This is a genomic window from Sporosarcina thermotolerans, assembly GCF_042658975.1.
GTDB lineage: Bacteria > Bacillota > Bacilli > Bacillales_A > Planococcaceae > Sporosarcina > Sporosarcina thermotolerans.
Genome location: NZ_JBHSRM010000013.1, coordinates 634,241 through 690,509 on the forward strand (window position 1 = coordinate 634,241; position 56,269 = coordinate 690,509).

Genomic DNA, 56,269 nt, shown 5'->3' on the forward strand with positions numbered 1-56,269 from the left:
CATTCTTCGAGACGAGTACGACATCCAAATCGAATTTGGGGATATCGGCAACTTTTTAGCATACATATCAGTCGGAGACCGTCGTTTAGATCTTGAGAGGCTCGTATCAGCCCTCGCGGAGATCAAAAGGCGCTACAGCAAGGATAAGGGCGGATTATTCGATCATGAATATATCAATCCGCAAGTCGTCTACACACCCCAAAAAGCGTTTTATGCGCCAAAGGAGACGCTGCCTATTAATGAAAGTGCTGGTCGAATCGCGAGCGAGTTCGTCATGGCCTACCCTCCCGGAATACCGATTTTAGCGCCAGGTGAAATGATCACCCCTGATATTTTAAAATACATTCAATACTGCAAAGACAAAGGGAGCTTCATGACAGGTACGGAAGATAGCAAAATCGAACATATCAATGTTTTGAAGGAGACTGAGCAATGAATTTATGGTTTACCGAAAATCATTCGCCAAATGTCCTATTTTCCATAAAAGTCTTGGAACATCTATATACTGGGAAAAGCGAGTTCCAAAAAATTGATGTGCTTCAGACAGCGGAATTCGGACGTGTTTTAACGCTCGACGGATTAGTCATGGTCACTGAAAAAGACGAGTTCATCTACCACGATATGATCACACATGTAGCGATGGCGACCAATCCAGGCATAAAGAAAGTGCTTGTCATTGGTGCTGGTGATGGCGGCACAGTAAGGGAATTGACAAAATACGAAACAATTGAGCATATCGATATGGTTGAAATCGATGAGATGGTTGTCGATGTATGCAAGGAATTCATTCCGCAAACTGCTTCTAAATTAGACGATCCGCGTGTCCATCTTCACTTTGAAGATGGGTTGAAATTTGTCCGTTCCCATGAAAACGAATACGATTTGATCATCGTCGACTCGACGGATCCATTCGGGCCAGGCGAAGGACTGTTCACAAGAGAATTTTACGGTAACTGTTACAAGGCGTTAAACGAAGATGGCATACTTGTCAATCAACACGAGAGCCCTTTTTACGAAGAGGATGCGCTTGGCATGCAACGGGCACATAAGCGGATCACCGGATTCTTCCCGGTCTGTAAAGTGTATCAAGTGCATATTCCGACGTATCCATCCGGTCATTGGCTATTCGGTTTTGCCTCTAAAAAGTATGACCCTATCAATGACTTGAACGCAGATGCTTGGAACCAGCTTGGACTGAAAACGAAGTATTACAATACAGACATCCACGTCGGTTCGTTTGCTTTGCCGAATTACGTAAAGGAGCAATTAAAAGATGTTGAATAAAAACATTGAAACTTTCATCGGGTGCGATAATGAATACGATGAATCCCGCATTGTCATTTTTGGTGCCCCATTTGATTCGACCACTTCCTTTCGACCAGGCACTCGCTTTGCGAGTAAGGTGATGCGTGGAGAATCATTCGGAATCGAAACATATAGCCCCTATCAAGACAAGGACCTCGAGGATATCAACGTGTACGATGGCGGGGATCTTGAACTGAGTTTCGGGAATCCTGAAAAGGCATTAGGCAGGATTGAAGAATACACTCAAAAAGTCGTCGAGGACGGCAAAGTCCCTTGTATGATTGGTGGCGAGCATCTCGTGACACTTGGCGCAATTCGAGCTGTCGCAAAGCAATATCCCGATTTGCACGTCATCCAATTTGACGCGCATGCAGACTTGAGGGATGAATACCTTGGCGAACAATTATCGCATGCAAGCGTCATTCATCGTGTATGGGACATTTTAGGCGACAATAGGATTTTCCAATTCGGAATCCGCTCAGGCGATCGAAGTGAATTTGAATGGGGCAAAGATCATGTCTTCACGAATAAATTTAACTTTAACGGTCTTGAAGAAGTTGTTGAAAGTTTAAAAGGGAAACCAGTTTACCTAACGATTGACTTGGATGTTTTGGATCCTTCCGTCTTCCCTGGTACAGGTACTCCTGAAGCTGGCGGTGTAAGCTTCATGGAGTTATTGCAAGGTGTTTTGACAGTGAGCGGACTTAACATTGTAGGTTGCGATGTGAACGAACTGTCCCCTATTTACGATCAAAGCGGAGTTTCTACCGCGGTTGCTTGTAAAGTTCTTCGAGAACTTTTACTGGCAGTTCATACAGAAAAATAATTATGGGTGGTGTTTTGATTGGGTAAAGCGTTAATCATTGGAGCAGGTGGAGTTGCAAGTGTAGTAGTTCACAAATGTGTTCAAGTCCCAGATGTGTTTGAAGAAATTTGCATCGCAAGCCGTACGAAATCGAAATGTGATGCGTTGAAGGAAAAACTTGACGGAAGAGGAACAAAGATTCAAACTGCACAAGTTGATGCAGATAATGTTGATGAACTGATTGAACTCATCAATGATTTCAAACCTGAAATCGTCATTAACGTTGCACTTCCATACCAAGACTTAACAATTATGGATGCATGCCTTGCTACAGGTGTTCACTATTTGGATACTGCGAACTATGAACCTCTTGATACGGCAAAATTCGAATATAAATGGCAGTGGGCATATCGCGAAAAGTTCGAACAAGCTGGCCTAACTGCAATCCTTGGATGCGGTTTCGACCCAGGTGTAACAGGAGTCTTCTCCGCTTATGCACAAAAGCATTACTTTGATGAAATCCATACGATTGATATCGTTGACGCCAATGCTGGAGACCATGGTTATCCTTTCGCAACGAACTTCAATCCAGAGATCAATATCCGTGAAATCACGGCAAACGGCCGCTATTGGGAAAACGGTGAGTTCATCGAAACTCCTCCACTTTCCGAAAAACGTGTTTATGATTTGCCTGAAATCGGTCCTAAAGATGTTTACCTTCTATATCATGAAGAATTGGAGTCACTTGCACAAAACATTAATGGCATCAAGAAAATCCGTTTCTGGATGACATTCTCAGAAAAGTATTTGACACATTTAAAAGTACTTGAAAATGTCGGGATGACTTCGATTGAGCCGATTAATTTCGAAGGCCAGGAAATCGTACCATTACAGTTCCTGAAGGCTGTACTTCCGGATCCAGCTTCCCTTGGACCACGTACAAAAGGAAAAACAAACATCGGTTGTATTTTCCAAGGTACGAAAGATGGCGAAGAGAAGACATACTATGTCTATAACATATCTGACCACCAAGAGTGCTACCGTGAAGTCGGTTCCCAAGCGATTTCCTACACAACCGGCGTTCCTGCAATGATTGGTGCAATGCTATTGATGAAAGGCGAATGGAAAAAACCTGGCGTTTATAACGTAGAAGAGTTCAATCCAGATCCATTCATGGAAGCATTGAACGAATATGGGCTGCCTTGGCAGGAAGACTTCAATCCGGAACTCATCGATTGATAGGAGGCATGCAACTAATGAAATTGAATTTCGATCCACATGCAGTCCCCTCCCCTTCATATGTAGTGGACGAAGGGCTGTTGATCAAAAACTTGGAATTGCTTAAGTCCATAATTGACCGAACAGGTTGTAAAATTTTATTGGCCCAAAAAGGGTTTTCGATGTACTCCGTCTATCCGCTTATCGGAAAGTATTTGAACGGGGTGACTTCAAGTGGTTTATTGGAGGCGAAATTAGGCTTTGAAGAGATGGGGAAAGAAGTTCACACTTACTCTCCCGCCTATTCAGAAGCAGATTTTGACGAAGTTTTGTCGTATTCCGACCATCTCGTGTTCAACACATTCGACCAATGGAGACGGTTCAAGGACAGAGTGAAAAACCATCCAAAACCGATTGAATGCGGGATTCGGATAAACCCGGAGTATTCCGAGATTGAAGTCGATATGTATAATCCTTGCTTCGCATTTTCACGATTCGGAGTGACGCTTGAGAACTTCGAACCGGAAGAACTTGAAGGCATTAGCGGCTTGCATTTCCATACGATGTGCGAACAGAATTCCGACACACTTGCAAGAACCATCAAAGTCGTGGATGAAAAATTCGGCAAGTATTTGAATTTGAAAGGCATGAAATGGATCAATTTCGGAGGCGGTCATCATATTACCCGCCCGGACTATGATATTGAAACGCTCATCGAATCGATACTGTTCATGAAGGAAAAGTATGGACTGGATGTCTATTTAGAGCCAGGCGAAGCAATTGCTTTAAACACCGGATTCCTTGTAACGACTGTCTTAGATACGATGCAAAACGGTATGCCAATTGCTATTGTTGATACATCAGCTTCCTGTCATATGCCTGACGTATTGGAAATGCCGTATCGTCCTGAAATCGTAGGGTCCGGAAAGCCAAACGAGAAATCCATCACCTACCGACTCGGCGGTCCTACTTGCCTTGCTGGAGATGTCATCGGCGATTACTCATTTGAGCAGCCGTTAACAGCAGGAGATAAACTCGTATTTACTGACATGGCTCATTACACAATGGTGAAGAACAATACTTTCAACGGCATGAACTTGCCTTCAATCGTACTGAATACCGTAAATGACGGACCGAAAGTGATCAAAGAATTCAGGTACGACGACTTTAAAGAACGCTTGTCATAAAAATTAAAGGGTTAGCCTACCGCATCATTTGCGTCAGGCTAACCCTTTAATATAATCGTCTATTGTTCTTTACAACCAATAGAAAAAGCCTGAAACGCTCGTCTTTGACGGTCCCTTCGTTTCAGGCTTTCATTTATCTTATGTCATTCATCTGAGAGAAGCATGTTCAAGAATTCTTCTGATACATATGTTTTATTGCCACCGATCAGTTCAGGTGCAACTGCAAATTGACGAATGCTTTTATTTAATCCGTACGACTTTGTGCCCCGGGTAATTGTAAAAGAACGATTCTCCCCATCTCTTGTAAGAATTGCTCCATTCACTTCCCCACGTGATATAACCAAATAACCAAGTTCCTCTGCAACCTTGCGCAGCGGAATCATTTTCACGCCATCCTTCATGTAATGATCTTTTTCAATGATGTTCATGACACGCATATACTTTTCTGACTCTAATGTATCTAAAGCAATGATTTTGGTTGGTGGTGTTTGTGGCGGTAAACTCATTGTCATAATTGAGTAAAATACGATTAATTCTTTACCTTTTAGATCTGCTTGTTGAATTTTTTTGCCTTGCTGATTCACTAATACTGTTTCTTCACCGATGTTCAATTTCAATTCCCCGTCTAAACTAAGGAAAGATTCATCAAACTTCCCTACTTTAACGCTGCCCATATGTTCTTCATCCATTACAAAGAATAGCTCAGGTGTTATTTGGGCTGGGTATATCAAAATCATAGGCTTGTTTTTATCGTAATAGCCTTCGACTTTCATCCCTTTTTGCAACTTATCGGCTCCGAAACTTTCAGTCTTTCCGCTATGGAAAAGAAGCGTGTCATTTGTTATCATGAAGTTCGTAATTCCGCCTTCATCACTTTCCACAGTTACCATTCGAGCATTTTCACGGTTTTCGATATTCGTAATAACCCCTGTTTCCTTCATGTAGACAGAAGCATCCTTCACGTCTCCATTCTCCATTTGGATCACGTTCTCTTTTGCTTGAACAGAATACGTGGTTGCCCATGCGGAACTCGCTAATAGCGCTGTTAACGCGATTGCTCCAATTTTTTTCATATCTCTCTCTCCTTCAATTGGTTTTCAACGAGTTAGACGGAAAACTTTGCTAATAGTTACATGTTTTTTCTTCGTTTACTAATTTTATATTTTAGTATACAAAAACGGATTCCACAGTTCGTGAAATCCGGTTTTGTAACTAATGCCTCTCAGTTTAAACTCGGAATAAGTAAGACAGATGATAAAAGATCTACTGCCTGATCGATTTCCTCTTCGGTTACCGTCAATGGTGGCAGCAACCGAATGACAGTCGGTCCAGCCTGAACGACAAGAAGACCCACTACCTCCGCTTTACTTATAAAAGAAGTAACATCCTCTTTGCAATCAATGCCAAGTAACAACCCCTTACCCCTAACATCAAACTGCTTCGGCAATGCCGACTCTAATTTTCCAATTAAATAATCCGATTTATGTTGAACTTCTTTTAAAAAGGAGCCATCAAAGATATAATCCACAACCGTCTGTGCAACAGAAATAGCGAGGGGGTTTCCACCGAAAGTCGTCCCATGAGACCCGGGTGTGAATGCATCGAACAACTCAGCAGTCCCAAGCATGGCACCAATTGGGAATCCCCCACCGAGTCCTTTTGCAAGCGTCATTATGTCCGGAACAAGCGAAGTTTGCTCATAAGCATAGCGCGTTCCAGTTCTGCCGATTCCAGTTTGCACTTCATCTACAATGCATAAAATCCCCTTTGACTTACAAATACCCGCAATTGCATCTGTGAATTCAGCAGTGACCTCATGAACTCCGCCTTCACCTTGGATCACTTCAAGCATGATCGCTGCAACATCATCGTCTATTGCAGCTTCAAGTGCTGCCGGGTCATTGAACGGAACCGTTCGGAAAGATTCAAGCATTGGACCGAACCCTTGCTTAATCTTCTCTTGGCCGGTTGCCGCCATTGCCCCAAATGTACGCCCATGGAAGGATTGCTCGAATGTGATGATGACATGTTTACCAGTATGCTTTCTTGCAAGTTTTATAGCGGCTTCATTCGCTTCCGCCCCGCTATTGCAAAAGAATGCATGAGCGAACCGTGTATTTTTCGTCAATGTTTCTGCAAGTTTTTCCTGTTCCGGACTTTCAAAAAGATTGGATACATGCCAAAGCTTTTCACTCTGATTTTTTATCGTTTCGACAATTGCCGGATGTGCGTGACCCAAGCTGACAACAGCTATACCGCTTATGAAATCGAGATACTGTTTACCCTTGTCATCTTGGACAATCGTTCCTTTCCCGCTTACAAGATGGATAGGCCGCCTTGAATAGTTTTTGAATAAAAAGGTCAATTCAATACCCCCTCGTATGCAATAATCGTTCCGGTCAAATATTGATCTACCACTTGAACAGTTGGAACACCTGCATCCAGGCAAGCAATTGCCGCGTTCACTTTAGGAATCATGCCCCCATAAATATCCCCGTCTTCAATCCAATTGGCAACTTGCTCAGGGGAGACAATCTGCTGAATCTTGCTGTTAATCTTTATCCCCGGTGTGTCCGTCACAAGTAGAAGACTATCCGCCCCGATGGCAAGCGCGATAAAGCTTGCAACCGTGTCTGCATTAATATTGAGTGAATGGCCATCATTCGTTGAACCGATACAGGTAATCACCGGCACAATATTTGCAGCAAGCAACTTTTCAATCATTGTTTTATTCACCGATTGGATGTCTCCAACGAAGCCATAACGTTTCTCGTCTAATATGGAGCACTCCAATAGTTTGCCATCGAATCCGTTAAGGCCGATCGCTTCGATGCCATTCTGGTTCAATTGATGGACGAGTGACGTATTGACATCCCCAATCAACACCTGCTTCACGATTGAAATGGATTTCTCACATGTCACCCGGATGCCATTGTCGATTTTCGATTCAATGCCGTTCTCCTTCAACGCCTCATTGATGAATGGACCTCCGCCATGGACGATGATAATTTCATTTCCCTCGTTCCGCATTTCGTTGAAATTTGTGAAAAACTCATCACTTATACGTTCAAGCATGCTGCCGCCTAATTTGATGACGATTCGTTTATGTTCGGTATGATGCATTGATTTGGACGTAGTCATATGTCAAATCACACCCCCATGCGATTCCGTGTCCGCTTCCCTTATTCAATTCTACGAGGATTTTCACTTCGGGCTGTTTTAAATAAAGAAGCAGCTGCTCTTCCGAAAAGATAACTGGTTCGCCATCTTTCACAACCAACGTTTCGCCAATTTTAATGGAAATCCCTAAAGGATCTACGGATGCGCCGCTATACCCGACTGCCGCAATGATTCTTCCCCAGTTCGCATCACATCCGAATACCGCTGTTTTGACAAGTGGAGATCCAACAACCGTTTTTGCGATTTTTCGCGCTTCAAGGTCAGATAGTGCCCCATTTACTTCCGCCTCGATTAATTTCGTCGCCCCTTCACCGTCTTTTGCAATCATTTTCGCAAGATCTTGGGCCACGGCGTGTAAGGTATGAAGAAAAGCGTTCCAATCAGGATGCGCCGGGTTCAGAGAAGAATTTCCTGCCATCCCATTTGCAAGGACCAGGACCATATCATTCGTAGAAGTGTCCCCATCAACCGTAATCGAATTGAACGTTACATCCGTCACTGCTTTCAATGCTTCCTGTAAATGGACTGTTTCAATTTCTGCATCAGTCGTTATGAAGCCTAACATTGTTGCCATATTCGGTTCGATCATGCCTGAACCCTTTGCTGTACCAGCTATCATGACCTCTTTTCCATCGACTTCCATTCGATAGACAGTGTTTTTCATGACGGTGTCTGTTGTCAAAATCGCTTGCGAAAATTGAATCGAGCCTTCCAAGCTGTCAACTGGAGTCAACTTTTCAATCCCATTCAACAGGGGCTCCATATTCAATTTCTCACCGATTACGCCTGTTGAAGCGACGCCGACCAAGTCAGATGCAATGCCGAACTTTTGGGCGGTCTTTTCCTGCATCGTCAATGCATCCAACAATCCCTGTTTCCCTGTACACGCATTCGCGTTACCAGAATTGATAATTACCGCTTGCATCTTCCCTTTTTGGACGACTTCCTTCGTTACGATGAGGGGTGCGGCTTGAATTGCATTCGTAGTGAAAACCCCTGCTACACTCGCCGGAACTTCGCTCAGTAAAACTGCCAAATCATATTTTTTATGTTTTAATCCACAATGAATACCGATTGCTTTGAAACCTTTCGGTGAAGTGATATTTGTTCCCGAAACGTGTTTTGCCTGTTGAATGGCAATCGTCATATCGTTTCCTCCTCTTTATATGAATAACGGGACTTGATGCAACCCAAGCGTTTCTTTTAACCCGAATGATACGTTCATATTTTGAATCGCCTGGCCCGCTGCACCCTTCACCAAATTATCGATGACGGAAACAACAGTCGCCCGATTCGTCCGCGAATCCACTTTGACATGGATATCACAGAAGTTCGTGCCATACACTTGCTTCGTGCAAAATCTCGGTGAATCCGGCATGACACGGATGAATGGCCGACCTTCGTAATAGTCCTTTAAACAATTGATAAGCTGCTCTTCAGTAACGCCTTCCCTAATTGGTGCATAGCTTGTTGCCATAATTCCCCGAGTCATCGGGACTAAATGCGTTGTAAATGTCACAGGTGTTTTTTGATTGCCAAACTGTTCGATTCCCTGTTCAATTTCAGGGATATGCTGATGTTGATTAATTTTATAGATTGATAGATTTTCATTTGTCTCACTGAAATGTGTCATCGGTCCTGGTGTGTTCCCCGCTCCCGACACTCCACTTTTCGCATCGATAATCAGCCCCGTTGCATTGATTAGCCGTTCCTTAACAAGTGGCAATAAAGAAAGAAGGACCGCTGTTGGATAACAACCTGGATTCGCGATTAACTCAGCCTTATGGATTGCTTCCGTATTCCATTCCGTCAAGCCGTATGCACTTTGCTCGACAGCTTCCTTTGGTGCGGGTGACTTCTTATACCAAAGCTCATAATCTCTGGAATTCTTCAATCTGAAGTCACCAGAAAGGTCAATCAGCTTTGGTCCTTTTCCGATGAAAGAAGGCAATAATTGACTTGTAACCCCTGCTGGCGTACTTGCAAATAGGACGTCGTAGTCGATTAATTGCGCATGATCAATTTTTAACAGAGATTGATCATACAAATTGGTTGTATGAGGATACTTCGATGAAAACACTGTCCCCTCTTCAGAAGATGTGTATAAATCGATTACGTGAACTTCCGGATGCTGATGCAGTAATCGCATCAATTCAAGGCCCCCGTATCCTGTGGCGCCAATGATTCCAATCTTCATGTCCCCACTCCTTTTTACCATTAAAAGTAGTATATCCATGCATAAATATAAAGTCAACTGCATTTTTATAAATATTTTCTCTGTTTATATTCACATCCGTTGAATTGAAGTGTTGAATTGTGGGAGAGTATGTTATAATTTTGTTATTATCAGGTACTAATATTAGGTATTAGCTTTTTAAGGAGGATATAATAGTGGATTTATTAAAACTAAAAGATAAGAACATTGTCGTTATGGGTGTTGCGAATGAAAGAAGTCTTGCTTGGGGAGTAGCAAAATCCCTTTTTGAAGTCGGTGCAAATGTAATTTTCACATATCGTAAAGAACGTTCTCTTGCAAAGCTTGAAAAAGCATTGGAAAGCAATGGTCTGGAACCGAAAATGATCGTACAATGCGATGTCAATGAAGATGAAAGTATCCAACAAGCTTTCTCATCAATCGGTGAAAAACTTGGTACGATCCATGGCGTCGTACACTCTATCGCATTTGCGCACGCTGAAGATTTAAAGAATGACTTTGTCGAAACGACAAGAAGTGGATATGCTTTTGCGCAGGATTCGAGTTCATACTCACTTGTCGCAACAGCGAGAGAAGCACGTCGCTTTATGACAGAAGGCGGCTCAATCATTACGATGAGTTATTTGGGAGCGGAACGCGTTCTTGACGGATATAACGTCATGGGAGTAGCAAAGGCCGCGCTTGAAGCGTCTGTCCGCTACTTAGCAAATGATCTTGGAAAAGAAGCAATTCGTGTCAATGCGATTTCTGCAGGTGCTGTACGTACATTGTCAGCAAAAGGCGTTCCTTCATTCAATAAGATCTTAGGTCAAATTGAAGAGAAGGCACCTTTGAAGCGTAATATTACGAATGAAGAAGTTGCGAAGATGTCAATCGCAATGTTAAGCGACCTATCAAGCGGAGTTACCGGAGAAGTTATTTACGTCGATGGCGGATATCATATTATGGGGTAAAAAAAGAGGAGCCTAATGGCTTCTTTTTTTTGCCTTTGGGACGGTAATCTGTCTCTTTGTACACGAAACTGCACACTTTGGTTGTCCGACTGCTTCTAACAATACCTGTTGAAAATCTCCCTAAGTTATTTTCTATTTCCGTTTGTATACATAGAGTCAGAAATCCTGCAGATAATAAACTGAAGAATGTTAAAAGGAGAGCACATGATGACAACTGCCTATAAAGGTACCAATAAATTAATCACAGGAATTGTATTTGGTGTATTGACGTTTTGGTTATTTGCTCAAGCAATGGTCAATGTTGTTCCTGCAGTACAGAATGATTTAGGTGTTTCATCCGGAACATTGAACATCGCAATTAGTTTAACAGCACTTTTTTCGGGAATTTTCATAGTAGCAGCGGGTGGCCTCGCCGATAAGTATGGGCGAAAGAAACTGACAAATATCGGGCTATTTCTAAGTATTATCGGTTCACTTTGTTTAGTATTAGCAACCGGTTCATTTTTACTTATTATTGGTCGGGTTATACAAGGTATATCTGCCGCCTGCATTATGCCTGCTACCATCGCATTGATGAAAGATTATTTTGAAGGTGCAGAACGACAACGGGCACTTAGTTACTGGTCGATTGGTTCTTGGGGTGGTTCAGGAGTTTGTTCGTTATTTGGCGGAGCAGTTGCAACCTATATGGGATGGAAGTGGATTTTCATCTTTTCCATTATCTTCGCCATTGTTGCCTTGTGGTTAATTAAAGACACACCTGAAAGTAAAGCGAAACAAACAGGGAACTCCAAATTTGATGTCAACGGTCTGATTGTATTCATCATCACCATGTTGGCATTAAATATTTTCATCACTCAAGGTGCTGGATTTGGTTGGACTAATTGGATTACGATTGTATTGTTAGCCGTTGCAGTTATTGGTGCGATCGTCTTCATTAAAGTTGAAAATGGCAAGGACAATGCATTAATCGATTTTAAATTATTTAAAAACATGCCGTATACAGGTGCAACTGTTTCAAACTTCTTATTAAATGCCGTCGCTGGAACCCTGGTCGTTGCGAACACCTATGTACAAGAAGGAAGAGGGTTTACTTCATTCCAATCAGGGATGCTTTCCATCGGTTATTTGATTGCCGTACTTGGTATGATCCGTGTTGGAGAGAAGATCCTTCAAAAAATTGGTGCGAAAAAACCAATGCTATGGGGTACTATTTTAACGCTCATCGGTGTTGGAGTGATGGGGTTAACATTTTTACCAGACGTTGCATATACAGCCGTCGTATTTATAGGATTCGCTTTGTTTGGATTAGGCTTAGGGATCTATGCAACACCTTCTACAGACACTGCCGTATCGAATGCACCGGACGAAAAAATTGGTGCGGCGTCAGGAATTTATAAAATGGCAAGTTCACTTGGTTCCGCTTTTGGAGTTGCCATCTCAGCAACCGTGTATGCAATGATTTCAACAAGTAGCGGCGTGCATGTAGCAGCAACTGGAGGTATCATTGCTAACGTCATTTTCGCAGCTATCGCATTGTTATCGATTATCTTCTTAGTTCCAAATAATGCTGGCAAAAGCGAAGCTAAATAAGGGAGTGTGTGATACGTGAAGGAACAATTAATGAAAATGCTGGACGAGCGTAAAGATGAAATGATTCAAATTCGCCGTTATTTACACGAATACCCGGAGTTATCGTTTAAAGAAGAAAAAACGGCTCAATATATTGCCGACTTCTATAAAGGCAAGGATGTCGATATACAAACTAATGTTGGAAATGGATACGGAATTATTGTAACGATAAAGGGTGCTAAACCCGGAAAAACAATTGGATTGCGCGCAGATTTTGACGCACTTCCGATTGTGGAAGAAGCAGATGTGCCATTCAAGTCGAAAAATGAAGGTGTCATGCATGCATGCGGGCATGATGGCCATACGGCATATTTATTAATTCTCGCGGATTGTTTAATCCAATTGAAATCTGAACTATCCGGTACGATTAAAATCATCCACCAACATGCAGAAGAAGTTCCGCCAGGTGGAGCAAAGAGCATTGTCGAATCTGGACTGTTGGATGATTTGGATGAAGTATTTGGCATTCACCTTCTGCCGATTGCCCCTGCCGGTATGGTTGGCTACAACAAAGGCTATGCTTTCAACGGCCGGGCATACATGAAACTGAAAGTGCAAGGCAGAGGCGGACATGGTTCATCGCCTCATTTAGCGAACGATGCCATTGTTGCCGGGGCACACTTTGTAACTGCAATACAAACGATTATTAGCCGTAGATTGAGTCCTTTTAGTATTGGTGTTATTACAATTGGATCTTTTGATGGAGCGGGCATATTTAATGTGATTAAGGATAGTGTGGAACTTGAGGGTGATATCCGTTACATGACAACTGAAACGAAAGAAATAATTGAACGGGAAATAATACGCATGGTTAAAGGACTTGAAGAGGAGTTCGATGTGGAATGCGACCTAACCTATACACCAGATTATCCGCCGTTATACAATAATCCTGAACTTACAGAAAAAGTAGCGAACGCACTGAAAAATGCGAATGTGAAAGAAATTACAGAGGTAAAAGAAGTGCCGCCAATGGCACCTTCAGAAGACTTCGCTTATTATGCCGAGAAATTCCCAGCTTGCTTCTTTTATATTGGGTGTACACCTAAAGGCGTTGAAAAACCATATTTCAACCATCATCCAAAATTCGATATCGATGAAGATTCGCTCCTTGTTGCAGCTAAAGCCGTTGGGCAAGTGGTTTGCAGTTTACAAGAATAATCCATTATTTAAAAATCGCCAGAACAGCTTGTATGAGCGGTCCCTGGCGATTTTCTTTAATTTTCAAGAGTGCTCTACTTCCCTACTTCCATCATTAACCCCTTATTTCCTTTCGTCAAAATGTTTTCATACTCGATGTATTCGTAAATATCATTATCTATCTTTTCACTAAACGTTGACAGTTCCTCCACTGTCAAATCCTCAATAGCCTTCTTCTCTGCTTCACAATAAATGATGATTTTCCCAACGATTTCATGTGCATCGCGGAATGGCGTCCCTTTGCTTACCAAATAATCGGCCACTTCGGTTGCATTAAGAAAGCCAGCTTTAATAGCCGCCTTCATATTCTCTGCATTCACTTGCAATGTATCGATCATTTTGGACATGATTTCCATGCAGTCCAGCACGGTATCAAGTGCATCGAAAAACTGCTCTTTATCTTCCTGCATGTCCTTGTTATATGTTAGCGGCAACCCTTTCAACGTCGTCAATAAAGCGAATAAAGAGCCGTAAACTCTGCCAGTTTTCCCACGTATCAGTTCCGCCGCATCGGGGTTCTTCTTCTGTGGCATGATGCTACTGCCTGTCGAATATGCATCTGCCATTGTAATGAACTTGAACTCCTGGCTGCTCCATAAAATCAGCTCTTCACTTAATCGGCTTAAATGCATCATAATGATTGAGAAATCGGACATCAATTCAAGCATATAATCACGATCGCTAACTCCGTCAAGGAAATTATCGACCGGCTTCGCAAATCGTAAGAGTGCCGTCGTTACATCCCGATCGATAGCATGTGTCGTTCCCGCAAGCGCACCACATCCTAACGGGTTTTCATCCAATAGTTCGAGTGCATTGCTGATTCGTTTCTTATCACGCTTGAACATTTGCTCGTAAGCGCCTAAATGATGTCCAAACGTGACGACTTGCGCCCGTTGCAAATGTGTATAACCTGGCATGATGACATTATTCGCTTTCGCTTTTGCATGCAATGAGTCAATCAATGACTGAAGGCCATCTTTTACTTCGACCGCCTTATTTTTTGCATATAACCGCATATCGACTGCTACTTGGTCATTTCGGCTGCGGGCGGTATGCAGTTTTTTACCTGTTTCACCAATGCGTTCCGTCAAGTGCATTTCCACGAATGAGTGAATATCTTCATAATTCCCTTCAATCACTAACACTCCACTTTCAATATCATGGAGAATGGACTCAAGCCCTTGTATGAGTAAATCCCCTTCCTCCGGTGTCAGCAAATCGCTATGGACAAGCATAGAAACATGGGCCAAGCTGCCTGCGATGTCTTCCCGGAACAGTCTATGATCTACTGGCAATGATGTATTGAACTGCTCCATTATTTGATCGGCGCGACTTGTAAAACGACCTCCCCAAAGCTTCATGTATAATCAACCTCCGTTATGTATTTTTATTCATTTTAATGTATTATAATGAATAAATGCCTCTATTGCAATGCATTCCTGAACAATAGTCAAATCCTTGATTGAACTTGAGTGAAATGCTATGCTTAACTGACTGACTGCAAAAGAGTGATTAAATTGACTAAATACTGTGACCAACAAAACTATATGGTTTATTCTAACTAACCCTTGACAACAATATGTCAAGGGTTTTTGTTTCCCCAGGGAAAAAATGAGTTTGGAGGCAAGAATTATGAATACAAAACAAAACCATTCCATCGCTTCAGTGTTTGCAATTTGGATCAGTTTAATAAGTAATATTGTTTTAACCGTGTTGAAAATCCTCGTTGGTGCGCTTTTCAACAGCCCCGTTTTACTGGCCGATGGCTTCCATAATGCGGGGGATGTTGTCGCTTCTGCAGCTGCTTTAACATCAATGCGGTATTCACAAAGACCTGCGGATGAAGACCACCCTTATGGCCATGGAAAAGCTGAAGTTATCGGTTCAGGAATTGTTGCCATCATTCTTGCCATCGCATCCATTTATATTGGTTATGAAGCTGTAAAAACATTTTTCGAAGAACCCGCAAAAGCAAGTGTGATTGCATTGATCACTGCAATCATCTCCCTCATCTGGAAGCAGGCGCTCTATATATACACAATGCGTATCGGAAAGAAAGTGAACAGCAAAGGGCTAATCGCAACTGCCTATGATCACTTGGCGGATGTATACGCCTCACTCGCTGCAGTCGTTGGAATTGGATTGGCACTCATTGGCGATGCCTACAATATTTCATTCCTTTCTTATGGCGATCCATTCGCAGGAGTAATCGTTTCCATTCTTGTTCTAAGGCTTGCATACGAAATTGGAAAAGAAGCAATGGATATCTTAATGGAAAAGAACGTCTCTGAAGAACGACTTAGGGAATTCGCGGCTTTGATACGCACGGTTCCTGAAGTAAAACGAATTGATCGCTTACGTGCACGTGAGCATGGCCATTACGTTCTTGTTGACTTACGTATTGGGATTCCGGGTACGATGACAATTCAGGAAGGGCATGATACCTCAAGTAAAATTCGGAACATGATCATCAATGAACACCAAGATGTAGATGAAGTACTCATTCATTTGAATCCCTGGTATCCCGGGGAATAATTGGGCAAATTATAGTTGAATTACGGTATACTGTAGAGTGAAAAGGAGTGTCTCTCATGTTAAAAGAGAAAATTGAGCAATTAGTTGTTGGGAACGAACCATTATTCCCGATTGAAAAAGCATATGCTGTCAAACAAGGGTTAATTGATGAAAACGTAGACATTCACTATAAAGGGTGGGGCTACACCGTCATTGAAAGATGCTTGAAAGAGACAGAAGAAGTTATTAAAGAGGAACATGGGACCTTCATGAATGAACCGGTTTCCTATTTTAAAAGGAATATCGATGAATTTGTCTATATCGAATCAACCGCTTTCGAAATAATTAAAGTGGACGGCATGGCACTCGAAACAGATGATGTATTCCAAACTTATACAGTTTTATTCGGATTAAAAGTACAGAAAAAATGGGGACCTTTCCTGAAAGATTATTTGGCGGCGAACGTTGGATCTAAGACATATAGTGCAATGTTCTCTGATACAGACGGATTATGGGACGTCAATATTCCACTTAATCATTTGGAGGGGTTCGAAAGTGAAATGCCAATTACAGATGCAGTGGACCTTGCCTATCGATTCATCTTTAATTTACTTGAAGCAATCGAGGCTGCAAATTGAAACATGCATTTGAAGTGGATACTAAGAAGTTCATCTACACGTATGTGCGGCAAGTAGATGAACATGACCTATGCCGTTTGGAAATGAGGGCATTCTTTGGCTATGATAGCCCTACGAACGTCATTACGAGTAAAGTGAAAATCGATCCAAGCAGGAGCCCTTTCATAAGGGAGCGCTTGGAAGTCATTTTTTCAGGAAAAGACTTGGATGAAATAAAAGGACAAGCAACTGAATTTGTCACACATAAAAGTTTCAAAGTAACATGCCTGAACTCAATTGCGCTCAATATGACGCCTAAACTCCATCATCCAGAGCGACGAAGCATCGAGCGGGAAATTGGTGAAGTGATTCAAGGGGAAGCCGATTTACATGAACCTGAAGTTAACTTTGGAATCGTCTTATTGGATGAAGTTTGGTATTTTGGCATCATCAAGGAAAGCGAACCCATTTGGAGATTCCATATGAAAAAGCCCCATATGTATTCCACTGCGCTAAGCACGAGGGTTGCTCGCGCAGTCGCTAACATTGCAGTCCCTCACCCCGAGGGAATCCGTGCGATTGACCCTTGCTGCGGCATCGGGACTGTTTTGGTCGAAGCCCGCTCAATGGGAATTGACATTGTCGGTAGGGATATCAACCCTCTCGTTTGCCTCGGATCCAGGAAGAACCTTGCACACTTCGGGTTGGAAGGTGAAGTTGTCATCGGTCCTATTTCCGAAGTGACGAATACATATGATGCTGCAATTATCGACATGCCGTATAATTTATTCACCCATATTACGGCTGAAGGACAATTAAACATTTTAAAAGATGCCAGACGGATTACATCGAAGTTGGTAGTCGTCACGATTGAACCAATGGATCATATGATTACTGAAGCTGGATTTGAAATCGTTGATCGTTGTATAGCGAAAAAAGGAACATTCGAACGGCAAATTGTTGTTTGTGAATAAATTTAATAAAAAAAAGGACATAACATATTCGTCTTACTGAATATGTTATGTCCTTTACTATTTCAATTCCTGTTTCAAAAACTCTTTTAGATTTGGAGATTGATTATATTTAATTGCTGCCTGCTCGTCTTTTTCTATAATGGCTTTTGTTAAATCGATTTGATTGATACTTGCAATGGCAACTGCGTAATGGATAACATCTACTAATTCACGTTCCAGGGATGCATCTGATGACATAGATTTTCGGCCTTCTTGCTGGTTTAATACCTCTGCAACTTCACCAATTTCTTCGACCAACTTCATAAATAATCCAGTGGACGTCCGTCCTTCTTTGTATTTTAATGATAAATAACTTTGTAATGCTTGAAATGTTAATTGATCCATAAGTAAGTCCTCACAATGTTAGTTATGTTTTACGACATTACGCTCTTTTGCTAATAGGAATCAAGATATCAAAATGAGGATTGTTAACATCCCGGTCATTCGGATATCTTTCGTGCTTTATCGGTAGCCGATCGAAATACTCCACGTCATCTTCCCTCAATGGCTCATATTTACTTTCCTTCAGCCATTGAAAGATATTGTCATAACTCTGACCAATGATGTGTTCTTTTTTATGATGTATCATTAAGTAAGTCATTTCAGGTATATAAATTTCTACCATACCCTCCGGGATTTGTTGTTCTTCACTAACTTCATACACGGAATAATGTACAAAGCCGTCAGGACGCAGATGATAGGACAATCCAAGTTGAACTTCTGGATTAATTGCATGCTCTAACTCACTTACTCCACTACTCATACTATAAATAATTTCTTTCAAAGAACTAACTTCGGTATACGGGCCATCCCACTTATATCCAATTGCACGATATGCTGGTATCTCCACAATTTCATATTGGAAGTTTTGCATTATTATTAATCCCCTTTTTAATATTAATGAACAATCAATTGCCTATTAGTCTTCGTATACTTTATATGATTCGTATTTGAATCCCTGATACAGATAGTTTTGTTTTTTGTACATTTCCCTTGGGGTGTCTTCACCATCGGCCACTAATATTACAACTTTCTCCGGAAATGAATCCATGACGAATTTTTGTAATCGACTTCCTATCCCCTTTTTCTGAAACGATTCATCTACAGTTAGGTTATCGATTTCTGCTGTTTCATTCGAGACAATGACATCAACATAACCTGCCGGAGATCCTTTATAAAAAGCCAAAACTTGAAGTATGTCGTGATCGGTAAATTGACGCTTTATAAGATCGGCCTTCTGTTCAGCAAATTCATTTCCAATCTCTAAGTCATGCTTATACTGCAAATCAAGATATATATTTAGTGTTCTATCTGTCACTGCTTGAATATCTATATCTGGATTGTTTGTTATTGAAGGGAAGTCTTTCGGCTGAATTGTATACAGCTCTAAAAAACCTGTTTCATAACCCCTATCGGCTAAATATGCAGAGAGTTCTTCTGTCGGCTTTATATTTGCCGGAAAAGAGAATTTCACATGCTTTTGGCCTCTTTTCACATGAAAATCCCTAAGATAATTTTCGATCTCTTTAAACTCAGTTAATGACGGTATCGTTTTAAATTCAATGAAATTACTATCATACCTGACTAACATCTCAGGATAATGAAAATGTCTATAAAGAGCATTTTCCTCCACTATGTTTCCAAGTATATTAATTTGATCAAATGTTATTTGTTCCATCTGTACTCTCCTAATTATCTGGTTGCGCTACGCTATCTTGCTGAACTTTTTCAATCAATAATTTTTTTATCTTTTCAAGGTAAGGAACTACAATTCCATCGTTAAACATACTTTCAAGTTCAGTTATAGTAACCCATTTTGCATCAGTTACCTCTTCTGGTTGAAGTACGGTGTCTTCAATATCAAAATCATGATGAAATAGCCACACATCTTTGAAATCGTGATTCCGACGTTCACTCTTTACTAATTCTCCATAGCTGCTTGATAGGTCAATCCCGATTTCTTCTTTTACTTCCCTCAGTGCACCTTCCAAACTGTCCTCCCCCGTCAAAACAGAACCTCCGGGGCATTCCCACATGTTCGGATAAGGCTTGTCGGGATGCCGTTTGGTTACCAAAATTTCTTGTCTACTATTAACGATCAAAACTGTGACGACCAAATGATAGTCTCCAGCAGGAAGAGGTTTTCCTCGCTCATGCTTCCTTCCAGTTTTAATTCTGTTTTTATCGTATATATCCCAATACTCCACCAGAATCCCTCCTCCACTTAACTAAGCTTCAACCATCTTATAGGTTATTCTTTATATACCCAAAAAACATCATCTCGCCATTTTCATTTTCAACAATACTGTAAGGTTCGATTTGATCATAATATCTTCGAGCAAATTTCCCTTCACCTACTGGGTAGATTTCAATATGAAGATTGCCAAAGAATCTTGTGAAATATAATTTGCCATTAATGAATTCGATCTTAATCTTATCCTTTAAGTATGTTCCACAATACTTTTCAAGTTGACTTTCATTAAGTGGAATTTCTCTATGCTTAGTCGGGGCAGCTATATCTACATGATGCAGCATATCTGAAATTGCATTACCTAACCTGTACTGATTTATAGTTTCATTATTGGACAGGATGATGATACAAATATCTTCCTCGAAAAAATTCTGCATGTACGTACAAATCCCAAGGTGATCCCCTCCGTGGGAAAACTTGTCTGTCCCGTAAACATGATGTTGTTCCAGTCCATAGCAGTAATTGTTTTGGTTCACGCTAAAAAACCTATCATACACTTTGCCGGACAGTAGTTTCCGATCCCGCAGACAAGTATACCATTTGTACAAATCATCACAGTTTGAAACGATGGCCCCCGCACCGATGCTAAATTTCTCGTTAAAATACGGACTTTTGACGACTGAATCATAGTCATAAACATAATTACATGATCTGTTTTTTATCGTTTTACAACCGTCATCAACATAGCTGTTCAGCATATGTAAAGGCAAGAATATGTGGTTTCCTAAAAATTCATCGTATGTTTCTCCTGATACATTTTCAATAATCCATGCAAGCAAATTATAGTTCGAGTTATTATAATCAAATACTGTACCCGCTAACTTGGTTAGTTGTTTATTAATATACTTCTGAAAAAAATAGTCTCGTGAATAATCCATTCTATTGTAACCAGCAAAAAAATCATCTTCAAAGTTTGTAAAATTATATAAACCTGAGGTATGAGATAATAAATGATGGACAGTGATCGATTCGTCAATCTGCATTTCAGCAGGTAGATATAATTGAGCAGGTTTATCAATATCCAGCATTTTCTTGTCATAAAGGAGCATAATCGCAAAAGCTGTAAATTGTTTTGACATAGAGGCAACGGAGAAGCGTGAATTCATATCATTTTTTATTCCAAACTCTATACTTGCATAGCCATACGCATCTTCAAAAAGGACTTCCCCCTTTTTTTTCACTTGGATAACACCGTAGAAGTCCCACAGCTTTGCGTATTCGTTGATATACTCTTTTAGTTTTAATCGCAGAGCTTGCATGAATTCACACTCCAAACTTTTTTTGTTCAATTAAAATAAGTCAATGCGGCATATAACCGCATTGACCCTCCAGAATGGCTTTTATCTGGTTATAAGATATTTTCAATCTTTTTCAGAAGTTCATATGCACCTTCTGATTCATTGGAACAGACAACGATTGTCGTTTTAGTTTCTGGATAGCATACAGCACGGAAATTAACCCCCGGATCATATCCCATCTGTATATACTTAACTACATGATTACAGTCGTCTAACTCCATAAAACCGCTATAGCCATAATATATATTTTCCTCTTCATCTACTACCTCACGCGGCATTAACAACATCTTGGTCATTTCCTTGGACAACAGTTGGAAACTCGTTAATGCTTGCCAGAATCTAATCATGTCTTCGGCCGTGACATATGCTCCCCCGTCTGGTCCTCCTTTTGCCGGCACGGAATAAATATTTGTTTTCCAGTTACCTTCCGAATCCTCGATGTAACCAAGTGCTGTATTTACTGGCAAACGATCCAACTCAAAGTATCCCGAATTCTCCATACAGGCTTTACGAAAAATATGTTCCTCAACGAATTCATCAAAACTACATTGGGCCACATGTTCTACAATTAGTCCTAACAATATATAACCAGTGTTGTTGTACTGAAACGAACAGTTCAGATTTTCCTGCATTTTTTCATACTGAAACATAGGCAAGAAATCCTTCGGAGCCCGGATGTGATACATAGGGAGCGATTTCCAGAGCAACGCGAAATCGTCCATTATTTCTTCATTGAAGTAGTCTGGTACACCTGATGTATGTGTTAGTAAGTGATGAATAGTAATATCTTTATCAAAATAAGGAAAATCTATATCTAAACAGTCTTTTAATTTTGTACCAAATGAAATTTTCCCAGCTTCAACTAACAAACAAATCGCTACTGAGGTGAATATTTTACAACCTGAAGCAATTGCAAACCTTGTATTTTCTTGATTATCAATTTTCTCCGATCGATTGGCGAAACCATTACTTCCCTCTATGATTTCGTTTCCTTTTTGAGCATAAAAAGCGCCTGAAAATAGAAGCTCCTTTTGTACTTTATCCAAGTAGCTTAATTTGATTTCTGTATTCATTATGATTCCTCCTGAATTCCTTTTATGGTTTTTTTATTTTATTGAAAGGAATTCAGTTAGTTTGTTCATACCATATAACGGATCATCATTATGTCCTCCCTTTCAGAAAAGATAATAGTAGATAAATTGTATAGTAAAATCTTTTGGGATGCAATTCAAGTGTGAATATTCCTAATCATATAATTACCTTGTAGCTTTTCACCAAATACCCTAAAACCTAAAACTCTACCTAAAAAGGGAAAAAGAATATGTCTTATAATCTCCTGTATCAGAGGAGAATTGAAGTACATTTCCATCGGTGGGTATCCCTTTGAAATAGGCACCAATACAGCCTGTGGTACATCTGTGACCGGCTATAAGAATATTCATCTCTTTATCCCCATATTGCTTTTGAAGTTCTTTCATGAAATCAAACACTCTACTTGCAAATTCAGTTGGATTTTCAACCCCATTATAGGTAGATAAATCGGGTAACAACCCAACCCTTTTTACTTCACTAATAGGTAAACCGTCAGCTTCCCCTACATCAAAGACATCCAATCGATCATCCATTAGAGCTTGTGCCCCTGTAATAATTTCTGCTGTTTGAACCGCTCTTTTTTGTGGTGACGAAAAAACAAAATCAAACTTTACATTCTGTAATTTCACCTTTAATGTTTCTGCTTGTTCGATTCCGTAATCGTTTAACGGTACACCCATTCTCCCCTGCATTTTTCGATCTTTATTCCATTCTGTTTGACCATGTCTCACTACATATATCATGGGAAACCCCCTTTTTTTCTTTTCGCTCCAATCCACAGTGTTCTACGGGAAGTCGCGTCGGTTCTATGGGAAGTTACCGCTGTTCTACGGGAAGTCCACGGTAGTCTATGGGAAGTCACTCCGATTCTACGGGAAGTCTGCCGCGTTCTATGGGAAGTCACCCCGATTCTACGGGAAGTCCACCGAGGTCTATGGGAACTTATCCCGATTCTACGGGAAGTCCGCCACGTTCAACGGGAACTGACCGCAGTTCTATGGGCAGTCTAAGCGTTACAAATCCAAAAGCGACTGATTCCGTTCAATCCTCATCCTATAATGGTTCATGATTCGAATCTGTTCTTCCGTTATCTTTTCTTTATTCCAGTACATATGCATTAAACTGTACTCAAATACTTCCTTTAATTTAATGAACAATGGAAGTTGTTCTAACATTTCTGGGGGAAGGTCATTTTCCTCCAGGTAACCGTCAATGATTGCTTTTGTAATTTCCCGTCCATAATCGACTATGTTGCCCCCTCCTACAAACGAATACTCGATTGCACTGTAGATTGGAACTGCCAAATCAAAAATGTAGAAGTTTTTCTCGCAGTCTTGAAAATCGACCATCGCCAAATTTGATTCATCATCAACCAAAATGTTTTCCAACCATAAATCTCCGTGCAATAACCCATAATTTGAGGTGTTTTTTGGCAATCCTTTTACAGTTAATAAAACATCTTGTGCAATTTTTCTAATTGCGGTTTCTTCTTCAGGAATATATTTAAGAAAAGCATATTCCTCATTATCGTGCCAATCGTTGATATACTTTACGGGGTGGATCTCTTCAAATTTCCTCGAGAAACGATGCAATCTACCGATTTGACGGCCTAATTCTTTTAATACGTTGGCATTCCATTGACTTCTCTCCAAATGGACACCAGGCGCCGCTTTATATAGAACGGTTAACACTTCTTTATCGCCAAGTGTTATTTTTTCTACTACATTTCGATTCAATGAAGAAACTGTTGGCGACACTGCCAACCCTTCTCTATTCAAAAAGTTTGTATAAGTCACTTCTTCAAGCTGTTCATCGTATGACTTGTAATTGGTGATTCTGGCGAAATAAACGTCTTGTTTCGCGGTACATCGGAACATCTCATTTGTTACTGGTTGAGCTGCAAGGAACTCCACTGGATATAAATCATTGAGTATTTTAATTAATTGTGTCGAATCTCCGTTTTGAAACATTTACAAAGTCACCATCCCTAAAAAACAGATATTTCCATACATTTTATACATAATAGACTGAATTTACAATGCAAAAAGAGGATATATGTTCAATTTGAACATATATCCTCTTCGATTTTTATTATTTCGAAACTTCCACAGTATAGTCAGCCAATAGTCTTGCGCCGTAGCCTGTTGCTGATTTTGCGTAATAGCCTGATGCGCTTGACTTGCTCATCATACCAGCCATATCGACATGCAACCATTTGCTGTTTTCTGGCACGAAGCGACGTAGGAACAAACCTGCCGTAATGGAGCCCGCGAAGTTCATTGAGCTGATATTGTTCATGTCTGCGTAATCGCTTGCCAATGATTTATCGTATGCTTCTACCAACGGCATAGGCCATACGAAATCACCGTTTTGATCCCCAACTTTTTTCATAACGGATGATAGTTCTTCATCACCGAAAACGCCGCCGATTTCCGAACCTAATGCAGCAACAATCGCGCCCGTCAACGTTGCGATGTCAACGATATACTCTGCATTCAACTCACCCGCACGGATTAAAGCGTCAGCCAAGATTAGACGACCTTCTGCATCTGTATTCCCAACTTGAACAGTTTTGCCGTTTTTATAACGGATTACTTCACCAGGGAAAACAGAGTTTGCATCCGGTGTGTTTTCAACCATAGGGATCAGAGCAACAACATTTACATCCGCTTTCGAATCAACAAGAAGCTGCATTGCTCCAGCAACTGCCGCTGAACCACCCATGTCCATACGCATGCTGCTCAAGTCTTTACCGCTCTTTAGGCTAATTCCACCCGTATCGAATGTTACCCCTTTCCCTACAAGTGCCACAAGTGGTTTTGAAGAATCTCCTTCATAACGGATCTCAACGAATGATGGGTTGTATTTACTGCCTCGGCAAACTGTCAGGAGACCATTCATTTCCATTTCTTCAAGCTGTTCTTTACCGTGAACAGTTATCTCGACACCTTTTCCTTCAAACTGCTGTTTCAAAACTTCTGGATATGTTTCCGGATTCAATACATCTGATAGTTCGTTCATCAAATCACGGGAGAACGCAGTTGCTGCAGCACGGATTTTTCCAAGCTCAACAGAAGCGTTCAAATCGCCTGCCACTTCAAGTGCTGTTTTTGTCGTTTCAGCATCCGATTTATATGTCGAGAATTGATAAGAGCCAAGCTCCCAACCTTCAACAAATGCAACAGCGACCTCTTCTTTATTAAGATCAGAAAAAGCTGCTTCAAGTGCAGTTCCTTGAACACTAGCTTTTTCAACTTTTTGAGAAGAAAGGTCACGGGAGATATTCCCCGCTGTGGATCTCACTTTTTCCAATGACTTCTTTTTATCATCGGTTTTAACGATTACATACTGCTCGTCCTTAATGATTAAAGAACAATGACCTGCTTTTTGATTCTCTACAAAATTCTTCACTGCACTGTTTTCAGTTACTAATACATCATCCGAAAAGATGATCTTTACTTCATTCGTCAATTTAACTTCCCCCTAAAACACAATTTATTTCGACTATAGAAATAGTCTACCACAAATTACGGATTTTGAAAGATTATCTTTTCTCTGAAATCACTAAAAAGAAAGTCGCAATTGGACCTAAAACCAAAGATAACAAAAACCAATTCAACCCACTTCTATTCTTCCCCTGTGCAATTCCTGCGTTAATGAGTGAAAGTGTCCCCCACCCAACAAAATAACTACCGTCCATGAAATTACCTCCTTATGTACTTATAAATAGTTGCTTTCCGTTACAGGCGGACGCTTTCCGCGGGCATGGCTTCAGCCTCCTCACTCCGCTACGCTTCGTTGCGGGGTCTTCAGCTCATGCTATTCCCGCAGGAGTCGCCGCCTTTCACTCCAAGCAACGGAAATCACTATATACAAAACAATTAACAATCCATATATACCTTACGTCAAAATACAAATATAGTTTCAAAATAATTCTTACAGTACCTTGCAATGAATAATACTGTATGATATATTACACTTAACACAGTAGTATTCATTACACTGTACTAAAAAAGGAGGGATAGATGGTGAATATTCAATTCAAAAAAGGTGTTTTAAACTTATGTGTCCTTGTTTTATTGGATAAACAAGACCGTTATGGCTATGAATTGGTACAGAAAATCTCTGATCAGATTTCCATATCTGAAGGATCTGTTTATCCGCTGCTGCGCCGATTGACGAAAGAAGGTTATTTTACGACCTATTTACAGGAATCATCTGAAGGACCTCCCCGTAAATATTATAAGTTGACGGATGCAGGGCGTGAGTACTTACATGAGCAATTAAATGAATGGCGCAGTTTCACGGAAGGTGTAAATAAATTAATCGAGGAAGGTGTTCGTAATGACTGAAAACCAATTTATCATGGAACTTGAGCAAGCCTTAAAAAGATTGCCAACTGAGGAGAGAAACGATATTCTGCAAGATATACGTGAGTACTTTTCGAATGGCAAGGCTGATGGAAAAACGGAAACAGAAATAGCTTCTTCACTCGGCACACCAGATAAAATTGCAGCAGAGTTATTAGACGCCTACCCGTTTAGTGAAACAAACACCAACGTTGCAAAAGATCCATCGAGTGAAGTGATCACGATTCAGGACGACAGTTTTTCAAAAGTCGATATTGAGGTATTTCATGGCACTCTTACAGTCATTCCTTCTAATAACAACGAAACAAAGATTGAATTGTTGAATCCCAATGATAAGTTAGAACTGACGGCTGATGTAGTTGGAGATACATTAAAGGTCAGGTTGAAAAAGAAAGGTCTTTGGTTATTTGTGTTCAACTTCAATACAAAGGCGGTGGCATTGAACGTGTTCATTCCGAAAAAGCTTTACCAATCCATTTCTATGAAATCGGATAACGGCCGGATAAATGCCGAAAAATTAATAGGAAAAACGATTGATGCACGCACAGATAACGGTAGAATTGAATTAGCTGAATTGGCAGCTACAGTACTTATTGCGGAGACCGATAACGGAAGAATTGAAATTTCGAAAGTGCAAAGTGATAGATTAAAAGCAAAAACAGATAACGGCCGAATAACGCTTGCGCATGTAGAAGCCGATTTAATTCATGCCAAATCGGATAATGGCAGAATCGAGTTCGAACATGTAGATGGGAACTTGGTAGGTGTTACCGACAACGGTCGAATTACACTTGTAACGGAACATCTTGACCGTAATATCAATTTTGAAACAGATAATGGAAGTATTGAAGTGAAGTCGGTTCGTAAGCCAACAAATGCACTAATTTCGGCAAAAACTGGCCATGGACGAATAGATGTGTATGGTGATAGAAACTCTCGTACTCGCTTCGGCGCGGAAGAATATCAGATTCAATTGAAATCGGATAACGGAAGAATCACAGTGAAGTGATCTGTAAAAAAATAAAGAGGGCATTTTCTGCCCTCTTCAACTGTTTATGGAGTTCATAACCTTCGCATCATCGAGGTTTCTAAAATTCTCTGCACCAACACGTTTTTTAATTTCCTCTTCATTTAATGGAGGTGGCAGCTGATTTGCAGGTATGATTTCCTGCTCTTCACTCATTATATTTCTTTCCACTGCCGCATTTCTTGCATTAACGCTACGGCCATAGTTCTCCGCTTCCTCAATAGTCATCCCATAATTATTTTCTTCCTTTATTACATATCCCTCCTAAACCCATTTTTTCTTGTCATTCCCTCTTTGAATTAAATTAAAACTTTTGAATATGATATAGTAGACATCAATCCATTTACAGCATGGTCCTTCCACAAGCTTCCATACTGTAAAATTGAAAAGAGGTCGAGACAATGGCGACGATTTTTGTAGATGCAGATGGCTGTCCTGTTGTAAACGAAACGATTTCCATTGCGAAACAGTTCAAGCTTCCGTGCATTCTCATTTGTGACACTGCACATGAAATGCATCGGGACGGAGCTGAGACCGTAATTGTCTCCAAAGGCGCGGATGCAGTCGATTTTGTTTTGGTCAACCGTGTTAAAAAAGGAGATATCGTTATTACACAGGATTATGGCTTAGCCGCAATGGTATTAGCAAAACAAGGTCATCCGATTGATCAGAACGGTAGACGCTATACTGAAGAAAATATCGATCAGCTTCTTTTCGCCCGTCATACTGCACAAAGAATTCGGGCTGCTGGGGGAAGGCTTAGAGGTCCCAAAAAACGTTCAAAGGAAAACAATGAAAGATTCGTGAATAAGCTGCGTGATTTATGCAATACTGTAATTCCTCCAAATTGAAGCCCGCTAATTTGCCGGGCTTTCATAATCCCTTCAACTCATTCATAAACTACATTAATACCTATATTTAATCCAGCGCCCAAAAGTTTACCCAATTTCTCCATAAGGACATGCATACGTTTAACATTTTTCTGTAAAGGTTTGAGAATGATAACTAAACGGAGGTCTATCCATGCCAAAAATTGTTTCCGTCAGTACTGTTCTGCCTCCTCACGAGGTTAAACAGGAGCAAGCTGTCGAACTTACCCGCTCTCTATTCAGTCAAAGATTCAAAGATATCGAAAGGCTTTTGAAAGTCTTCCAAAATGGTGATATCGAAAAACGTGATGTATGCATGCCCATTGAGTGGTATGGTCAAGCCCATGATTTTGAAGAGCGGAATGAATTATATATTCACCATGCCGTGAATTTGGGGGTTGATGCTGTAAAGGCTTGCCTACAAAATCCAAGAACCTTGGAAAAACCCGTTGATCCTTCTGAAATTGATGCAATTTTCTTCATTTCAAGTACAGGTATTTCAACGCCCAGCATAGATGCACGCATCATGAATCTGATTCCTTTTCGTGATGATACAAGGCGTATACCGATATGGGGACTTGGATGCGCGGGCGGAGCAGCAGGAGTCAGCCGGGCATTTGAATATTGCAAAGCATTTCCGAAATCTAATGTATTAGTGCTGTCAGTCGAATTTTGCAGTTTGACGTTCCAAAAAGACGATTATTCGAAAAGCAATCTTGTCGGTGTTTCCCTCTTTTCGGATGGTGTTGCTTGCGCTTTAATTACAGGCGATCAATCCGAAATTACAGTGAACAGAACGGTCCCTGCCATCATTGGTACTACGTCAAAATTAATGCCTGCATCAGAAGATGTTATGGGCTGGGATATTAAAAACAATGGGCTATATGTTGTCTTCTCAAAAAGTATTCCAGCGATCATCACGAATTGGCTCGGACCTTTCGTCCATGAGTTCTTAGCCTCAAATAATTTAACTAAAGACGATATTACACATTTCATCGCGCATCCGGGAGGAAAAAAAGTGTTGATGGCATATGAAGCAGCTTTACGGTTCGATTCGTCTAAAACGGCTATTTCAAGAGAAGTGCTACGGAATCATGGCAATATGTCTTCACCGACTATCCTCTACGTCCTTAAGCAATTCATGGAATCTTCCCCTGAGCCTGGTGAATACGGTTTAATGGCGGCCTTAGGTCCAGGATTTTGTGGGGAATTGCTGTTGTTGAAATGGGATTGAGGTGAGCTAAATGTTATTTGGTATTGTCATCTCAATTGTGATCCTGCAACGTCTAATTGAATTGTTCATCGCAAGACGAAATGAAAAATGGATGAAGAGCCAAGGAGCTTTTGAAGCAGGTGCAACTCACTATCCATTTATGGTTGGGTTGCATATTCTTTTTTTCATTTCCTTGCTAACCGAAGTTCTTTTTTTCAATCGTGAACTATCACTGATTTGGCCATTCTTGTTAGCTATTTTCCTTGTAACCCAACTTTTACGGATATGGTGCCTTTCATCATTGGGCAAGTTTTGGAATACAAAAATCATAGTCCTCCCTAATGCTCAGGTAGTTCGGAAAGGTCCATATAAATGGATCCGTCATCCAAATTATATAATCGTTGCAACGGAATTACTCGTCTTGCCCTTGCTTTTCAATGCATTTTTCACAGCCGTTTTATTCACCCTCCTCAATTGTTGGATGATGACAGTACGAATTCCAACTGAGGAGAAGGCGTTGAAGGAAGCCACAAATTATACGAAAGAATTTCTGTTGAATAAATGACAAAACACCAAGGAAGCCTCTCCTTGGTGTTCTTCTTTGATTACGGCCACCCGATCTTACTCGTGACATCTTTTTTACCACACAACGCCAAGAAATTTACCACAGAGTGCCAAGGTGTTTACCAATGAATCAAAAACCCCCTACAGAATAGCACTGTACTAAACTGTAGGGGCTTTGATTTTTAATCAGTATTTATTCTGTTCTCGAAGTAATCCATAATTATTTTTCTGCTGCCTTCTTATATATCCTGCCCAGAATAGCTGTAAGGGAAAGGTTCTTCTCCATAGACCTCCAAGAGTTTCTTCTTAAGTTCTTTCGGGAAGGGGTACCAACTTTTGTAACCAGACCAGTAATAGTTTTCCTCCATTTTTCGAAGATCCTTTTTTGTTAATACAACCATATCAACCTTCTACGCCCAACCCATGGCGCTCTCGCATGGAAACATCTCCATCTATGAGAATCTGATAGGAGTCATGGATAATACGGTCTAATATTGCCTCCGCAATCGTTTCATTCCCCAATTTCAAATGCCATCCGCTAGGGTCTATCTGTGAACAGAAGATAGTTGAAGCTGCCTTATGGCGTGCTTCAGTGATTTCAAGTAGGATTGCGGCCTCATCTGTCGTTAAATCGGTCAGTAGCCATTCATCTAAGATAAGAAGATCGACATTCGTATATTTCTTAATCAATTCGCGATAGCTCCCATCCGCGGCTAATTTCGCAAGTGTCAATTCATCAAGTAACTCCGGTAGACGGATGTATTTAACAGTGTGAAATTGACGGCAGGCAGATATGCCGAATGCACTGGCCAAATATGACTTGCCGGACCCAGTGGGTCCCTTCAATATGATATTGTGACTGTCGAGAATATAGGCACCGCTTGCGAGCTTCAAGATCAAGTCTTTATCTAGTTTTCGATCTTCGTGATATTCTATGTCTTCAATACTATCACTTGGGTTTAAAAAAGTTGCTGTTTTGATCAAGCGTTGAAGCTTATTGCTTTTACGTCGAGAATGTTCCAGATCGACTAGAAGTGAAAAGCGGTCTTCAAAACTCATCTTCTGGAAATCTTTGTTTCTTGCCTGTTCCTGGTAAGCTTCTGCCATTCCACTTAATTAAATTCTACTTTAAGTAATGGGTGCGTTACTTGAAGAAGCATTAAGTGATTTTAGGACTAATGCTAAATGTTAGTTATTCAATTAAAGGGCGCTTTTCTGAAATAAGGAAAGCGTCTTTCTTCATGGAATAACACCATTAAAGAAAACTAGATATTTAAATTTTAATATAGATGAGATTACGAAGGTTTGTATTGTTAGGTAAATTTACCCTTTCTCCGCTTGTTTATATTGTTTTTGGTGGTATGGCGATTTGGGCAATTAAATTAGCTGGTGGCGTTGGCCCTATCTTAGCTTATTCAGGTGCGGGTGTTAGCGGAAACAACTAACAAAAAATTGAAAGGGGTTTTTGATATGTCAACAGATTTATATGCAAAAGAAACCTTACAAAATTTGGCTCAATTAAAGGATCTTGCTCTGGAACAATTAAAAGCTTTTACGTTGGCACTGACGAATAGACTGAACAACAGCACACCGACAAGCATTCCTCCAATTACAAGCTTGAGCAGTGAATGAAGCAAGCGCTGCTTCGACTTTGAAACCGTATGCGTAAGGATGAGATTCTCCTCCTTCGATTAGATCATTCTTTCCAAAGATGCCCATTATATCTCGGATTTTGCTATGTGCTACGTACCTATCATCTTAATAAAAAGAGTGTAAGGAGGTCTGAGGTGAACGTTGGTTCATATAATTTCCATTTAGTTAGCGATACCTTCTAAAGCTTCCCCTTCCCCAAAATTGTAGCAGCAAGAATAAGGCAATGCATCCTATAAAAAATAGCATGCTGCCGAGCGATTGCATGGTTCCTGATTCTATACCGATATACAACAGAAAGTTTTCGAACGGAACGTTAAGAAAGCCTATTGACGCAAGAAAAATTAAATATGCCAATAACGTCATTACAGGAAACGCGCCTTTGCATCTTTTTTGTATAATGAGCGCATTCCAGAGGAGGGATGTTATTTCCAAGATAAAAACGCTAATCGCAACACCTGCATAACCGAATCCCGGTATTGCAGTTAAATAATAAGCGGCGATTGCAGAACAAATAAGGCCCACTAGTAAACCGACTAGGGGAGCCTTTTTTTGATCAGCCGCCCAAAGGATCGTTGTCGTTAGCTCCCGCATGCCGGCAATAAGAGGAGCAAAAGACATGTAGCGTATTGCTTCGGTTGCCTCTTGACTACCCACAATTAGCATAGATAAATCATCCGCATGAAAAAAAAGGATTAACATGGAACTGATTCCCCAAAACCACCCGATTTCTAAGGACAGACTGGAACGCTCAACAAACCTACTTTTTTTCCCGTTTTGCCAATTGGTCGTTAACTTAGCAGCCATCGTATATGATATTGCCGCGGTAACAATAGTAGGTAGATACACGATAGTTGTCGCGATTCCGAATACTTCTCCGAAAATGGCAATAGCCTCTGATTGACTTAGGCCAGAAACTTGCAGACGGCTAGGAATGATTAACGCATCAAGAAAATCGGACGCAGGCATAACGATACGCGTTAATGTAATAGCAAAGGATGATTTGAAAAACAAAAAAATTCCAGGTCCAAGGATCAGCCACCGGGCGGATTTATTATATGTTCCGTTATTGGTGGCAGGTATCAGCTTCAATCTTTTATTATATTTCAGCAACCAAAGAAACAATAATGCGATACAGGCACCTGTAAATGCACCGAAAACGGCACCCCCTGCGGCAGCATAAGTGCCTTGTTTCAGCCATAGAACGACAAGCAAAAGCATTGTTCCAACACGAACCGTTTGTTCTATTAGTTCAGAAACGGCCACATATCCGTAGAACTCCACACCTTGTAAGAATCCTCGGTATAGCTGAAGCAGTGGAACAATAAAAAGCGCCGGAGCTAGGCAGCGGATGGGAAACGTCAAGCTGTAATCTCCGAGAAAATGTGCAATATTAGGCGCTATGGCGAAACAAAGCAAACTGGAAACAGTTCCAAGGAACATAATGGGTACAGCCAGGCTTTTATAAACAAGCCAACCCTGTTTTTTATCCTTAGCGGTCAATAATGCCAACGATGTAGGAAAACCACCTGAGAGCAACGTAAGTACGAATCCATAAACAGAATAAACAATTTGATAAATTCCCATTCCTTCTGAGCCGAGAAGCCTAAACAAAGGAATGCGAACGGCGAGACCGATGACTTTAACGAGAAATATAGCACCAGTACGCAGCGCTGTTTGTTTAATAAAGGTAGGCAGTCTCATCTTTTCACCCCAAGTGACCTTGTCCTAATAACTATATGAACAAGATCACAGGGGTAGACTACGGAGACTTTTTACCAAGACCTTTTTCGATTAATCATTGATATGAATGAGGATATATTTCGTTGTTTTATCCCAGCCGAGGTCAAACGGTACACGATACCGATCCGCAGTATGGGAATTCACTAACGGATAGCCGTTAGCATCTTGCCCTACCACAACCGAAAAATGGTCCGTATCTCCATCTAGCGTGTAGCCGATCACGTCACCTGGCTTTAAGCTTGAGATTGCTCCATGTGGATGTTTGTCGCTTGATTCAGTAACTTCTGTAAATGTCCCCTTTGCAATCAAACGTCCATATCCGGAATAGAGCAAGAAATGTTCAAAAGCATCCGTTTGTACCCATGCTTTACTTCCACTTCTCCAATTGCGCGTTTTCTGCAAGCCGCCGCCTTCCTCCTCGTCGCCAAGAACTTGGGATACAAAGTTGGTACAGTCTCCGCCAAGTGGTGTGTAATCCTTATATTTCGAATTGTAACGGTTATTATTCCCGGCTCCCCAAGCTAGGCCCGCGTACTTATTGGCATAGGCCACTGCACGTTCACGATTATATCGCCCTTTATTCTGCGAAGTTTCGTTGTCGGGAGAAAGATGGGGGAAGCCCACTGGTGAATCCGCTATTAACTCTGAGTTTTCTTCAAGCGGATCCAAATACCATTCCTTTAATACCATCCAATTACCGTCTATTTTCTTCAATGTAAGAGCATGCCGCGTACCGACACCAAAGGATTGGGGTGGTAGATAAACTGTATTGTAGTCATACGATATTTTGGCCATCTGTATCAGGGAAACATGCGCTACATCCCCATTTTTTTCGAAACGAGTAATACGAATGGTGGGTTCTGCTCCTATAAGCCGTATGCCACGTTTATCTGCCCAAGTATTGATGTACTTTTCACGTCTTAATTCCATTTGATAAGCGTAGCGGCTTACCTTCTCCGTATGGATATAATACTTGTTAATGGATTCCGGAAGCCGATTGACAAGAAAGGCATTACGATCAACAAACAACTGTGTCAGGAAAGAATCAACCTCCCTTTTGTCGTAATCCTCTTGAGCAAAAGCTTCATAAGCATTCAATGGCATCAACCCGACTAATAAAGTCATTCCGAACAATAGAACCAAGCGGAACAAGCCAAACTCCCCCTTAATGGTGCCCTACTTTTCAATCCACCTTATGATGGTTCACTTCAATATAAATTATCCGTTTCCTAATCAAACATGGAAACAAGCCGTTTTTCCGATATTTGATCCGAAAATATCGTAATGTACTCGGAGCAAAGGTGAAGTTTTTACCAAGCATACCAAATCGATTTGAAGGGGGAGCTGCAAAACAAAAATCCGGTAACCTTTATCAAATATTTACATATATAAATAATTGGAAAAAAGAGCCGGATGAAACGGTTGCAGGTATGTTACTTTATGCGAAAACAACCTCACCCTCCCTAACCATATTTATCGCATTAAAGGTAATCAAATTTATGTTACATCTCTCGATTTACAACAAGGTTTTATCGGCATAAAGGAAGACTTATTAGCATATGCTTATCAATTTTTTGCATAGTTTTATAATTCGCTTTATATATATTCGGAAAATCCCTTGATTCAATCATTCGGGGATTTTTCTATTGTTACTCGTTCAATTTGATACAAATGAATCTTATGGCTATTAAAACAATTGTAACAAACCCTGTACACATGTAGTGGTAAACGCGTGACGTTTGCTGGTACATTTGTAGTCATTCGGTGGTAAAAAAGATGGCAGAGGTGGTACATTCCGTTGGCCGTAATCACTTCTTTCATGAAATTCGCGTCAACGTCTTCCCCATATATCCGAAAATAATCGTTAAGATTGGAGATAGCAAACAAAAGAATACAAATGGTAGATACTCCAATGTAGAAACACCCAACACTTGAGAAATGAAAATTCCACAAACACTCCACGGTACAAGCGGATTCACAACCGTCCCCGCATCTTCCATGACACGGCTAAGATTTTTATTGGCAAGACCAACTTTCTCATAAGAAGATTGGAATGCTTGTCCTGTCAATAAAATTGATAAATACTGCTCACCAATTAAGACATTAATTCCAATGGCAGTGACCGCCGAAGATATTATGACAGAGGAGACTTTCTTCAAAAGCGCTTCGATTCTTCCTAAGAAACTTTGGATAATCCCTAATGTAAACAATAATCCTCCCATGCTTAATGCTAGTATTACTAATGAAACAGTGAACAACATGCTTTCCATACCCCCGCCCGTCAGCAGTTTATCAACATCCTGTACGCCAGTAGAGGATACAAATCCTTTAAATAAAATCCCCAATACGTCAGCAAAACCATAATTATGATGTAGGAATGATAGAAGTACTGCTACAGTCGAACTTATTGCCAATGTCAGAAGAGCTGGCATCTTTTTGATCGTTAAGACGAATAGGGTTAAAAGCGGAATGACCGTATACCAATGAATCATCCCAGTTCCCAAAAGTGTTTCCTGGAAATCAGCAATTTCATCAAAATCGCCTGTATTTACATTAGGAGATAAAATGCCGAAGAAAATTGTCGTAAGGATAAATGCCGGTACAGTTGTCCACCCCATATTGCGAATATGTTCGAAAAGGTCGACACCAACTATTGAAGATGCAAGGTTAGTCGTATCGGACAATGGCGACATTTTATCACCGAAAAACGCACCTGACACGATAGCACCCGCAGCCAATGGCAATGAAAGCCCAAGCACATCCGCCATGCCGATAAACGCAACTCCGACTGTTGCTACAGTCGTCAAAGAACTTCCGATTGATATGCCCACAATGGATGAAACGATGAAAACAATCGCAAAGAAGAAAGTGGGAGTTATTAAATGAAACCCTGCGTATATTAACGAAGGAATTGTACCGCTCATCATCCAACTACTTATAAGCATTCCGATGAAGAAAAATAAGAAGACGGCACTCATCCCTGCACCAGCACCTTCGACCAAACCTTTTTCAAGTCTCCGGTATGGTATTCGTTTAAGCAGGCCATATCCGATTAATAGTAATATCGAAAAAAGAATCGGTAAATGAGGAACAGCATCGAAGTAGATAATACAAACACCAATCATGAGAACAATCCCAACAATGAGCACGACCGATTCCCAAAATGATGGTGTATGAATTGCTTTGATTTTAATCATACTGCTTTCCTCCTTGAGTCTATAATGAACACAAAAAAACCCTTTCATCCCGTAAAAAGGGACGAAGGAGTTCTCCGCGATACCACCCTATTTTGACGACAGTCATCTGCCATCCACTTCATTTAAAAAGGAAAAAAATGTTGGTGTATTTCATCCCCGCTGCTGCCTGAATTTGCACTATCCAATCAGTCTCTATTTGCTGCCCACAACGGAATTACTGCGCCAACTTTCCAACGTCTATTTGTTTTTAAATTGATCTTTGCTTTTATTTATGTTCTGAATCTTACCATGCCTGGGGGAAAAGTCAATAGGATTTATCTGCCATCATAATGCTTTACCAATAATAAATCCTACGAACGCAACTAAAATCCCAACACCATAAGTAAGTAAGATATAACCGATGAATTGCCTTTTCCTATTTCCGAACCATAACTGCAATAACTCTTTAAACAACGTTGAAAACGTAGTTAAGGCGCCAGCGAATCCGGAGACAAGAAATAGAGTCCACAGTTTCGGAACACCTAAACCGACTACAATACCAATCAGCAAGGACCCGGCTATATTCACAATTAATGTTCCAAAAGGTAGGCTGCTTCCCTCTTTATTAAACTTACCGGAAAGAAGATATCGAATGACCGCGCCAATAAAACCACCCGCCCCAATGATTAGTATATCAATGACCGTCATTCTCTCCCCGCCTTCCGGGCCAATTTCATGCCTATACTGCCAAATAGAAAACCACCAACAATACTACTTGCAATGTACATAAGTGCTATCAAAATAGCATCATTCTGAAAAAGGTTCACGGTCTCCATACTAAAAGCAGAAAAGGTTGTGAAGGAACCTAAAAATCCGGTCGTTAAGGCAGTTTGCAAATCGTGGTTAAGCCTTAGACGTTGAATGAAGCCTGCACTAAGAAAACACAAGAAAAACGTTCCGACCATATTTACTGTGAATGTTGCAAAGGGGAAATTCCCGAAACCGAATGAGATTTCACCTATACTTACACGTGAAACAGCACCAATCGCTCCCGCAATGCCCACTAAAAGGGCCGCTCTCATGACTCCACCTTTTTTAATAACCGTCTCGACAACACCGTCTCAAGCGAGAGGCGCTTCTCATTCTCTCCAAATTGAATGCGAATTTCCGCATCACCAATTTCAAGAACAACTCCCCTGCCAAATACACGGTGAATTACATGCATTTCGCTATACAATTCATTTGGATCATGAATGCCGTCCGGATCCATCGGAATGGATGGTTCCACCTTTTTTAGTTTTACCATTTTCCGCTCCTCCGGTTTCATGACAATTCCACGCACTTCATTCACAAATCTTGAATCCTCTTTTGTCTTGCCATTCTGTTTTTGATAGGATAGCAATTCCAATCGATCCTTCGCGCGTGTCATTCCAACATAGAATAATCGTCTCGCTTCCTCCATTAACAACGGATCTGTTTCATCTTCTTCAGATGGAATAATCCCTTTCACCAGGTCAATCATGAAAACGCGTCTAAATTCCAATCCCTTTGCACTGTGGAATGTCGACAATGTCAACGCATTGTCTGAAGGGTTAAATTTTGCCTGCTGAACTGCGATCTCCAATTCCTTTAATCGGTTTGCAAATTCGACCATTGTCCGCAATTGGGAGGCGATTCCTTCAAGTGTATCAAGAATGCCAAGTAAGTTATCGATCCGATAGCCGAATTTCTGTGCACGACTTCTAAGTGCTTCCTCATATTCAAGCTCATAACGGATCATCCGAATCACTTGTCCAGGTCGCATTTTAGGAATTTTATCGTAAACTTCCTTATAGGATTTCAATTTTTCAACTTGACTGCCCTTTAGTTGGACAGAATGCTGAAACGCGTCAAAAACATTCCCTGAAGTCGATTTCCTTTCGAACTCTGCAAGCATCTTCCGAGATATGAACAAATTCATCTTCATTGCAATTTTTGCGAAGACGTCCTTCCTTTCAACATTGAAGCTAAGTCTCATGAAATTCAATATATCTTCCACAACCCAATGTGTAAAGAACTTGTCATCCGCATCCTTCATATAAAAAGGAATTCCCCTTCTATGAAGCTCGTTGACATACATTGTCGATGATGAATTATTTCTGAATAAAATAGCGACCTCGTTCAAGTTTTTCTCATTTAATAATTCATACGTGACATATTCCAAAAGGTGTTTTGGATCTTCGAATTGTTTAATGAAAATAGGTCCGTTCTCTTTATTCTCAGTACGCATCTCCTTTACATACCGATGCCGATTCCGTTTAATGAATTTAGCAGCTGTCTCGACGATTTCTTTCGATGAGCGGTAATTCTGTTCCATCTTAAGCAATTCGGCATCTGGATATACTTTCTTGAAATCCAACAAATAGGTTGGATCTGCACCCCGCCATGTATAGATTGATTGATCATCATCCGCCACGACGCAAAGATTTCCGTGATGGGCGACGAGATGCTCAACAATTCGATGCTGAACAAGAGATGTGTCCTGGCTTTCATCTGTTAGGATATAATCGAATTGACTACGAAACTGCTCCGCAAGTTGTTCATCTACACGCAATGCCTGTTCGGCTATCGTCAGCATATCGTCAAAATCGAGCAGTAAATGGCCGATCATTTTCGTTTTATATTGCTCGTACTTCAGCGCGATGCTTCCCGCCTTTTCAAAAGGTCCAGGCACTTTTTCCAACTCGTTAAAAGGAATCATCCTATTCTTAAGGAAACTGATGAATGTGGACAGTGAACTTAACTCTTCTTCAGTGCCTTCTTCGCGAATCACTTCTTTATATAATGCTTTCAGCAACATCGATTTGTTCGGCGATTGTTTCCCTTTACCGCCTTCGATCAATTCATATCCGGTGCCTGTTTTATTCAAATAGGTTCTTGTAATACTAAATGCCAGACTATGTATTGTTGAAAAATCGACTGGGGCATGATGCGGAAAGAAACGTTTAAATCGTTCCGTCATGTCATTTGCAGCCGCACGGCTAAAAGTGATTGCTTTTATCCGTTTCGGATTCACGTTCTTCTCTTCTATCAAATAGCCGATTCGCATGATCATCGTCGTTGTTTTCCCGGATCCAGGGCATGCTAATAAAAGTAATGGTCCATCTGTTTGTAGGACGGCAGATTTTTGGACATCATTCAATTTAATATGTAGTTCTTTCATTTTTCGATTAAAAAAATCAGACATTACATGGTGCTCCTTCTCTTTTTTGCATTGTACTTAATTTACCATAGGTGCGCGTATTTGTTCCCGTAAAAAGAAAGAACCTCTGCATTTTCGCAGAGGTTGTTGACTAAAATCCGCCCGATTCCAGACGATCGTTTTGAATATCCACTTTTTCATTTTTACTACCCTTATAGGCAGTGGAGGCAACTTCGTTTGTGCGTCGTTGTTCGTCGGTGTACTCAGTCCCGCCTAACTCGGCCCTGACATCGTCTTTGTTTTGCCCTTTGTTTTTATTCTTTTTAAACAATGGTGATCACTCCTCCTTGAGTAGTCTTCATAAGATACCCCAAAGAGTTAGAGTTAATCATGCAATTGGCTATTCCTTACTTCGGAAAACCAATTGAATTCAATGGATAGAATCTAAAACCTACTTTGCCAACAACGGATTCTTGATCGATACATCCGATCACCCGACTGTCTGTGCTATTGCGTCGATTATCACCCAAGACGAAAAGCTGCCCTTTAGGTACAGTCACTTCAAAGTCCTCCGTCAATTTCTCGTCTTTGAAAATCTGTTTCTTGTTCTCTTTCAGATAATCCTCTTTATGCTCTTTTCCGTTAATGAAGAGCCTGTCATCCTTCATAACTACGGTATCACCTGGTAAACCGATTACTCGTTTAATATAATCCTCTTCTACACCTGGTGCATGGAAAACAATCAAGTCAAAATGATCAAGTGTATGGATTTTCGAAATGACTACGCGATTATCCGATTCAAATGTAGGTTCCATCGATTGTCCGGATACAATTACTGGTGAAAATAAAAAATGGCGAACTACGAATACGATGACACAAGCAACTGCTATGGATTTAATCCAAGACATTATTTCATTTGTTGTTTCTTTATTCAATGTACAGCCCCCATTCAAGCAATTGGTTGTTGTATAAGTATATTATAGACTATTTTTCTTATGAAAGGTTTCAAGCGATAAATGGGCCGTGCAATTGAAAAGCTGGCAAACGTTTTTGTCGTCCGTCAGCTCGACAATTGTTAATGAAGTATTATCCAAGCTCGTCTCATAAACAGGATCTGTTATCAATTCGTTCAACATCCGTTTAATGAAACTACCATGGCTAACGACCAACACCCTTTTGCCTAAATGTTTTCTCCTAATTTCATCAATGGATTCCAAACCGCGGGATATGATCGCCTCCTGGGTTTCAAACCCCATGTCCAGCTGCCTCCAGTCCACTCCCCACTTCTCGATCCGTTCTGCCTCTGTCGTCCCCTCAACCATTCCTCCACTAACTTCACGTAAACGAGGATCTTCAACAAGTTCAACACTTGGCATCTTTTCAGCAATGATTTCAGCGGTTTTACTTGCACGTTTCAAATGGCTTGTGTAAATGATATCCCACTTTTCATTAGCCAACCGATCTGCCACACGTTTTGCCATTTCAATTCCTTCTTCATCCAATGGGACATCCGTGCTGCCTTGCGCTCTTCCTTCTTTATTCCACGCTGTTACACCATGTCTCACAAAACCGATAATCGTCATACTTAACCACTCCCCTATTTGATCAAACGATATATCCTAAAGAGCGAAGCACATTGTTCATGAAGGATTCGATAAACAAATAAACTTCCTCTCTCTCAGGCTCTTGATAAAGATCATGATAAAGCCTTTTCCACTCTTTATATTGAAAATCGGAAAGTTGCTGATTCACTATCCATTTTTTCGCAGCTGCAATCTCTGTTATTTTGTCTTGCCCCCCAGTATGAACAAGAACCGGTATATCCTGAATACTTTCCTCATGCGTAACGATAGACTTCATCATCGCTTGCAATTCCTTATACCAAGAGGCAACAACTTTGGAGCTATAATTTCGATCGTTTTGAAATTCTATGTACATCTCATAGTTACGCGTTAATAATTCTATTGTAATATCGTGGTTTATCTTCTTCGAGCTTGAAAGTTTTGTAAGCACACCCGAAAACTTTGACGGCTGATGCTTGATGGAAAGCCATGGCGAACTGAAGATAAATCCTGCACATTCCAACTTTTCACGCTGCAGAATATGCATGATAAGTGACGCTCCAAGCCCGTGCCCAAGTACAAATACAGGCAAGCTATCGAGCATTCCAATCTCAATCATCTTTTTCACATGACTAATATATGAATCAAACGGCTCGTCATGAAGTCTTCTGCCATTCTCAGATCCGTGACCCGGCAAATCACTCGTCACAACATGAAATCCGCCAGTTCTTAGCTTCTGAATAAGCCACGCGTAGCGGAGATGATGCTCATAAGCATTATGGACAATGACAACGACCGCTTTCGGTTGTCCTTCTGCCTCCCATTTCCACATAGAATCCACCTCCTCTTTATGTAAATGAAAGTTTCATGATATGATAAATTATACACGATTTATAGAAAAGAGGAGACATTCATGATTTATCCATACAATGGAAAGACTCCAAAAATCGATCCATCCGTCTATGTAGCGGATTATGCGACAATTACTGGCGATGTGACGATTGGCGCTAACAGTTCAATCTGGTTTAATACTGTCATACGCGGAGACGTTGCACCAACAATAATAGGCGAACGTGTCAGCATTCAAGATTTAAGTTGCCTACACCAAAGTCCGGGAAGGACGTTGTTGATCGAAGATGATGTCACTGTCGGCCATAAAGCCCTTCTTCATAGCTGTGTCATACGTGAAGGTGCGCTGATTGGAATGGGCGCAATCATTTTGGATGGTGCTGAAATTGGCGAAGGTGCGTTCATCGGAGCCGGAAGTCTTGTACCTCCCGGCAAGAAAATACCGCCAGGCTGTCTTGCGCTTGGTTCCCCGGCGAAAGTCGTCCGTGAATTGAATGATGATGATCGAGCTGATATGAAGCGGATTGTTGAAAGTTACGTTGAAAAAGGTGCTATTTATAAGGGTATGCAAAAATAATAACGGTGTAGGTGTTGCCACTTTTTGCGCAACACCTTTATTTTTTGATAGCCATGAAAACAATGATTCCTGCCACGATGATAATAGTGAATAAACCGATAAGTCCTAACAACCAAAAGCTTATTATACCCATATAAAATCCCCCATCCTACCAATCTATTTACTAATTAAACGTTTAAATTTCAGTTTAGTTCCCTAATCTTACACCTTTTTATAACGCTGCCTGAAGAATGGACCTTGGTAGAGGAAGAATGGACCTTGGTAGCTGAACAATGGACCCTGGCTGTGGAAGAATGGACCTTGACCGTGGAAGAATGTACCTTGATAGCGGAACAATGGACCCTGACCCTAAATAAATGGACCTTGCCCACTTAACACACAGCCAAGTTCTCCTTTCCACTTAAAGAGTTCTCATTCTTCGTCGTAGAGTTCTCCTTTCCACATAAAGAGTTCTCGTTCTTCGCCATTTAGTTCTCCTTTCCTCTAAAAGAGTTCTCGTTCTTCGTCGCAGAGTTCTCCTTTCCACTTAAAAAGTTCTCGTTCTTCGCTCAGGAGTTCTCCTTTCACCAAAATAAAAAACAGGAAGGCTGGATTTCTCCATTCTTCCTGTCTCTTTATTCAATCATCCAATTATTAATTAGACAATCCAGCTCTATCCTTCAATTCTTCCGCCTTATCCGTGATCTCCCAAGGAAGTTCAACGTCTGTACGACCGAAATGGCCATAGGCTGCTGTTTGTTTGTAAATTGGACGGCGAAGGTCAAGCATTTTAATGATGCCTGCAGGGCGTAAATCGAATAACTCACGCACGATTTCCACAAGCTTGCTTTCCTCTACTTTACCTGTTCCGAATGTATCAATCGAAATAGAAACTGGCTTCGCCACACCGATTGCATATGCCAATTGCACTTCACAACGATCCGCAAGCCCAGCTGCAACGATATTCTTCGCAACATAGCGCGCAGCATATGAAGCGGAACGGTCCACTTTTGTAGCATCCTTCCCGGAGAATGCACCACCGCCATGACGTGCATAGCCGCCGTATGTGTCAACGATGATTTTACGTCCCGTCAATCCTGCATCCCCTTGTGGGCCACCGATAACGAAACGGCCTGAAGGGTTGATGAAGTATTTAGTTTCTTCATCTAATAACTCCGCAGGGACGACCGGCTGAATAACTTGTTCTTTCAAATCTCTTTGAATTTCTTCAAGTGTCACATCAGGAGAGTGTTGAGTCGAAATAACAATCGTGTCAATACGGACAGGATTATTATTTTCATCATATTCTACTGTTACTTGTGTTTTTCCGTCCGGACGCAGATAAGTAAGAATATCTTCTTTACGTACTTCAGCAAGGCGGCGGGCAAGTTTATGGGATAAACTAATAGGCATCGGCATGAGTTCAGGTGTTTCATTACATGCAAAACCGAACATCAATCCTTGGTCACCAGCTCCGATTGCGTCAAGCTCCGCATCTGTCATTGTTCCTTCTCTTGCTTCAAGCGCCTGATCCACGCTTGCCGCGATGTCTGGGGACTGCTCGTCAATCGAAGTTAAAACAGATGAAGTTTCCCAGTCGAATCCGAATTTAGCACGTGTGTACCCGATTTCTTTCACTGTATCCCGTACAACTTTCGGAATGTCGACATAGGTAGTTGTTGTAATTTCACCTATAACAAGAACTAATCCTGTTGTAATTGTCGTTTCACACGCCACGCGTGCATTTGGGTCTTCCTCTAAAATCGCGTCCAAAATAGCGTCAGAAATCTGATCGCACATTTTGTCCGGATGTCCTTCAGTTACCGATTCCGATGTAAACAGTCGGCGATTTGTCATTGTTGTTTCCTCCTTAACAGCTTGCAAATATTGATACGGTACTCTAATTGTCCCAGTAAGTTCAGCGCCTAGAGAGTCGACGTCAACATACACAAGGATTAAGGGCCTGTAAAATGAATATAAAAAGCCCTTCGCTCACGTAAATATACATGAGGAAAGGCAGAATTTCAAAAGCAGCACCTTTCACTCTTATCGTCCAAGGAATTCAACCTTGCTCCAGGTTTGGCACCTTCTCGCAGGTATATATGCGCAGGTTGCCGGGCTTCATAGGGCCTGTCCCTCCGCCAGCTCGGGATAAGAGTATCCGTTCATCTAACAATAGTAAGTAAAGAAAGTGGTTTTGTCAAATATTTTTGATCTAACCGCTTGTGTTTTCAATTAGTATAGACTATTATTCTAAATGTGTTATACTATTTACGAAATGTGATGACACCCGTGACTCGGGATTACACGCAAAGGACGGTACGAACAAAATGATCTCAGCGAAAATTGAAAACGGACTACATGAGTTACTTTCAGGCAATAACGTAAACATCCAGCCTTCAGTGGCAGAGTTAGTTGAAAAAGCGACAGCTCGTGGAGAAGCTAAACTTTCTGCAGATGGAGCACTTACTGCGCAAACTGGAAAGTATACTGGCCGTTCACCTGGAGATAAGTACACAGTCGAAGAAGATTCTTCCAAAGATAAGATCGATTGGGGCAAAGTTAACCAACCGATTTCCAGTGAATTATTTGATTCATTATATACAAAAGTGATTAACCATCTAAAAAAGAAAGACGAACTATTCGTTTTTAAAGGCTTTGCAGGAGCTGATAAAGATTCACAGCTTTCCATTCAAATTATTAATGAATTCGCTTGGCAAAACCTATTTGTTCAGAATCTATTCATCCGACCTACTGAAGAAGAATTGAAAGCACATGAAGCACAATTTACAATACTTGCTGCTCCATCTTTCAAAGCAGATCCAGCAGTCGACGGCACGAAATCCGAGACTTTCATCATTGTATCACTTGAGAAGCGCATTGTCCTTATCGGAGGAACAGAATACGCAGGAGAAATGAAAAAATCGATTTTCTCTGTCATGAACTACTTGCTTCCTGAGCGCGGAATTCTTCCTATGCACTGTTCAGCAAACGTTGGTGAAGAAGGCGATGTTGCCCTATTCTTCGGCCTTTCAGGTACAGGAAAAACGACTCTTTCCGCTGATGCTAACCGTAAGTTGATCGGTGATGATGAGCACGGCTGGTCTGATAACGGTGTATTCAACATCGAAGGTGGATGTTACGCAAAATGCGTCAACTTGTCTCAAGAAAAGGAACCAGAAATCTTTGGAGCGATCCAATTCGGTTCAGTTCTTGAAAACGTTGTGCTTGACCCAGAAACACGTATCCCAGATTATGACGATAGTTCATTAACTGAAAATACACGTGCAGCTTATCCAATCCAAAATATCGAAAACATCGTAACACCGTCCGTTGCAGGACATCCGAAAGCAATCGTGTTCCTAACTGCGGATGCGTTTGGCGTGTTACCTCCAATTTCGAAATTGACGAAAGAACAAGCGATGTATCACTTCCTAAGCGGTTTCACATCGAAGCTTGCAGGAACTGAGCGTGGCATTACTGCACCTGAGGCTACTTTCTCAACATGCTTCGGTTCTCCATTCCTACCGCTTCCAGCGACTGTGTACGCTGAAATGCTTGGTAAGAAAATCGATGAGCATGATGCACAAGTATTCCTTGTAAACACTGGTTGGACGGGTGGCGTTTACGGAGTTGGTAAACGTATGGAATTGAAACATACACGTACAATGGTCCGTGCTGCAATTGCTGGCGAATTAACTGATGTTGAATTTGAAGAAAATGCAATTTTTGGCCTTGCTATGCCAAAAGCTATTGAAGGTGTGCCAAGCGAAGTGTTGAACCCTCGCAATGCGTGGAGCGATCCTGCAGCATACGATGAAAAAGCAAAAGAATTAGCGGACCTTTTCCGTGAAAACTTCAAGAAATTCGGTCATGTCTCTGAAGAGATTACACTAAAAGGCGGACCGATTGCTTAATAAAAGCTTTCTATTAGTATCATATATGCCAAGAAAAACAATACGTTTTTCTTGGCATTTTTTATTTTTTACAAAAGAAGTTAACGATTGTCCAATTGATTGAAAGTGAATAGGAATGCATTTCATTCACATACTAAATAATGATCCATGATTTAATGGAAAACATGAAGAAATGAGGGAAGAAAAAATGGGCATTTTAAGCGGAAATCCTAAAGACGAGCCAATGCATTATGGTGAGGTAATTGGTTGTTGGGCATATTCGGGAGCAAATAAAGGATTGATCAGTGGTTATGAAGCATTCATCAACCATGCCGGCGATGAGGATCTGATTGAACTATTAAGGGAAGCCATTGAAATGATGAAAGCCGAGAATAAAGCTGTGGACAAGGTGTTAAAGGATAATGGAGTGACTCCTCCTCCATCATTGCCTGAACGTGCTAAGGCGAATGCAGAAGAGATTCCTATAGGTGCACGATTTATGGATCCAGAAATAAGTGGTGCGGTATCCATTAACGTAGGGCAAGGACTTGTTTCCTGTAGTCAGGTCCTTGGTCAATGCTTACGTGAAGATATCGCGATGATGTTCGCCAAATTCCATGCCGATCGTCTTATGTTCGGTGCAAAATTATTAGAGCTTAATAAGAAAAAAGGATGGATCATCCCTCCACCCCTCAACGTACATTCCAAATAACTAGGAAAAAGCAGCTGAAATAAAATTCAGCTGCTTATACTTAAAATCCCCTATAGAGATATTCTCTGGAGGGGATTTCTTAATTTATTGTTCCTTCATCCAATTGCATAAGTCTCTTACAATTTGAGCATTGTGCAGGGCAGGAAAGTAATGTGTATACTCTGGAAAATACCAAGTCTTATATGATTTATTATGTTCCCTTAATGCATTTTCCAATAATACGGCCTGTTCGAATGAAACATTATCATCCTTTATTCCATGTATAATTAACACTGGAGCATCTATTTCATCAACCCTAAACAATGCAGTACGCTCGCGATAAGCATCAGGCATACTATTAGGAGTGCCACCGATGACTCGCTTCATCATTCGGCGCATATCTTTTCGTTCATTGTATGTAAAAACGACATCTGAAACTCCAGCCCATGTAACAACGGATGTAATATCCTCCCTTATGATGGCTGTCCATAACGCCATAATTCCACCACGAGAAAAGGCATAGAGATGAATTCTTTCCTTATTTACACTTGTGCTTTGCTTTAACACTTCAACGGCATTTACTGCGTCTTGTCGGTCATCTCCAGCAAACTCATCTCGCCCTTCCCCGCCTCTGTTTCCACGGTAGTAAGGTGCGAACACAACGAAGCCTTGTGAAGCAAACTGTGCAATTCGGGAGGGTCTAACCATTCCGACATGTTGAATGCCGCCGCGTAAATAAATGATTCCTTCATATTGCCCTTCAACAATCGGTTCAGCTAACAATCCTTTTACTTTGAAGCCGTCCGACCAATACGTAATTTCTTCAAGGCGGACGTGGGGATTCGGCGAAGGATACTCTCTTCTATGTAAAATAGCCCCGTTATTGTACATACGTTTCCACCCACTTACGAATTTCAACCATACCAGCATCTTTCATATGAAAACTTAACTCCTTACAGTCATTTAATTCCTCAGCAGTCATCCATAAAGCGCCTTCCGTTTCAAACAACGTCGGATTTTCATCAATCATCGAGACTTTTCCGGTAAACACCGCTTTACAAAATGTCACATTACTCATAACGACGTATTCCGCGAACTTCACTAAATCGGTTATCGTGGCACCAGTCTCTTCAATCGTTTCCCTGATTGCCGCTTCTTCGATTGACTCTCCCTCTTCCGCTTTGCCGCCCGGGAATTCTATTCCACGGATTGAATGGCGGGTTAATAGCCATTTACCATTATGTTTTAAAACAATAAGCACATGTCGGGCTTCCATTCCAAAGCGGTTTTCTCCGAAAGTTAGCTCAACATGTGCACCTCGTAGGTCCTTAAATGTTGTAGTTATATGACTTCACGTCCTTTCAGTCAACTAAATGGTTGAACGGGAGCCGATGTTATCTTCGGATTGCCCCTTGTGAAGTAAGGCAATTTCTCGATGAACTTCTTCGTCTCATCATCCGTAAATTCATGAATTAACGCATACAATTTCATCGTTCTAAGATCAATGTCATGGTTATCCCGATCATAATGATACTGGAAAAATGGCCGCGAATGGCCTCTGAGTAGATTACTGAACTCCAAACGCCCTATTTGTGAAAATAATTGATTAAAAACAGGAAGAAACTCTCTGCTCATTTCTACTTCATATTCCCAAGGCGAATCATCTTTATGCGAATAGACTTGTTGATTAGCAATTGAAACATACATCCTTACTTTATCATTATCCATGTGAATGTCCCATCCTTTTTTTATTAGTATGGTTCACTCCTGTCAAACAATGCATGTAAATGAAAACAAAGCACGAACTCCTATAAATTTAATAGGAATCCGTGCTCGATTAATTATGCCTTCACATCGATGGACATCCCTTTATGAGGATGCAGGGCAGCAGAAGGTTGATCCTCCATACTTTGAAGCATATCAGTCACCGCCGCCGTGTTAATGGATAACGCTTTATTCATGACGCTCATTTGAACAGTCGATTGTAGACTTCTCAATTGGCTTGCCATGATAGAATTTATGTTCATTGCCCATTCCTCCTTACATATTACTTTATCGGAGAAATAGTCGATAATTCAAGACATTCCTATCATTTATTCGACTCACCAAGGAATGCATTCAACATCCATTGATGCTTTTCGATGCTTTGGTAGGTTGCATTCAATATATCTTCCGTCATATCATCACCCTCTTGCGAAGCGACATCCATGCCTTTCTTCAACGACTTCATAATTTTACCGAAGTCGTCAGCAATCGTCTTCACCATTTCCTCGGCTTGTTCGTTGCCTTTCGCCTCTTTAACGACAGACTGCTCCAAATGCTCCGTTAAGGTCGCTGTCGGATTGCCTCCAAGTGTCAAAATCCTTTCGGCAATCTCATCCATATGAGCCGTTGCCTCATTGTAAAGCTCTTCAAATTTTTCATGGAGCGTAAAAAATTGTTTCCCTTTTACATACCAATGATAATTATGCAATTTTGCATACATGACCGACCATGTAGACACTTGTACATTCAGTTCTTCTATTAATTCTTTAGTCATGAAAAAACCTCTTTTCATTTATAATGCTTCTCCCTGTTAATTTACCACCGGAACAAATAAACTAAACATATATGCAAATGAAGGAGCCTTTAAAATGAAAACAATATTGATCGGCCTTATTAAAATATATCAAAAAATAATCTCTCCACTAACTCCGCCAACCTGCCGTTTTTATCCTACTTGTTCCCACTATGGTGTTGAAGCAATACAAAAACATGGTGCAATGAAAGGTTCTTGGCTTGCGATACGTCGAATTTCAAAATGCCATCCATTTCATGAAGGCGGGTTTGACCCAGTGCCTGAAAGGATTAACAAAGAGAATTGACAACATCACTAACAACACGAACTGGGCTGTTTCTTTGTTCTTGCTAAAATCCCATTCTTCTTGTATTATAAGAAAGCATTATAAATCGGAACGATTACAGTTAGTGACGGAGGAAATTTTATTATGAATAAAAAATTACTCATTCCCCTCATGCTCATTCTTACATTATTAGTTAGTGCATGCGGGAACAAGGATGATAATGGCGCGATAGAAACGAAAAACAGAAACACGCTATCTGTGTATACTACCGTTTATCCCCTACAATACTTCACGGAGCGGATTGGCGGAGAATTTGTCGATGTCCATTCCATTTACCCTGTTGGAGCAGATGAACATTCATTCGACCCTACACAAAAAGATATGATAGCCCTATCTGATGCAGATTTGTTCTTTTACATAGGTCTCGGTTTGGAAGGATTTGTTGAGAATGCTCAAAAGACGTTAAAGGGTGAGCATGTTGAATTGGTGGCAACCGGGAATTCTATTTCGGACGATCAATTAAAAGAGGGATCACATGAAGAACATGAAGATGAAGATCACGATCATGGACATTTCGATCCCCATGTTTGGATTTCTCCTAAACTAAGTATCGAATTGGCAGCTTCAATAAAAGAGTCGCTTATCGCTAAAATGCCCGATCAAGAAGAAAGCTTCAGCAAGAATTTCAGCTTATTGGAAGACGATTTAATAGAACTCGATGAACGTTTCAAGGAATTGTCAGCCAATGCGAAAACAAAAACCTTTTTTGTCTCCCATGCTGCATTTGGCTATATCGCCAATGAATATGGTTTAACTCAAGTAGCGATAGCAGGTTTGAACTCACAAAGCGAGCCTTCGCAAAAACAACTTACACAAATTGTTGAGCAAGCAAAAGAAGAACAGATTCACTATATCTTATTCGAGCAAAATGTATCATCCAAACTGACTGAAGTCGTCAGAAAGGAAATCGGCGCCGAATCATTGACGCTCCATAATTTAGGTGTTCTTACACAAGAAGATGTAAAGAACAATGAGACGTATTTTACGCTAATGGAACGTAACTTACGTGTTCTTGAACAAGCTCTTTCCGGAAAATAATTTAAATGCCACCTTCGTCTAAAAACGTTGGTGGCATTTATAATTTATTTCAAAGAAGCCCATTCTTTTAATTCACGTCTTAATAATTTATTCGATGCATTGCGTGGCAACTGATCTACAAAATAATAAGCTTTAGGAATCTTATATCGTGCAAGTAATTCCCCACAGTGCATGTCCAATTCTTCTTCAGCAACATCTCCACTTAAAACAATAAAGGCGACTGGCACACTGCCCCATACTGGATGGCTTTGACCACACACACCCGCTTCCTTTACCAGTGGATGGCTAAGCAAAGCGTTTTCCACTTCTGCCGGATAAATATTCTCTCCACCAGAAATGATTAAGTCCGATCGCCTATCAACGATGAATAAATATCCTTCGTCGTCAAAATACCCGATGTCACCAGTTGGCAACCAACCATCCTCTAATGGATCCCTATCTACAGCGTGTCCGATATAACCAGGAGTTACATGGGGACCCGCAATAAGAACTTCACCTAACTCTCCCGGTTGTTCAGTATCTCTGATTTTAATTTGGTTAAAAAAGAGTGGTTTGCCTGCAGATCCGGATTTACGCAAAGCATCTTCCGAAGATAACGTAGCCGTCTGTGAGCTTGTTTCGGTCATTCCGTACGTTTGTAATACTGGTAACTTACGGCTTTCGGCTCTTCTGAGGAAATCGTCCGGCACGGGTCCTCCTCCAGCTAACATCGTCCGGAAAGTAGGATGAGCCACAGTTTCAGTTTCTTCGAACTCCTCAAGGATGCGCCGTAAACTTGTCGCAACAACTGACATTCTTGTTGCTGTACCATTCCTAATCTCATCGACGATCGTCTTTGTATCAAATTTCTCGTAAAGCTTCACTTCCATCCCGTAAATGACCGATCTCACAAGAATGGAAAAACCGCTGATATGGAATAAGGGCATTGTGCAAAGCCAGCTATCTTCTTCTGTCAAACCTAAATTCAATACGGATGATAGTGCGCTTGATGTATGGTTACCTGCTGTCTGACGGACGCCTTTCGGAAATCCCGTTGTTCCTGACGTATACATGATTGTAATTGTTCTCGAGCCATTCCACATTTTAGAAATGGTGAAATCTCGTTGCTCGCTTGACTGAAGGGACGAAAACGTAATCATTGGGACATCTTGAATCTTTGTTTGTCTTAATAGTTCATCCTCAACGATTAATAGGGATGCATTTGCATCGCCTAATTGCCATAAAATCTCTTTTGTGGACAATCTGCTATTCAGCATGACAATTTCAAGTCCAGCTAGTAAGCAGCCGTGTATAACAAACACCATATCTGGATTGGATGGTCCTAATAAGGCGATCCGATCACCTTCTTCTAAACCATTCATCCTTAATTTCCTCGCGATTAAATCGGCTTCTTGTTTCAGTTCTTGGAACGTCCATTGTTTCCCACAGAATGAAAGGGCTGTCCGACTTGGTGTCAGGCTGGATCTTTTCAACAACCAATTAGGTATCAATTTTTTTCACCTCAATAAAAAAGCTGCCATTCAAAGGCAGCTTTAAAATTTTTATCCCATTATTGATCAAATGATTAAGGGAATCTCGGGAATTGGCCAAAGTCAGGTTTACGCTTCTCTTTGAATGCGTCTCTTCCTTCCTTCGCTTCATCCGTTGTATAGTAAAGTAATGTTGCATCCCCTGCCATTTGTTGAAGACCAGCAAGACCGTCAGTATCTGCATTCATGGCGGCTTTGATGAAGCGAAGCGCTGTTGGGCTCATTGCAAGCATCTCTTCACACCATTGTACTGTTTCATCTTCCAATTGCTCATATGGAACAACCGTGTTAACTAGGCCCATATCCAATGCTTGCTGAGCATCGTACTGGCGGCATAGGAACCAAATTTCTCTCGCTTTTTTATGGCCGACGATGCGAGCCAAGTAACCCGAGCCATAGCCAGCGTCAAATGAACCGACTTTCGGACCTGTTTGTCCAAATCGAGCATTGTCTGCGGCAATCGTTAGATCACATACGACGTGCAGTACATGTCCTCCGCCGATTGCATAGCCCGCAACCATTGCAACGACGGGCTTCGGAATTACACGGATCAATCTTTGTAGATCAAGGACGTTCAAACGCGGAATTTCATCATCTCCGACATACCCTCCATGTCCACGGACAGATTGGTCTCCTCCTGAGCAAAATGCCTTTTCGCCTTCTCCTGTCAGTATGATGACTCCGATGCTGCTATCATCCCGTGCTCGTGAAAAAGCATCGATTAACTCCATTACTGTTTTAGGACGGAATGCATTGCGAACTTCTGGACGGTTGATCGTCACTTTCGCAATGCCGTTATACTTTTCGTATTTAATATCTTCATATGTACGGATTGTTTCCCATTGACGTGTCATTTTCTTCCTCCTTCAATTGGTGTAAATACTCCTTAATCATTGTAGCAAAGATACTTGGATTTTCCACGTGAATTGCATGTCCTACTTCTGGAACGATAGAGTGTCGACATTTTTCTACAAGATTCTTCATTTCCCGGGCAATCGCAACAAATTTCGCGTCAAACTCTCCGGTTATGAGATAAACCGCGGTGTTAAGCGTTTCAAGTTCATCCCAATAAGATTTCTGACTTCCTGTTCCTATCCCTAAAAGACTATTTGCAAGTCCTATCTCGCTTTGCTGAAGCCGTTCAGTCCTGACGTCTTGCCGCTTCTTCTCTGAAAGGCTTTTTTGGGATTCGAATAAAGGAATGTTCTCCCATTTGTCGACAAAAGAGGTAATGCCATTTTCGGTGATTTTCTTTGCAAGCAATGCATCCGCATTTCTACGTTGTTCTCTTTCAAGCTCTTCCTTCAATCCTGGCGATGCACTTTCAAGAATTAAAGCACGCACATGCTCAGGATACTTTATCGTATACCCCAAGGCGATTCGCCCGCCCATCGAATAGCCTACCAAATAAAAAGATTGGATTGAAAGCTGTTCAATAAGTTCGTTCAGGTCTTCAATCTGCTCCTCCATCGAGTATCGTTCTGGATTTTCGGGAATTGTTGTTTTTCCATGCCCAGTCAAGTCGATCGAGACAGTCCTGTAACTTCCTCTAAATTGTTCTCTGACCTCACGCCACGTAGCTGTAGATCCTGTAAAACCATGTAGAAAAATGATTGTCGGAAGATGCGGCTCCCCCTCCATTTCGACATGGATGGAGAGTCCACGGATTTGAATGCTGCAGTCATCATTCATTTCCATCGAGCCTTTCAACTACATCAGCCCAGTATGCGCGATGAGCCTTGACATTAATAGGTCTGCTTGTAAATACTTCGATGATCCGGACCGGCTTTGTTTTATCCTTTTGGATTTCCTCTTTGAACTCTTCAACTGTATTTACTGCGGCATACTGCGCATCGTACATAGCCCCGATATGCTCAAACGTCAATCCCGTAGGTGTACCGAATAATTCCTCAAAATGGTTCGGCACAGTTGACTGCGACAAATACGAGAAAATGCCGCCACCATCATTATTCACCAAGACGATCGTCAAACTGGTTTCATGGAATCTGGAAACAATCAATCCATTCACATCATGTAAAAAGGACAGGTCCCCGATTAACAAATAAGTAGGCCTTTTCCGTGCCGCTTCTAAACCGAACGCTGTAGAAACGACCCCATCAATACCGTTTGTCCCTCTATTTGAAAATAGCGCTATATCTTTATTCGTCTTACTAAAGAAAGTGTCTACATCACGGATTGGCATACTGCTTCCGCAGAATAAATCGCTGCCGTCAGGAATCATTTGAAATAATGTCTTTACAATTATCCCTTCATCTCCCAGTTGGCCCTCATATTGATGCGTCGCTGTTTCAGTAAGGTCATTTGCAGCCGACCACATTGCTGTATATGCATTCGGTTCACTTTGGCTCGGAATATCAAATACTGATTCAGGGGAAGCCTGTAAATGATGTGTAACTACTCCGAGTGAATCACGGAATTCGGGTGCTTCATCAACAGCTATGAAGACATTTGGACGAACTTTCTTCAGGAATAGTGACAAAGGTTTGGATACGGGTTGCGGACCAAATCGGATAACAGTATCCGGAACAGCACCCTCCGCAAACTTCTCACTTTTTAGTATTGCGTCATAATGGGCTATGCATAAATCGCTATATTCTTCCGGTACTTCAGACCGTAAATTAGATAATGGGTCACATAGTACAGGCCATTGCATTTTATTCGCAAATTCCCAGAATCGCTCCTTATCAAATCCGACGGGTAATTCACCAGCAATGATTAGTCCATTCTTTGTGTTTTCGAATAGCGATTGAAATGTCCGCCTTTGTTGAGTCGAAAGCTCAATTTCTCCATGCACTCTTTCAATAAATGTGGACTGTGCAACTTTCATTTCAAAATCGATCAGTAAAGGTTCACGCAGCGGGACATTCAAATGGATTGGCCCCATTGGTTTCGTCATTGCGATTGAAACCGCACGATTGACATGCCGCTCCAAGAACCAATCAAGTTCTTCA

At 41.1% G+C, this 56,269-nt stretch carries 64 protein-coding genes and 1 riboswitch (2 of these 65 cut by a window edge); of the genes, 25 read left to right on the top strand and 39 right to left on the bottom strand.

Annotation, left to right across the window (positions count from 1 at the left end):
- The 5 genes in view from ACFPZG_RS11055 to nspC are tightly spaced (at most 18 nt apart) and all read left to right on the top strand, a layout consistent with a single transcriptional unit that may run on beyond the window.
- A protein-coding gene (locus tag ACFPZG_RS11055) for an aminotransferase class I/II-fold pyridoxal phosphate-dependent enzyme (protein ID WP_317940206.1) crosses the window boundary here: on the top strand, window positions 1-436 show its final stretch. Its footprint begins 1,025 nt before the window's first position; only the last 436 of its 1,461 coding nucleotides appear in the window; its start codon lies beyond the left edge, outside the window; its stop codon occupies window positions 434-436.
- Window positions 433-1,284 (top strand): polyamine aminopropyltransferase, encoded by an 852-nt coding sequence (speE, locus tag ACFPZG_RS11060; protein WP_283734528.1) that lies wholly within the window; start codon window positions 433-435, stop codon window positions 1,282-1,284. The genes ACFPZG_RS11055 and speE overlap by 4 nt, the downstream gene beginning before the upstream one ends.
- Entirely contained in the window at window positions 1,274-2,131 is an 858-nt protein-coding gene (speB, locus tag ACFPZG_RS11065; protein WP_317940207.1) for an agmatinase, read from the top strand. The genes speE and speB overlap by 11 nt, the downstream gene beginning before the upstream one ends.
- Window positions 2,132-2,149: 18 nt before the next feature.
- The gene (locus ACFPZG_RS11070; RefSeq protein ID WP_317940208.1) at window positions 2,150-3,349 is read left to right on the top strand and encodes a saccharopine dehydrogenase family protein; all 1,200 of its coding nucleotides are present in this window, start codon (window positions 2,150-2,152) and stop codon (window positions 3,347-3,349) included.
- A gap of 17 nt (window positions 3,350-3,366) precedes the next feature.
- Window positions 3,367-4,515 (top strand): carboxynorspermidine decarboxylase, encoded by a 1,149-nt coding sequence (gene nspC / locus ACFPZG_RS11075; protein ID WP_317940209.1) that lies wholly within the window; start codon window positions 3,367-3,369, stop codon window positions 4,513-4,515.
- 143 nt (window positions 4,516-4,658) lie between these two features.
- Here the strand turns inward: nspC and ACFPZG_RS11080 are convergent, their stop codons facing one another.
- From ACFPZG_RS11080 to argC, 5 genes are all read right to left on the bottom strand, one after another.
- Window positions 4,659-5,588 (bottom strand): stalk domain-containing protein, encoded by a 930-nt coding sequence (locus ACFPZG_RS11080; protein ID WP_283734526.1) that lies wholly within the window; start codon window positions 5,586-5,588, stop codon window positions 4,659-4,661.
- A 149-nt stretch (window positions 5,589-5,737) separates the two neighbouring features.
- Window positions 5,738-6,880, bottom strand: a complete 1,143-nt coding sequence (locus ACFPZG_RS11085) for an acetylornithine transaminase (protein WP_283734525.1) — start codon at window positions 6,878-6,880, stop codon at window positions 5,738-5,740.
- Window positions 6,877-7,656: an acetylglutamate kinase gene (gene argB / locus ACFPZG_RS11090; protein WP_317940210.1), complete on the bottom strand. Its 780-nt coding sequence runs from the start codon at window positions 7,654-7,656 to the stop codon at window positions 6,877-6,879. The genes ACFPZG_RS11085 and argB overlap by 4 nt, the downstream gene beginning before the upstream one ends.
- Complete coding sequence (gene argJ / locus ACFPZG_RS11095) at window positions 7,619-8,842, bottom strand: bifunctional ornithine acetyltransferase/N-acetylglutamate synthase (RefSeq protein WP_283734524.1); 1,224 nt, start codon at window positions 8,840-8,842, stop codon at window positions 7,619-7,621. Before argJ ends, argB begins: the two co-directional genes overlap by 38 nt.
- Before the next feature lie 15 nt (window positions 8,843-8,857).
- Window positions 8,858-9,892, bottom strand: coding sequence for an N-acetyl-gamma-glutamyl-phosphate reductase (gene argC, locus ACFPZG_RS11100; protein WP_317940211.1), 1,035 nt, complete (start codon window positions 9,890-9,892; stop codon window positions 8,858-8,860).
- Between the two features lie 233 nt (window positions 9,893-10,125).
- Between argC and ACFPZG_RS11105 the strand changes: the two genes are divergently transcribed.
- The 3 genes from ACFPZG_RS11105 to ACFPZG_RS11115 all read left to right on the top strand — a co-directional run bounded on the left by ACFPZG_RS11105 (window position 10,126) and on the right by ACFPZG_RS11115 (window position 13,653).
- Window positions 10,126-10,863, top strand: coding sequence for an enoyl-ACP reductase FabI (locus tag ACFPZG_RS11105; RefSeq protein ID WP_381427214.1), 738 nt, complete (start codon window positions 10,126-10,128; stop codon window positions 10,861-10,863).
- 204 nt (window positions 10,864-11,067) lie between these two features.
- Window positions 11,068-12,456: an MFS transporter gene (locus tag ACFPZG_RS11110; RefSeq protein ID WP_317940212.1), complete on the top strand. Its 1,389-nt coding sequence runs from the start codon at window positions 11,068-11,070 to the stop codon at window positions 12,454-12,456.
- A gap of 15 nt (window positions 12,457-12,471) precedes the next feature.
- Window positions 12,472-13,653: an amidohydrolase gene (locus tag ACFPZG_RS11115; RefSeq protein ID WP_317940213.1), complete on the top strand. Its 1,182-nt coding sequence runs from the start codon at window positions 12,472-12,474 to the stop codon at window positions 13,651-13,653.
- A gap of 74 nt (window positions 13,654-13,727) precedes the next feature.
- Here the strand turns inward: ACFPZG_RS11115 and argH are convergent, their stop codons facing one another.
- Window positions 13,728-15,056: an argininosuccinate lyase gene (gene argH / locus ACFPZG_RS11120; RefSeq protein WP_283734523.1), complete on the bottom strand. Its 1,329-nt coding sequence runs from the start codon at window positions 15,054-15,056 to the stop codon at window positions 13,728-13,730.
- 271 nt (window positions 15,057-15,327) lie between these two features.
- Between argH and ACFPZG_RS11125 the strand changes: the two genes are divergently transcribed.
- From ACFPZG_RS11125 to ACFPZG_RS11135, 3 genes are read left to right on the top strand one after another with little or no spacing between them, the layout of a single operon-like run.
- Window positions 15,328-16,230: a cation diffusion facilitator family transporter gene (locus tag ACFPZG_RS11125; protein ID WP_317940214.1), complete on the top strand. Its 903-nt coding sequence runs from the start codon at window positions 15,328-15,330 to the stop codon at window positions 16,228-16,230.
- Window positions 16,231-16,286: 56 nt separating this feature from the next.
- Window positions 16,287-16,847 carry a branched-chain amino acid aminotransferase gene (locus ACFPZG_RS11130; RefSeq protein ID WP_283734521.1) on the top strand — a complete coding sequence of 187 codons (561 nt, stop codon included), beginning with the start codon at window positions 16,287-16,289 and terminating at the stop codon, window positions 16,845-16,847.
- A complete protein-coding gene (locus tag ACFPZG_RS11135) occupies window positions 16,844-17,800 on the top strand; it encodes a TRM11 family methyltransferase (RefSeq protein ID WP_283734520.1) in 957 nt (318 codons plus the stop codon). The genes ACFPZG_RS11130 and ACFPZG_RS11135 overlap by 4 nt, the downstream gene beginning before the upstream one ends.
- Before the next feature lie 57 nt (window positions 17,801-17,857).
- Here the strand turns inward: ACFPZG_RS11135 and ACFPZG_RS11140 are convergent, their stop codons facing one another.
- The 7 genes from ACFPZG_RS11140 to ACFPZG_RS11170 form a co-directional block, all read right to left on the bottom strand.
- A complete protein-coding gene (locus tag ACFPZG_RS11140) occupies window positions 17,858-18,184 on the bottom strand; it encodes a MazG nucleotide pyrophosphohydrolase domain-containing protein (protein WP_317940215.1) in 327 nt (108 codons plus the stop codon).
- A gap of 37 nt (window positions 18,185-18,221) precedes the next feature.
- On the bottom strand, window positions 18,222-18,713 hold the full coding sequence (locus tag ACFPZG_RS11145) for a GyrI-like domain-containing protein (protein ID WP_283734518.1): 492 nt from the start codon (window positions 18,711-18,713) through the stop codon (window positions 18,222-18,224).
- 45 nt (window positions 18,714-18,758) lie between these two features.
- On the bottom strand, window positions 18,759-19,517 hold the full coding sequence (locus ACFPZG_RS11150) for a GNAT family N-acetyltransferase (RefSeq protein WP_283734517.1): 759 nt from the start codon (window positions 19,515-19,517) through the stop codon (window positions 18,759-18,761).
- A gap of 10 nt (window positions 19,518-19,527) precedes the next feature.
- Window positions 19,528-20,046 carry an NUDIX hydrolase gene (locus ACFPZG_RS11155; RefSeq protein WP_283734516.1) on the bottom strand — a complete coding sequence of 173 codons (519 nt, stop codon included), beginning with the start codon at window positions 20,044-20,046 and terminating at the stop codon, window positions 19,528-19,530.
- Window positions 20,047-20,083: 37 nt separating this feature from the next.
- A complete protein-coding gene (locus tag ACFPZG_RS11160; protein ID WP_317940216.1) occupies window positions 20,084-21,349 on the bottom strand; it encodes a serine hydrolase domain-containing protein in 1,266 nt (421 codons plus the stop codon).
- Window positions 21,350-21,438: 89 nt separating this feature from the next.
- Entirely contained in the window at window positions 21,439-22,461 is a 1,023-nt protein-coding gene (locus ACFPZG_RS11165) for a serine hydrolase domain-containing protein (protein WP_317940217.1), read from the bottom strand.
- 225 nt (window positions 22,462-22,686) lie between these two features.
- Window positions 22,687-23,223, bottom strand: a complete 537-nt coding sequence (locus tag ACFPZG_RS11170; protein WP_283734513.1) for a histidine phosphatase family protein — start codon at window positions 23,221-23,223, stop codon at window positions 22,687-22,689.
- Here ACFPZG_RS11170 and ACFPZG_RS11175 point away from each other — a divergent pair.
- Entirely contained in the window at window positions 23,203-23,490 is a 288-nt protein-coding gene (locus ACFPZG_RS11175) for a hypothetical protein (protein WP_317940218.1), read from the top strand. The two genes, ACFPZG_RS11170 and ACFPZG_RS11175, sit on opposite strands and share 21 nt — an antisense overlap.
- A 3-nt stretch (window positions 23,491-23,493) precedes the next feature.
- Here ACFPZG_RS11175 and ACFPZG_RS11180 read toward each other — a convergent pair whose 3' ends face one another.
- The 3 genes from ACFPZG_RS11180 to ACFPZG_RS11190 form a co-directional block, all read right to left on the bottom strand.
- Window positions 23,494-24,450, bottom strand: a complete 957-nt coding sequence (locus ACFPZG_RS11180) for a phosphotransferase enzyme family protein (protein ID WP_317940219.1) — start codon at window positions 24,448-24,450, stop codon at window positions 23,494-23,496.
- Between the two features lie 121 nt (window positions 24,451-24,571).
- Window positions 24,572-25,951: a leucyl aminopeptidase family protein gene (locus ACFPZG_RS11185; protein WP_317940220.1), complete on the bottom strand. Its 1,380-nt coding sequence runs from the start codon at window positions 25,949-25,951 to the stop codon at window positions 24,572-24,574.
- 73 nt (window positions 25,952-26,024) lie between these two features.
- The gene (locus ACFPZG_RS11190; RefSeq protein WP_317940221.1) at window positions 26,025-26,180 is read right to left on the bottom strand and encodes a hypothetical protein; all 156 of its coding nucleotides are present in this window, start codon (window positions 26,178-26,180) and stop codon (window positions 26,025-26,027) included.
- A gap of 328 nt (window positions 26,181-26,508) precedes the next feature.
- Between ACFPZG_RS11190 and ACFPZG_RS11195 the strand changes: the two genes are divergently transcribed.
- The gene (locus ACFPZG_RS11195) at window positions 26,509-26,832 is read left to right on the top strand and encodes a PadR family transcriptional regulator (RefSeq protein ID WP_283734612.1); all 324 of its coding nucleotides are present in this window, start codon (window positions 26,509-26,511) and stop codon (window positions 26,830-26,832) included.
- Window positions 26,825-27,859: a DUF4097 family beta strand repeat-containing protein gene (locus ACFPZG_RS11200; RefSeq protein WP_317940222.1), complete on the top strand. Its 1,035-nt coding sequence runs from the start codon at window positions 26,825-26,827 to the stop codon at window positions 27,857-27,859. Before ACFPZG_RS11195 ends, ACFPZG_RS11200 begins: the two co-directional genes overlap by 8 nt.
- Window positions 27,860-27,895: 36 nt before the next feature.
- On the opposite strand, the gene ACFPZG_RS11205 is transcribed toward ACFPZG_RS11200, so the two are convergent.
- Window positions 27,896-28,105, bottom strand: a complete 210-nt coding sequence (locus ACFPZG_RS11205; RefSeq protein WP_283734509.1) for a hypothetical protein — start codon at window positions 28,103-28,105, stop codon at window positions 27,896-27,898.
- A 173-nt stretch (window positions 28,106-28,278) separates the two neighbouring features.
- On the opposite strand from ACFPZG_RS11205, the gene ACFPZG_RS11210 reads away from it, so the two are divergent.
- The 3 genes from ACFPZG_RS11210 to ACFPZG_RS11220 all read left to right on the top strand — a co-directional run bounded on the left by ACFPZG_RS11210 (window position 28,279) and on the right by ACFPZG_RS11220 (window position 30,524).
- Complete coding sequence (locus tag ACFPZG_RS11210; RefSeq protein WP_283734508.1) at window positions 28,279-28,728, top strand: YaiI/YqxD family protein; 450 nt, start codon at window positions 28,279-28,281, stop codon at window positions 28,726-28,728.
- A gap of 172 nt (window positions 28,729-28,900) precedes the next feature.
- Window positions 28,901-29,980 (top strand): type III polyketide synthase, encoded by a 1,080-nt coding sequence (locus tag ACFPZG_RS11215; protein ID WP_317940223.1) that lies wholly within the window; start codon window positions 28,901-28,903, stop codon window positions 29,978-29,980.
- Between the two features lie 10 nt (window positions 29,981-29,990).
- Window positions 29,991-30,524 carry an isoprenylcysteine carboxyl methyltransferase family protein gene (locus ACFPZG_RS11220; protein WP_283734507.1) on the top strand — a complete coding sequence of 178 codons (534 nt, stop codon included), beginning with the start codon at window positions 29,991-29,993 and terminating at the stop codon, window positions 30,522-30,524.
- A 401-nt stretch (window positions 30,525-30,925) separates the two neighbouring features.
- Here ACFPZG_RS11220 and ACFPZG_RS11225 read toward each other — a convergent pair whose 3' ends face one another.
- A complete protein-coding gene (locus ACFPZG_RS11225) occupies window positions 30,926-31,630 on the bottom strand; it encodes an ATP-binding protein (protein ID WP_317940224.1) in 705 nt (234 codons plus the stop codon).
- Between the two features lie 182 nt (window positions 31,631-31,812).
- On the opposite strand from ACFPZG_RS11225, the gene ACFPZG_RS11230 reads away from it, so the two are divergent.
- Both ACFPZG_RS11230 and ACFPZG_RS11235 read left to right on the top strand, forming a co-directional pair.
- Window positions 31,813-31,968 (top strand): hypothetical protein, encoded by a 156-nt coding sequence (locus ACFPZG_RS11230; protein ID WP_381427157.1) that lies wholly within the window; start codon window positions 31,813-31,815, stop codon window positions 31,966-31,968.
- A 25-nt stretch (window positions 31,969-31,993) separates the two neighbouring features.
- Window positions 31,994-32,155, top strand: coding sequence for a hypothetical protein (locus ACFPZG_RS11235; RefSeq protein ID WP_283734504.1), 162 nt, complete (start codon window positions 31,994-31,996; stop codon window positions 32,153-32,155).
- A 186-nt stretch (window positions 32,156-32,341) separates the two neighbouring features.
- Here the strand turns inward: ACFPZG_RS11235 and ACFPZG_RS11240 are convergent, their stop codons facing one another.
- Both ACFPZG_RS11240 and ACFPZG_RS11245 read right to left on the bottom strand, forming a co-directional pair.
- A complete protein-coding gene (locus ACFPZG_RS11240) occupies window positions 32,342-33,877 on the bottom strand; it encodes an oligosaccharide flippase family protein (protein WP_317940225.1) in 1,536 nt (511 codons plus the stop codon).
- Window positions 33,878-33,967: 90 nt separating this feature from the next.
- The gene (locus ACFPZG_RS11245; protein WP_317940226.1) at window positions 33,968-35,068 is read right to left on the bottom strand and encodes an amidase domain-containing protein; all 1,101 of its coding nucleotides are present in this window, start codon (window positions 35,066-35,068) and stop codon (window positions 33,968-33,970) included.
- Between the two features lie 113 nt (window positions 35,069-35,181).
- Here ACFPZG_RS11245 and ACFPZG_RS11250 point away from each other — a divergent pair, with 113 nt between their 5' ends.
- Window positions 35,182-35,457 (top strand): hypothetical protein, encoded by a 276-nt coding sequence (locus ACFPZG_RS11250; protein WP_381427162.1) that lies wholly within the window; start codon window positions 35,182-35,184, stop codon window positions 35,455-35,457.
- A 276-nt stretch (window positions 35,458-35,733) separates the two neighbouring features.
- Here ACFPZG_RS11250 and nhaC read toward each other — a convergent pair whose 3' ends face one another.
- From nhaC to ACFPZG_RS11290, 8 genes are all read right to left on the bottom strand, one after another.
- The gene (nhaC, locus tag ACFPZG_RS11255; protein ID WP_317940227.1) at window positions 35,734-37,113 is read right to left on the bottom strand and encodes a Na+/H+ antiporter NhaC; all 1,380 of its coding nucleotides are present in this window, start codon (window positions 37,111-37,113) and stop codon (window positions 35,734-35,736) included.
- 324 nt (window positions 37,114-37,437) lie between these two features.
- Window positions 37,438-37,800, bottom strand: a complete 363-nt coding sequence (locus tag ACFPZG_RS11260; protein WP_283734498.1) for a fluoride efflux transporter FluC — start codon at window positions 37,798-37,800, stop codon at window positions 37,438-37,440.
- Window positions 37,797-38,174: a fluoride efflux transporter FluC gene (locus ACFPZG_RS11265; RefSeq protein WP_317940228.1), complete on the bottom strand. Its 378-nt coding sequence runs from the start codon at window positions 38,172-38,174 to the stop codon at window positions 37,797-37,799. The genes ACFPZG_RS11260 and ACFPZG_RS11265 overlap by 4 nt, the downstream gene beginning before the upstream one ends.
- Window positions 38,171-40,318 (bottom strand): ATP-dependent helicase, encoded by a 2,148-nt coding sequence (locus ACFPZG_RS11270; protein ID WP_317940229.1) that lies wholly within the window; start codon window positions 40,316-40,318, stop codon window positions 38,171-38,173. Before ACFPZG_RS11270 ends, ACFPZG_RS11265 begins: the two co-directional genes overlap by 4 nt.
- A 106-nt stretch (window positions 40,319-40,424) precedes the next feature.
- A complete protein-coding gene (locus ACFPZG_RS11275; protein WP_283734496.1) occupies window positions 40,425-40,604 on the bottom strand; it encodes a hypothetical protein in 180 nt (59 codons plus the stop codon).
- Between the two features lie 76 nt (window positions 40,605-40,680).
- Complete coding sequence (lepB, locus tag ACFPZG_RS11280) at window positions 40,681-41,208, bottom strand: signal peptidase I (RefSeq protein ID WP_381427168.1); 528 nt, start codon at window positions 41,206-41,208, stop codon at window positions 40,681-40,683.
- Window positions 41,209-41,250: 42 nt separating this feature from the next.
- Complete coding sequence (locus ACFPZG_RS11285; RefSeq protein WP_283734495.1) at window positions 41,251-41,856, bottom strand: histidine phosphatase family protein; 606 nt, start codon at window positions 41,854-41,856, stop codon at window positions 41,251-41,253.
- Window positions 41,857-41,878: 22 nt separating this feature from the next.
- On the bottom strand, window positions 41,879-42,667 hold the full coding sequence (locus tag ACFPZG_RS11290) for an alpha/beta fold hydrolase (protein ID WP_283734494.1): 789 nt from the start codon (window positions 42,665-42,667) through the stop codon (window positions 41,879-41,881).
- 81 nt (window positions 42,668-42,748) lie between these two features.
- Here ACFPZG_RS11290 and ACFPZG_RS11295 point away from each other — a divergent pair, with 81 nt between their 5' ends.
- Window positions 42,749-43,261 (top strand): gamma carbonic anhydrase, encoded by a 513-nt coding sequence (locus ACFPZG_RS11295; RefSeq protein ID WP_283734493.1) that lies wholly within the window; start codon window positions 42,749-42,751, stop codon window positions 43,259-43,261.
- Between the two features lie 201 nt (window positions 43,262-43,462).
- Here ACFPZG_RS11295 and ACFPZG_RS11300 read toward each other — a convergent pair whose 3' ends face one another.
- Both ACFPZG_RS11300 and metK read right to left on the bottom strand, forming a co-directional pair.
- Window positions 43,463-43,597, bottom strand: a complete 135-nt coding sequence (locus ACFPZG_RS11300) for a hypothetical protein (protein WP_283734492.1) — start codon at window positions 43,595-43,597, stop codon at window positions 43,463-43,465.
- Window positions 43,598-43,894: 297 nt separating this feature from the next.
- Window positions 43,895-45,097: a methionine adenosyltransferase gene (metK, locus tag ACFPZG_RS11305; RefSeq protein WP_283734491.1), complete on the bottom strand. Its 1,203-nt coding sequence runs from the start codon at window positions 45,095-45,097 to the stop codon at window positions 43,895-43,897.
- A 186-nt stretch (window positions 45,098-45,283) separates the two neighbouring features.
- A riboswitch (SAM riboswitch) is annotated at window positions 45,284-45,398 on the bottom strand.
- A gap of 172 nt (window positions 45,399-45,570) precedes the next feature.
- On the opposite strand from metK, the gene pckA reads away from it, so the two are divergent.
- Together pckA and ACFPZG_RS11315 are read left to right on the top strand one after the other, a co-directional pair.
- Window positions 45,571-47,157 (top strand): phosphoenolpyruvate carboxykinase (ATP), encoded by a 1,587-nt coding sequence (gene pckA / locus ACFPZG_RS11310; RefSeq protein ID WP_283734490.1) that lies wholly within the window; start codon window positions 45,571-45,573, stop codon window positions 47,155-47,157.
- A gap of 187 nt (window positions 47,158-47,344) precedes the next feature.
- Window positions 47,345-47,848, top strand: a complete 504-nt coding sequence (locus ACFPZG_RS11315) for a DUF3231 family protein (protein WP_317940230.1) — start codon at window positions 47,345-47,347, stop codon at window positions 47,846-47,848.
- 84 nt (window positions 47,849-47,932) lie between these two features.
- On the opposite strand, the gene ACFPZG_RS11320 is transcribed toward ACFPZG_RS11315, so the two are convergent.
- The 5 genes from ACFPZG_RS11320 to ACFPZG_RS11340 form a co-directional block, all read right to left on the bottom strand.
- A complete protein-coding gene (locus ACFPZG_RS11320; RefSeq protein WP_283734489.1) occupies window positions 47,933-48,718 on the bottom strand; it encodes an alpha/beta hydrolase family protein in 786 nt (261 codons plus the stop codon).
- Window positions 48,708-49,103, bottom strand: coding sequence for an NUDIX hydrolase (locus ACFPZG_RS11325; protein WP_317940231.1), 396 nt, complete (start codon window positions 49,101-49,103; stop codon window positions 48,708-48,710). The genes ACFPZG_RS11320 and ACFPZG_RS11325 overlap by 11 nt, the downstream gene beginning before the upstream one ends.
- 89 nt (window positions 49,104-49,192) lie before the next feature.
- Entirely contained in the window at window positions 49,193-49,555 is a 363-nt protein-coding gene (locus ACFPZG_RS11330) for a transposase (protein ID WP_283734487.1), read from the bottom strand.
- Window positions 49,556-49,668: 113 nt separating this feature from the next.
- Complete coding sequence (locus ACFPZG_RS11335; protein WP_283734486.1) at window positions 49,669-49,854, bottom strand: putative motility protein; 186 nt, start codon at window positions 49,852-49,854, stop codon at window positions 49,669-49,671.
- A 62-nt stretch (window positions 49,855-49,916) separates the two neighbouring features.
- Window positions 49,917-50,366, bottom strand: coding sequence for a Dps family protein (locus ACFPZG_RS11340; protein ID WP_283734485.1), 450 nt, complete (start codon window positions 50,364-50,366; stop codon window positions 49,917-49,919).
- A gap of 94 nt (window positions 50,367-50,460) precedes the next feature.
- On the opposite strand from ACFPZG_RS11340, the gene yidD reads away from it, so the two are divergent.
- Both yidD and ACFPZG_RS11350 read left to right on the top strand, forming a co-directional pair.
- Window positions 50,461-50,691, top strand: a complete 231-nt coding sequence (gene yidD / locus ACFPZG_RS11345; protein ID WP_283734484.1) for a membrane protein insertion efficiency factor YidD — start codon at window positions 50,461-50,463, stop codon at window positions 50,689-50,691.
- 123 nt (window positions 50,692-50,814) lie between these two features.
- Window positions 50,815-51,768, top strand: coding sequence for a metal ABC transporter solute-binding protein, Zn/Mn family (locus tag ACFPZG_RS11350; protein WP_283734483.1), 954 nt, complete (start codon window positions 50,815-50,817; stop codon window positions 51,766-51,768).
- 44 nt (window positions 51,769-51,812) lie between these two features.
- On the opposite strand, the gene ACFPZG_RS11355 is transcribed toward ACFPZG_RS11350, so the two are convergent.
- From ACFPZG_RS11355 to menD, 4 genes are all read right to left on the bottom strand, one after another.
- Entirely contained in the window at window positions 51,813-53,258 is a 1,446-nt protein-coding gene (locus ACFPZG_RS11355) for an o-succinylbenzoate--CoA ligase (RefSeq protein WP_317940232.1), read from the bottom strand.
- Window positions 53,259-53,332: 74 nt separating this feature from the next.
- The gene (gene menB, locus ACFPZG_RS11360; RefSeq protein ID WP_283734482.1) at window positions 53,333-54,151 is read right to left on the bottom strand and encodes a 1,4-dihydroxy-2-naphthoyl-CoA synthase; all 819 of its coding nucleotides are present in this window, start codon (window positions 54,149-54,151) and stop codon (window positions 53,333-53,335) included.
- Entirely contained in the window at window positions 54,117-54,995 is an 879-nt protein-coding gene (menH, locus tag ACFPZG_RS11365; RefSeq protein WP_317940233.1) for a 2-succinyl-6-hydroxy-2,4-cyclohexadiene-1-carboxylate synthase, read from the bottom strand. Before menH ends, menB begins: the two co-directional genes overlap by 35 nt.
- Window positions 54,982-56,269, bottom strand: the 3' portion of a protein-coding gene (gene menD, locus ACFPZG_RS11370; protein WP_283734480.1) for a 2-succinyl-5-enolpyruvyl-6-hydroxy-3-cyclohexene-1-carboxylic-acid synthase. 425 nt of this gene lie beyond the right edge of the window; only the last 1,288 of its 1,713 coding nucleotides appear in the window; its start codon lies off the right edge, out of view; it ends in the stop codon at window positions 54,982-54,984. The genes menH and menD overlap by 14 nt, the downstream gene beginning before the upstream one ends.

What these genes read in the sequence shown, in the direction of transcription:
- speE (WP_283734528.1), top strand. Translation starts at nt 433, where the DNA reads ATGAATTTATGGTTTACCGAAAATCATTCGCCAAATGTCCTATTTTCC.
- speB (WP_317940207.1), top strand. Translation starts at nt 1,274, where the DNA reads ATGTTGAATAAAAACATTGAAACTTTCATCGGGTGCGATAATGAATAC.
- nspC (WP_317940209.1), top strand. Translation starts at nt 3,367, where the DNA reads ATGAAATTGAATTTCGATCCACATGCAGTCCCCTCCCCTTCATATGTA.
- ACFPZG_RS11080 (WP_283734526.1), bottom strand. Translation starts at nt 5,588, where the DNA reads ATGAAAAAAATTGGAGCAATCGCGTTAACAGCGCTATTAGCGAGTTCC.
- argB (WP_317940210.1), bottom strand. Translation starts at nt 7,656, where the DNA reads ATGACTACGTCCAAATCAATGCATCATACCGAACATAAACGAATCGTC.
- argJ (WP_283734524.1), bottom strand. Translation starts at nt 8,842, where the DNA reads ATGACGATTGCCATTCAACAGGCAAAACACGTTTCGGGAACAAATATC.
- argC (WP_317940211.1), bottom strand. Translation starts at nt 9,892, where the DNA reads ATGAAGATTGGAATCATTGGCGCCACAGGATACGGGGGCCTTGAATTG.
- ACFPZG_RS11105 (WP_381427214.1), top strand. Translation starts at nt 10,126, where the DNA reads ATGGGTGTTGCGAATGAAAGAAGTCTTGCTTGGGGAGTAGCAAAATCC.
- ACFPZG_RS11110 (WP_317940212.1), top strand. Translation starts at nt 11,068, where the DNA reads ATGATGACAACTGCCTATAAAGGTACCAATAAATTAATCACAGGAATT.
- argH (WP_283734523.1), bottom strand. Translation starts at nt 15,056, where the DNA reads ATGAAGCTTTGGGGAGGTCGTTTTACAAGTCGCGCCGATCAAATAATG.
- ACFPZG_RS11125 (WP_317940214.1), top strand. Translation starts at nt 15,328, where the DNA reads ATGAATACAAAACAAAACCATTCCATCGCTTCAGTGTTTGCAATTTGG.
- ACFPZG_RS11130 (WP_283734521.1), top strand. Translation starts at nt 16,287, where the DNA reads ATGTTAAAAGAGAAAATTGAGCAATTAGTTGTTGGGAACGAACCATTA.
- ACFPZG_RS11140 (WP_317940215.1), bottom strand. Translation starts at nt 18,184, where the DNA reads ATGGATCAATTAACATTTCAAGCATTACAAAGTTATTTATCATTAAAA.
- ACFPZG_RS11145 (WP_283734518.1), bottom strand. Translation starts at nt 18,713, where the DNA reads ATGCAAAACTTCCAATATGAAATTGTGGAGATACCAGCATATCGTGCA.
- ACFPZG_RS11150 (WP_283734517.1), bottom strand. Translation starts at nt 19,517, where the DNA reads ATGGAACAAATAACATTTGATCAAATTAATATACTTGGAAACATAGTG.
- ACFPZG_RS11160 (WP_317940216.1), bottom strand. Translation starts at nt 21,349, where the DNA reads ATGCAAGCTCTGCGATTAAAACTAAAAGAGTATATCAACGAATACGCA.
- ACFPZG_RS11165 (WP_317940217.1), bottom strand. Translation starts at nt 22,461, where the DNA reads ATGAATACAGAAATCAAATTAAGCTACTTGGATAAAGTACAAAAGGAG.
- ACFPZG_RS11175 (WP_317940218.1), top strand. Translation starts at nt 23,203, where the DNA reads ATGTCTCACTACATATATCATGGGAAACCCCCTTTTTTTCTTTTCGCT.
- ACFPZG_RS11170 (WP_283734513.1), bottom strand. Translation starts at nt 23,223, where the DNA reads ATGATATATGTAGTGAGACATGGTCAAACAGAATGGAATAAAGATCGA.
- ACFPZG_RS11180 (WP_317940219.1), bottom strand. Translation starts at nt 24,450, where the DNA reads ATGTTTCAAAACGGAGATTCGACACAATTAATTAAAATACTCAATGAT.
- ACFPZG_RS11190 (WP_317940221.1), bottom strand. Translation starts at nt 26,180, where the DNA reads ATGGACGGTAGTTATTTTGTTGGGTGGGGGACACTTTCACTCATTAAC.
- ACFPZG_RS11200 (WP_317940222.1), top strand. Translation starts at nt 26,825, where the DNA reads ATGACTGAAAACCAATTTATCATGGAACTTGAGCAAGCCTTAAAAAGA.
- ACFPZG_RS11205 (WP_283734509.1), bottom strand. Translation starts at nt 28,105, where the DNA reads ATGACTATTGAGGAAGCGGAGAACTATGGCCGTAGCGTTAATGCAAGA.
- ACFPZG_RS11210 (WP_283734508.1), top strand. Translation starts at nt 28,279, where the DNA reads ATGGCGACGATTTTTGTAGATGCAGATGGCTGTCCTGTTGTAAACGAA.
- ACFPZG_RS11215 (WP_317940223.1), top strand. Translation starts at nt 28,901, where the DNA reads ATGCCAAAAATTGTTTCCGTCAGTACTGTTCTGCCTCCTCACGAGGTT.
- ACFPZG_RS11220 (WP_283734507.1), top strand. Translation starts at nt 29,991, where the DNA reads ATGTTATTTGGTATTGTCATCTCAATTGTGATCCTGCAACGTCTAATT.
- ACFPZG_RS11225 (WP_317940224.1), bottom strand. Translation starts at nt 31,630, where the DNA reads ATGGCAGAAGCTTACCAGGAACAGGCAAGAAACAAAGATTTCCAGAAG.
- ACFPZG_RS11230 (WP_381427157.1), top strand. Translation starts at nt 31,813, where the DNA reads ATGAGATTACGAAGGTTTGTATTGTTAGGTAAATTTACCCTTTCTCCG.
- ACFPZG_RS11235 (WP_283734504.1), top strand. Translation starts at nt 31,994, where the DNA reads ATGTCAACAGATTTATATGCAAAAGAAACCTTACAAAATTTGGCTCAA.
- ACFPZG_RS11240 (WP_317940225.1), bottom strand. Translation starts at nt 33,877, where the DNA reads ATGAGACTGCCTACCTTTATTAAACAAACAGCGCTGCGTACTGGTGCT.
- nhaC (WP_317940227.1), bottom strand. Translation starts at nt 37,113, where the DNA reads ATGATTAAAATCAAAGCAATTCATACACCATCATTTTGGGAATCGGTC.
- ACFPZG_RS11260 (WP_283734498.1), bottom strand. Translation starts at nt 37,800, where the DNA reads ATGACGGTCATTGATATACTAATCATTGGGGCGGGTGGTTTTATTGGC.
- ACFPZG_RS11265 (WP_317940228.1), bottom strand. Translation starts at nt 38,174, where the DNA reads ATGAGAGCGGCCCTTTTAGTGGGCATTGCGGGAGCGATTGGTGCTGTT.
- ACFPZG_RS11270 (WP_317940229.1), bottom strand. Translation starts at nt 40,318, where the DNA reads ATGTCTGATTTTTTTAATCGAAAAATGAAAGAACTACATATTAAATTG.
- ACFPZG_RS11285 (WP_283734495.1), bottom strand. Translation starts at nt 41,856, where the DNA reads ATGACGATTATCGGTTTTGTGAGACATGGTGTAACAGCGTGGAATAAA.
- ACFPZG_RS11290 (WP_283734494.1), bottom strand. Translation starts at nt 42,667, where the DNA reads ATGTGGAAATGGGAGGCAGAAGGACAACCGAAAGCGGTCGTTGTCATT.
- ACFPZG_RS11295 (WP_283734493.1), top strand. Translation starts at nt 42,749, where the DNA reads ATGATTTATCCATACAATGGAAAGACTCCAAAAATCGATCCATCCGTC.
- metK (WP_283734491.1), bottom strand. Translation starts at nt 45,097, where the DNA reads ATGACAAATCGCCGACTGTTTACATCGGAATCGGTAACTGAAGGACAT.
- pckA (WP_283734490.1), top strand. Translation starts at nt 45,571, where the DNA reads ATGATCTCAGCGAAAATTGAAAACGGACTACATGAGTTACTTTCAGGC.
- ACFPZG_RS11315 (WP_317940230.1), top strand. Translation starts at nt 47,345, where the DNA reads ATGGGCATTTTAAGCGGAAATCCTAAAGACGAGCCAATGCATTATGGT.
- ACFPZG_RS11320 (WP_283734489.1), bottom strand. Translation starts at nt 48,718, where the DNA reads ATGTACAATAACGGGGCTATTTTACATAGAAGAGAGTATCCTTCGCCG.
- ACFPZG_RS11325 (WP_317940231.1), bottom strand. Translation starts at nt 49,103, where the DNA reads ATGGAAGCCCGACATGTGCTTATTGTTTTAAAACATAATGGTAAATGG.
- ACFPZG_RS11330 (WP_283734487.1), bottom strand. Translation starts at nt 49,555, where the DNA reads ATGGATAATGATAAAGTAAGGATGTATGTTTCAATTGCTAATCAACAA.
- ACFPZG_RS11335 (WP_283734486.1), bottom strand. Translation starts at nt 49,854, where the DNA reads ATGAACATAAATTCTATCATGGCAAGCCAATTGAGAAGTCTACAATCG.
- ACFPZG_RS11340 (WP_283734485.1), bottom strand. Translation starts at nt 50,366, where the DNA reads ATGACTAAAGAATTAATAGAAGAACTGAATGTACAAGTGTCTACATGG.
- yidD (WP_283734484.1), top strand. Translation starts at nt 50,461, where the DNA reads ATGAAAACAATATTGATCGGCCTTATTAAAATATATCAAAAAATAATC.
- ACFPZG_RS11350 (WP_283734483.1), top strand. Translation starts at nt 50,815, where the DNA reads ATGAATAAAAAATTACTCATTCCCCTCATGCTCATTCTTACATTATTA.
- menB (WP_283734482.1), bottom strand. Translation starts at nt 54,151, where the DNA reads ATGACACGTCAATGGGAAACAATCCGTACATATGAAGATATTAAATAC.
- menH (WP_317940233.1), bottom strand. Translation starts at nt 54,995, where the DNA reads ATGGAAATGAATGATGACTGCAGCATTCAAATCCGTGGACTCTCCATC.